Annotated in this window: 52 protein-coding genes and 2 tRNA genes (1 of these 54 running past the window's edge); 37 read left to right on the top strand and 17 right to left on the bottom strand. The window is 72.3% G+C overall.

Annotated features, from left to right (window positions below):
* The 4 genes from leuC to ABD067_RS02290 all read left to right on the top strand — a co-directional run.
* Nucleotides 1–270: the end of a 3-isopropylmalate dehydratase large subunit gene (gene leuC, locus ABD067_RS02305; RefSeq protein ID WP_343893529.1), read on the top strand. It extends 1164 nt beyond the left edge of the window; 270 of the gene's 1434 nt are visible here — the last part of the coding sequence; the start codon falls outside the window, past its left edge; it ends in the stop codon at nucleotides 268–270.
* On the top strand, nucleotides 270–881 hold the full coding sequence (leuD, locus tag ABD067_RS02300; RefSeq protein ID WP_343893528.1) for a 3-isopropylmalate dehydratase small subunit: 612 nt from the start codon (nucleotides 270–272) through the stop codon (nucleotides 879–881). The genes leuC and leuD overlap by 1 nt, the downstream gene beginning before the upstream one ends.
* 41 nt (nucleotides 882–922) lie before the next feature.
* Complete coding sequence (leuB, locus tag ABD067_RS02295) at nucleotides 923–2035, top strand: 3-isopropylmalate dehydrogenase (RefSeq protein WP_343893527.1); 1113 nt, start codon at nucleotides 923–925, stop codon at nucleotides 2033–2035.
* A gap of 74 nt (nucleotides 2036–2109) precedes the next feature.
* Nucleotides 2110–2186, top strand: a tRNA-Arg gene (locus ABD067_RS02290).
* Between the two features lie 95 nt (nucleotides 2187–2281).
* Here the strand turns inward: ABD067_RS02290 and ABD067_RS02285 are convergent.
* Nucleotides 2282–2527 (bottom strand): DUF3297 family protein, encoded by a 246-nt coding sequence (locus ABD067_RS02285; protein ID WP_343893526.1) that lies wholly within the window; start codon nucleotides 2525–2527, stop codon nucleotides 2282–2284.
* A gap of 333 nt (nucleotides 2528–2860) precedes the next feature.
* Between ABD067_RS02285 and ABD067_RS02280 the strand changes: the two genes are divergently transcribed.
* Nucleotides 2861–4291, top strand: a complete 1431-nt coding sequence (locus ABD067_RS02280; RefSeq protein ID WP_343893525.1) for an enolase-like domain-containing protein — start codon at nucleotides 2861–2863, stop codon at nucleotides 4289–4291.
* A 118-nt stretch (nucleotides 4292–4409) separates the two neighbouring features.
* Here ABD067_RS02280 and ABD067_RS02275 read toward each other — a convergent pair.
* Nucleotides 4410–4496, bottom strand: a tRNA-Leu gene (locus ABD067_RS02275).
* A 184-nt stretch (nucleotides 4497–4680) separates the two neighbouring features.
* Here ABD067_RS02275 and ABD067_RS02270 point away from each other — a divergent pair.
* The 4 genes from ABD067_RS02270 to ABD067_RS02255 all read left to right on the top strand — a co-directional run bounded on the left by ABD067_RS02270 (nucleotide 4681) and on the right by ABD067_RS02255 (nucleotide 12595).
* On the top strand, nucleotides 4681–5637 hold the full coding sequence (locus tag ABD067_RS02270; RefSeq protein ID WP_343893524.1) for a complex I NDUFA9 subunit family protein: 957 nt from the start codon (nucleotides 4681–4683) through the stop codon (nucleotides 5635–5637).
* Nucleotides 5638–5871: 234 nt separating this feature from the next.
* On the top strand, nucleotides 5872–7314 hold the full coding sequence (locus ABD067_RS02265) for an NAD(P)-dependent oxidoreductase (protein WP_343893523.1): 1443 nt from the start codon (nucleotides 5872–5874) through the stop codon (nucleotides 7312–7314).
* A 5-nt stretch (nucleotides 7315–7319) separates the two neighbouring features.
* The gene (gltB, locus tag ABD067_RS02260; protein ID WP_343893522.1) at nucleotides 7320–11852 is read left to right on the top strand and encodes a glutamate synthase large subunit; all 4533 of its coding nucleotides are present in this window, start codon (nucleotides 7320–7322) and stop codon (nucleotides 11850–11852) included.
* 74 nt (nucleotides 11853–11926) lie between these two features.
* The gene (locus ABD067_RS02255) at nucleotides 11927–12595 is read left to right on the top strand and encodes a glutathione S-transferase family protein (protein WP_343893521.1); all 669 of its coding nucleotides are present in this window, start codon (nucleotides 11927–11929) and stop codon (nucleotides 12593–12595) included.
* A 16-nt stretch (nucleotides 12596–12611) separates the two neighbouring features.
* On the opposite strand, the gene ABD067_RS02250 is transcribed toward ABD067_RS02255, so the two are convergent.
* Nucleotides 12612–13400, bottom strand: coding sequence for a tetratricopeptide repeat protein (locus ABD067_RS02250; protein ID WP_343893520.1), 789 nt, complete (start codon nucleotides 13398–13400; stop codon nucleotides 12612–12614).
* Between the two features lie 47 nt (nucleotides 13401–13447).
* Between ABD067_RS02250 and ABD067_RS02245 the strand changes: the two genes are divergently transcribed.
* The gene (locus ABD067_RS02245) at nucleotides 13448–14341 is read left to right on the top strand and encodes a Rossmann-fold NAD(P)-binding domain-containing protein (RefSeq protein WP_343893519.1); all 894 of its coding nucleotides are present in this window, start codon (nucleotides 13448–13450) and stop codon (nucleotides 14339–14341) included.
* On the opposite strand, the gene ABD067_RS02240 is transcribed toward ABD067_RS02245, so the two are convergent.
* Entirely contained in the window at nucleotides 14297–15067 is a 771-nt protein-coding gene (locus ABD067_RS02240; protein WP_343893518.1) for an alpha/beta hydrolase, read from the bottom strand. The two genes, ABD067_RS02245 and ABD067_RS02240, sit on opposite strands and share 45 nt — an antisense overlap.
* A complete protein-coding gene (locus ABD067_RS02235) occupies nucleotides 15064–16197 on the bottom strand; it encodes a fumarylacetoacetate hydrolase family protein (protein WP_343893517.1) in 1134 nt (377 codons plus the stop codon). Before ABD067_RS02235 ends, ABD067_RS02240 begins: the two co-directional genes overlap by 4 nt.
* A 152-nt stretch (nucleotides 16198–16349) precedes the next feature.
* Here ABD067_RS02235 and ABD067_RS02230 point away from each other — a divergent pair, with 152 nt between their 5' ends.
* From ABD067_RS02230 to ABD067_RS02190, 9 genes are all read left to right on the top strand, one after another.
* The gene (locus tag ABD067_RS02230; RefSeq protein WP_343893516.1) at nucleotides 16350–17684 is read left to right on the top strand and encodes an ABC transporter substrate-binding protein; all 1335 of its coding nucleotides are present in this window, start codon (nucleotides 16350–16352) and stop codon (nucleotides 17682–17684) included.
* Nucleotides 17684–18613: a carbohydrate ABC transporter permease gene (locus ABD067_RS02225; protein WP_343893514.1), complete on the top strand. Its 930-nt coding sequence runs from the start codon at nucleotides 17684–17686 to the stop codon at nucleotides 18611–18613. Before ABD067_RS02230 ends, ABD067_RS02225 begins: the two co-directional genes overlap by 1 nt.
* Nucleotides 18610–19428: a carbohydrate ABC transporter permease gene (locus ABD067_RS02220; RefSeq protein WP_343893513.1), complete on the top strand. Its 819-nt coding sequence runs from the start codon at nucleotides 18610–18612 to the stop codon at nucleotides 19426–19428. The genes ABD067_RS02225 and ABD067_RS02220 overlap by 4 nt, the downstream gene beginning before the upstream one ends.
* Before the next feature lie 68 nt (nucleotides 19429–19496).
* Nucleotides 19497–20345 (top strand): SDR family oxidoreductase, encoded by an 849-nt coding sequence (locus tag ABD067_RS02215; RefSeq protein ID WP_343893512.1) that lies wholly within the window; start codon nucleotides 19497–19499, stop codon nucleotides 20343–20345.
* A gap of 31 nt (nucleotides 20346–20376) precedes the next feature.
* On the top strand, nucleotides 20377–21441 hold the full coding sequence (locus ABD067_RS02210) for an Ldh family oxidoreductase (RefSeq protein ID WP_343893511.1): 1065 nt from the start codon (nucleotides 20377–20379) through the stop codon (nucleotides 21439–21441).
* Nucleotides 21438–22550 (top strand): glycosyltransferase family 4 protein, encoded by a 1113-nt coding sequence (locus ABD067_RS02205; protein ID WP_343893510.1) that lies wholly within the window; start codon nucleotides 21438–21440, stop codon nucleotides 22548–22550. The genes ABD067_RS02210 and ABD067_RS02205 overlap by 4 nt, the downstream gene beginning before the upstream one ends.
* A gap of 71 nt (nucleotides 22551–22621) precedes the next feature.
* Entirely contained in the window at nucleotides 22622–23557 is a 936-nt protein-coding gene (locus ABD067_RS02200) for a glycosyltransferase family 9 protein (RefSeq protein ID WP_343893653.1), read from the top strand.
* 69 nt (nucleotides 23558–23626) lie between these two features.
* Nucleotides 23627–25552, top strand: coding sequence for a threonine--tRNA ligase (gene thrS / locus ABD067_RS02195; protein WP_343893509.1), 1926 nt, complete (start codon nucleotides 23627–23629; stop codon nucleotides 25550–25552).
* A gap of 155 nt (nucleotides 25553–25707) precedes the next feature.
* Nucleotides 25708–27432, top strand: a complete 1725-nt coding sequence (locus ABD067_RS02190) for an NAD(P)/FAD-dependent oxidoreductase (RefSeq protein WP_343893508.1) — start codon at nucleotides 25708–25710, stop codon at nucleotides 27430–27432.
* A gap of 11 nt (nucleotides 27433–27443) precedes the next feature.
* Here ABD067_RS02190 and ABD067_RS02185 read toward each other — a convergent pair whose 3' ends face one another.
* The 3 genes from ABD067_RS02185 to ABD067_RS02175 all read right to left on the bottom strand — a co-directional run bounded on the left by ABD067_RS02185 (nucleotide 27444) and on the right by ABD067_RS02175 (nucleotide 29570).
* On the bottom strand, nucleotides 27444–28838 hold the full coding sequence (locus ABD067_RS02185) for a carbohydrate porin (protein WP_343893507.1): 1395 nt from the start codon (nucleotides 28836–28838) through the stop codon (nucleotides 27444–27446).
* Between the two features lie 236 nt (nucleotides 28839–29074).
* Nucleotides 29075–29269, bottom strand: coding sequence for a DUF2256 domain-containing protein (locus ABD067_RS02180; protein ID WP_343893506.1), 195 nt, complete (start codon nucleotides 29267–29269; stop codon nucleotides 29075–29077).
* A gap of 16 nt (nucleotides 29270–29285) precedes the next feature.
* The gene (locus tag ABD067_RS02175; protein ID WP_343893505.1) at nucleotides 29286–29570 is read right to left on the bottom strand and encodes a DUF6476 family protein; all 285 of its coding nucleotides are present in this window, start codon (nucleotides 29568–29570) and stop codon (nucleotides 29286–29288) included.
* Between the two features lie 31 nt (nucleotides 29571–29601).
* On the opposite strand from ABD067_RS02175, the gene ABD067_RS02170 reads away from it, so the two are divergent.
* From ABD067_RS02170 to ABD067_RS02130, 9 genes are all read left to right on the top strand, one after another.
* On the top strand, nucleotides 29602–30591 hold the full coding sequence (locus tag ABD067_RS02170; RefSeq protein WP_343893504.1) for an RluA family pseudouridine synthase: 990 nt from the start codon (nucleotides 29602–29604) through the stop codon (nucleotides 30589–30591).
* Between the two features lie 232 nt (nucleotides 30592–30823).
* Nucleotides 30824–31711, top strand: coding sequence for an RNA polymerase sigma factor RpoH (rpoH, locus tag ABD067_RS02165; RefSeq protein WP_343893503.1), 888 nt, complete (start codon nucleotides 30824–30826; stop codon nucleotides 31709–31711).
* A gap of 604 nt (nucleotides 31712–32315) precedes the next feature.
* The gene (locus ABD067_RS02160) at nucleotides 32316–34166 is read left to right on the top strand and encodes a sensor histidine kinase (protein ID WP_343893502.1); all 1851 of its coding nucleotides are present in this window, start codon (nucleotides 32316–32318) and stop codon (nucleotides 34164–34166) included.
* A 66-nt stretch (nucleotides 34167–34232) separates the two neighbouring features.
* Complete coding sequence (locus ABD067_RS02155; protein WP_343893501.1) at nucleotides 34233–34766, top strand: VOC family protein; 534 nt, start codon at nucleotides 34233–34235, stop codon at nucleotides 34764–34766.
* 51 nt (nucleotides 34767–34817) lie between these two features.
* The gene (locus ABD067_RS02150) at nucleotides 34818–35606 is read left to right on the top strand and encodes a substrate-binding domain-containing protein (RefSeq protein ID WP_343893500.1); all 789 of its coding nucleotides are present in this window, start codon (nucleotides 34818–34820) and stop codon (nucleotides 35604–35606) included.
* 18 nt (nucleotides 35607–35624) lie between these two features.
* Nucleotides 35625–36089 (top strand): EndoU domain-containing protein, encoded by a 465-nt coding sequence (locus ABD067_RS02145; RefSeq protein ID WP_343893499.1) that lies wholly within the window; start codon nucleotides 35625–35627, stop codon nucleotides 36087–36089.
* On the top strand, nucleotides 36086–36406 hold the full coding sequence (locus ABD067_RS02140; protein ID WP_343893498.1) for a hypothetical protein: 321 nt from the start codon (nucleotides 36086–36088) through the stop codon (nucleotides 36404–36406). Before ABD067_RS02145 ends, ABD067_RS02140 begins: the two co-directional genes overlap by 4 nt.
* Nucleotides 36407–36834: 428 nt before the next feature.
* A complete protein-coding gene (locus tag ABD067_RS02135; RefSeq protein WP_343893497.1) occupies nucleotides 36835–38754 on the top strand; it encodes a heavy metal translocating P-type ATPase in 1920 nt (639 codons plus the stop codon).
* Between the two features lie 299 nt (nucleotides 38755–39053).
* Nucleotides 39054–40709, top strand: a complete 1656-nt coding sequence (locus ABD067_RS02130; RefSeq protein ID WP_343893652.1) for a peptide chain release factor 3 — start codon at nucleotides 39054–39056, stop codon at nucleotides 40707–40709.
* Between the two features lie 90 nt (nucleotides 40710–40799).
* On the opposite strand, the gene ABD067_RS02125 is transcribed toward ABD067_RS02130, so the two are convergent.
* Nucleotides 40800–42113, bottom strand: a complete 1314-nt coding sequence (locus ABD067_RS02125; protein WP_343893496.1) for an OLD family protein — start codon at nucleotides 42111–42113, stop codon at nucleotides 40800–40802.
* A gap of 198 nt (nucleotides 42114–42311) precedes the next feature.
* Between ABD067_RS02125 and ABD067_RS02120 the strand changes: the two genes are divergently transcribed.
* Together ABD067_RS02120 and ABD067_RS02115 are read left to right on the top strand one after the other, a co-directional pair.
* The gene (locus tag ABD067_RS02120; RefSeq protein WP_343893495.1) at nucleotides 42312–42560 is read left to right on the top strand and encodes a type II toxin-antitoxin system Phd/YefM family antitoxin; all 249 of its coding nucleotides are present in this window, start codon (nucleotides 42312–42314) and stop codon (nucleotides 42558–42560) included.
* A complete protein-coding gene (locus tag ABD067_RS02115) occupies nucleotides 42557–42970 on the top strand; it encodes a type II toxin-antitoxin system VapC family toxin (RefSeq protein WP_343893494.1) in 414 nt (137 codons plus the stop codon). Before ABD067_RS02120 ends, ABD067_RS02115 begins: the two co-directional genes overlap by 4 nt.
* A 24-nt stretch (nucleotides 42971–42994) precedes the next feature.
* On the opposite strand, the gene ABD067_RS02110 is transcribed toward ABD067_RS02115, so the two are convergent.
* The 3 genes from ABD067_RS02110 to ABD067_RS02100 form a co-directional block, all read right to left on the bottom strand.
* Nucleotides 42995–43309: a type II toxin-antitoxin system RelE/ParE family toxin gene (locus ABD067_RS02110; protein WP_343893493.1), complete on the bottom strand. Its 315-nt coding sequence runs from the start codon at nucleotides 43307–43309 to the stop codon at nucleotides 42995–42997.
* A complete protein-coding gene (locus ABD067_RS02105; protein WP_343893492.1) occupies nucleotides 43306–43563 on the bottom strand; it encodes a CopG family ribbon-helix-helix protein in 258 nt (85 codons plus the stop codon). The genes ABD067_RS02110 and ABD067_RS02105 overlap by 4 nt, the downstream gene beginning before the upstream one ends.
* 99 nt (nucleotides 43564–43662) lie before the next feature.
* A complete protein-coding gene (locus ABD067_RS02100; protein WP_343893491.1) occupies nucleotides 43663–44019 on the bottom strand; it encodes a hypothetical protein in 357 nt (118 codons plus the stop codon).
* A gap of 82 nt (nucleotides 44020–44101) precedes the next feature.
* On the opposite strand from ABD067_RS02100, the gene recO reads away from it, so the two are divergent.
* Entirely contained in the window at nucleotides 44102–44875 is a 774-nt protein-coding gene (recO, locus tag ABD067_RS02095; protein ID WP_343893490.1) for a DNA repair protein RecO, read from the top strand.
* Nucleotides 44868–47117 carry a DNA topoisomerase IV subunit A gene (parC, locus tag ABD067_RS02090; protein ID WP_343893489.1) on the top strand — a complete coding sequence of 750 codons (2250 nt, stop codon included), beginning with the start codon at nucleotides 44868–44870 and terminating at the stop codon, nucleotides 47115–47117. Before recO ends, parC begins: the two co-directional genes overlap by 8 nt.
* 125 nt (nucleotides 47118–47242) lie before the next feature.
* Here parC and ABD067_RS02085 read toward each other — a convergent pair whose 3' ends face one another.
* A complete protein-coding gene (locus ABD067_RS02085) occupies nucleotides 47243–47833 on the bottom strand; it encodes a histidine phosphatase family protein (RefSeq protein WP_343893488.1) in 591 nt (196 codons plus the stop codon).
* A gap of 839 nt (nucleotides 47834–48672) precedes the next feature.
* On the opposite strand from ABD067_RS02085, the gene ABD067_RS02080 reads away from it, so the two are divergent.
* The gene (locus ABD067_RS02080; protein ID WP_343893487.1) at nucleotides 48673–49656 is read left to right on the top strand and encodes a Bug family tripartite tricarboxylate transporter substrate binding protein; all 984 of its coding nucleotides are present in this window, start codon (nucleotides 48673–48675) and stop codon (nucleotides 49654–49656) included.
* 243 nt (nucleotides 49657–49899) lie between these two features.
* On the opposite strand, the gene ABD067_RS02075 is transcribed toward ABD067_RS02080, so the two are convergent.
* Together ABD067_RS02075 and ABD067_RS02070 are read right to left on the bottom strand one after the other, a co-directional pair.
* Entirely contained in the window at nucleotides 49900–50436 is a 537-nt protein-coding gene (locus tag ABD067_RS02075; RefSeq protein WP_343893485.1) for a chromate transporter, read from the bottom strand.
* Complete coding sequence (locus ABD067_RS02070) at nucleotides 50433–51011, bottom strand: chromate transporter (RefSeq protein ID WP_343893483.1); 579 nt, start codon at nucleotides 51009–51011, stop codon at nucleotides 50433–50435. The genes ABD067_RS02075 and ABD067_RS02070 overlap by 4 nt, the downstream gene beginning before the upstream one ends.
* A 564-nt stretch (nucleotides 51012–51575) precedes the next feature.
* Here ABD067_RS02070 and ABD067_RS02065 point away from each other — a divergent pair.
* The 4 genes from ABD067_RS02065 to ABD067_RS02050 all read left to right on the top strand — a co-directional run bounded on the left by ABD067_RS02065 (nucleotide 51576) and on the right by ABD067_RS02050 (nucleotide 54376).
* Complete coding sequence (locus tag ABD067_RS02065) at nucleotides 51576–52100, top strand: YcgN family cysteine cluster protein (protein WP_343893651.1); 525 nt, start codon at nucleotides 51576–51578, stop codon at nucleotides 52098–52100.
* Entirely contained in the window at nucleotides 52085–53044 is a 960-nt protein-coding gene (locus ABD067_RS02060; RefSeq protein WP_343893482.1) for a dihydrodipicolinate synthase family protein, read from the top strand. The genes ABD067_RS02065 and ABD067_RS02060 overlap by 16 nt, the downstream gene beginning before the upstream one ends.
* A complete protein-coding gene (locus ABD067_RS02055; protein ID WP_343893481.1) occupies nucleotides 53041–53367 on the top strand; it encodes a cupin domain-containing protein in 327 nt (108 codons plus the stop codon). Before ABD067_RS02060 ends, ABD067_RS02055 begins: the two co-directional genes overlap by 4 nt.
* Nucleotides 53368–53674: 307 nt before the next feature.
* A complete protein-coding gene (locus ABD067_RS02050) occupies nucleotides 53675–54376 on the top strand; it encodes a M48 family metallopeptidase (protein WP_343893480.1) in 702 nt (233 codons plus the stop codon).
* A gap of 279 nt (nucleotides 54377–54655) precedes the next feature.
* Here the strand turns inward: ABD067_RS02050 and ABD067_RS02045 are convergent, their stop codons facing one another.
* Nucleotides 54656–55117, bottom strand: a complete 462-nt coding sequence (locus tag ABD067_RS02045; protein WP_343893479.1) for a BLUF domain-containing protein — start codon at nucleotides 55115–55117, stop codon at nucleotides 54656–54658.
* The coding region (locus ABD067_RS02040) for a putative bifunctional diguanylate cyclase/phosphodiesterase (RefSeq protein WP_343893478.1) at nucleotides 55114–56168 on the bottom strand (1055 nt) is incomplete at its 5' end. The genes ABD067_RS02045 and ABD067_RS02040, both read right to left, overlap by 4 nt.

The following is a 56168-nucleotide window of genomic DNA, read 5'->3' as shown; positions in this document are numbered from 1 at the left end:
AAGCAGGCGGAGCAGGAGGGCCTGGACCGCGTCCTGCGCGAGGCCGGCTTCGAGTGGCGCGAGGCCGGGTGCTCCATGTGCCTCGGCATGAACCCGGACAAGCTCAAGCCGGGCCAGCGCTGCGCCAGCACCTCCAACCGCAACTTCGAGGGGCGCCAAGGCCCCGGCGGCCGCACGCACCTGCTCTCGCCCGCCATGGCCGCGGCGGCGGCGCTCGCCGGCAAGCTGGCCGACGTGCGCGACTGGCAGCCGAAAGGGGAGGCCGCGTGATGCAGCCCTTCACCACGCTCACCGGCGTCGCCGCGCCGCTGCCCATGGCCAACGTGGACACGGACAAGATCATCCCGGCGCGCTTCCTGAAGTCCATCAGCCGCAGCGGCTTCGGCAAGAACCTGTTCTACACCATGCGCTTCCGCGAGGACGGCTCGGAGAACCCGGACTTCGTGCTGAACCGGCCGCCCTACCGCAACGCCGAAATCCTGGTCGCCCACGAGAATTTCGGCTGCGGCTCGTCGCGCGAGCACGCGCCCTGGGCGCTGCTCGACTTCGGCATCCGCTGCGTCATCGCGCCCGACTTCGCCGACATCTTCAACAACAACTGCTACAAGAACGGCATCCTGCCGGTGCGCCTGCCGCGCGAGGTCTGCGATAAGCTGATGGAGGACGCGCGCCTCGGCGCCAACGCGCGCATCACGGTGGACCTGGAGCGGCAGGTGGTGGTGCGGCCGAACGGCGAGGAGATCCACTTCGAGGTGGACCCGCTCCGCAAGCACCTGTTGCTGAACGGCCTGGACGACATCGGCCAGACGCTCCAGCACGCCGCCGCCATCGACGCCTTCGAAGCGAAACGCAAGACCGCGCAACCCTGGCTCGCGGGCTGACCGCGGCGCCAGAGGGGCGCGCCAGTGGGAGGAGACCGGACATGACGGCCAACAAGAAGCTCCTCATCCTCCCAGGCGACGGCATCGGGCCCGAGGTGATGCGCGAGGTGCGCCGCCTCATCGACTGGATGGCCCACCGCCGCCGCGTTTCCTTCGACGTGCAGGACGGCTTGGTCGGCGGCGCCGCGCTGGACGCCACCGGCTCGCCCTGTCCGGACGGGACGGTGGAGAAGGCCCGCGCCGCAGACGCGGTGCTGTTCGGCAGCGTCGGCGGCCCGAAGTGGGATGCGCTGCCTTTCGAGCAGCGCCCCGAACTCGGCATCCTCCGGCTCCGCAAGGACCTCGGCCTCTTCGCCAACCTGCGCCCGGCGGTGGTGCTCGACCCCTTGGTGAACGCCTCCTCGCTCAAGCCCGACCTGGTGCGCGGCCTCGACGTCATGATCGTGCGTGAGTCCACCGGCGGCATCTACTTCGGCGAGCCGCGCGGCATCGAGACCGGGCCGGACGGCAAGCGGCGCGGCGTCGACACCGAGGTCTACACCGAGGACGAGATCGCCCGCGTCGCCCGCGTCGCCTTCGACCTGGCGCGCAGCCGCCGCAACCACGTCACCAGCGTCGAGAAGGCCAACGTCATGCAGTCCGGCCGCCTGTGGCGGGCGGTGGTGTCGGAGGTAGGCAAGGCCGAGTACCCGGATGTCGAACTCCAGCACATGTACGCCGACAACTGCGCCATGCAGCTCTGCGCCCGGCCCAAGCAGTTCGACGTGATCCTGGGCAGCAACCTGTTCGGCGACCTGCTTTCCGACCTCGCCGCGGCGCTCACCGGCTCGATCGGCATGCTGCCCTCGGCGACGCTCGGCGCCGTGGGGCCGGACGGCCGCCGCAACGCCCTCTACGAGCCGGTCCACGGCTCCGCGCCCGACATCGCCGGCAAGGGCGTCGCCAACCCGCTGGCCCAGGTGCTCTCCTTCGCCATGCTGCTGCGCTGGTCCTTCGGCATGGAGGAGGACGCCAAGCTCATCGAGGACGCGATCGGGCGGGTTCTGGCGGGCGGCATGCGCACCGCCGACATCATGCAGCCCGGCATGGCGCGCGTGGGCACCGGCGTGATGGGGGAGGCGCTGCTGCGCGAACTGGACAAGGCGGCGGCCTGACGAGGGCGCCGGTTGGGGTTGCGCAGGCGGGGTTGCGCCGCCGGGGCCGCTCGGCTATTCCCGCTCCCCCAAGGGCGCCCGTAGCTCAGCTGGATAGAGCACCAGACTACGAATCTGGGGGTCAGGAGTTCGAATCTCTTCGGGCGCGCCACTCTTCGCCCGGGCCCGTTGCCGGCCTGGGATCGCGGGCGGGTCAGGCGCCCAGCCCGAGCCGCTTTTCCAGGGGGGGGCGTCCCTCGGCCGCCGTTACGGCGGTGCGCCGCGGAAGTAGGGTTCGACCGTCCCCTGCACCTTGACCGTGAGCGGCGCGCCGGTCCTGTCCACGCCCTTGCCGACGGACAGCCGGACCCACCCCTCGCTGACGCAGTACTCCATCACGTTGGTCTTCTCGACGCCCTTAAAGCGCACGCCCACCCCCCGTTCGAGCAGGGCGGCGTCGTAGTAAGGGCTCTTCGGGTCCGCGGCCAAGCGGTCGGGCGGCGCGTCTTCCATCGGGTCGTCTCGTCGTGCAGGTCGAGGCGCCGGCCGCGCCCCGTCCGGGTGTCGTACATCCGGAGCCGCTTGTCCAATCCGGCAGGGCGCCGCCCAGTGCCGCTCGTCTTTTGCCGGATCGCACGGACTGTCCACCGGCAGGGGCGGGCAGGGGACGGGCGCGGCGGTCTAGCCTGGACGGCGCGGAGGCTCCATGCACGGATTCGGTCCCGGAGGTCCGTCCATGGGGATGCGTGTCGCGCTGCGTAGCGAAATCCTGCGCGAGCCGCTTTCCAGGCGCCGGCGCGAAGCCGCGCCGCCCCTCGGCCACGACCGCCCGGAAGGAGCCGCCGGATGAGCGCGCCGCGGTTCGCCCTGCTCGGGACGGAGCGGCGGGAGTGGCCGTTCCGGCTGCGGCTCCCCTTCCGCTTCGGCGCTGCCACCGTGACCCACGGCCGCCAAGCCGTGGTGAAGGCGCGCATCCGGCTCGAGGACGGCCGGGAGGCGCTCGGCGTCGCGGCGGAAACGCTGGCGGCGAAGTGGTTCGACAAGGACCCGCGCCTCACCGACGCGCAGAACGAGGACCAACTGCGGCGCGCGCTGGAACTCGCCGAGGAGGCGGCGCTGGCGGCGGGCGTGAACACGGCCTTCGGCCACTTCGCGGACGCTTGGGCCGCGTGCGAAGCGGCGTGCGGGGCGGAGGGGCTCAACCCGCTCGTCGCGGCGTACGGGCGGGCGCTCCTGGACCGCGCGATGCTCGACGCGCTGCTGAAGGCGCACGGGGCGTCGTTCTTCGCGGGGATGCGCGCGAACATCGGCGGGATGGCGCCGCACGCCGTCTGCGCGGACCTCGGCTGCTTCGATTTCACGGCGATGCTCAGGGGAGCGGACACCGCGCGGACGATCCAGGCGCGGCACACCGTCGGCCTCGTCGACCCGATCACGGCGGCCGACCAACCCGAGCGCGTGGGCGACGGGCTGCCCGAGACGCTGGAGGAGGTCCAGGTCGCCTACGGCCACCGCTACTGGAAACTCAAGGTCGGCGGCGACATCGGCGCGGACGTGGACCGCTTGTGCCGCATCGCGGCGGTGCTGGACCGCGCGCCGGGCTACCGCGCGACGCTCGACGGGAACGAGCAGTATGAGGACGCGGAGGGCGCGGCGGCGCTGTGGCGCGCGATGGAAGCGGAGCCGCGCCTCGACCGGCTGCGGGACTCCGTCCTCTTCGTGGAGCAGCCGGTGAAGCGCGCGAGGGCGCTGGCGGTGCCCATGTCGGCGCTCGCGGCGTCGCGCCCCGTGGTCGTGGACGAGAGCGACGGGCCGATGGACGCCTTCGTCACGGCGCGGGCGATGGGCTATGCGGGCGTGTCCACGAAGGCGTGCAAGGGCGTGTGGCGGTCGCTCGTCAACCACGCGCGCTGCCGCGCCTGGAACGCCGAGGCCGGGCCGGGGCGTTTCTTCATGTCGGCGGAGGACCTTACGACGCTGGCCGGCCTCTGCGTGCAGGGGGATTTGGCGCTCGTCGCGCTCATGGGCATCGGGCACGTCGAGCGCAACGGGCACCACTTCGTCGCTGGCTTCGAGGGGCGGCCGCCGGCGGAAGCGGCGGCTTTCGCGTCCGCGCACCCCGACCTCTACGCCGACGCGGGGCACGGCCCGAGGCTGCGCATCGGCGGCGGGATGCTTGCGATCGGCTCGCTCGACACCCCCGGGCTCGGGGCGAGGGTGGAGCCGGACCAATCCGCGATGGCGCCGATGCCGAAGGCGGCTTGGCCGCCGGCGTGAGGCGCCACGACAGCCAGCGCTGAAGGTTCTCCGGAAAGGGGCCGCCGTCCGTGAGACCGGGGTGGTGCGCGGCGGCGGCGATCGAGTCGCGAAAGGCCGCCGGATTTTCGGGCGTCGGTGGTGCCCAGGAAAGGACTCGAACCTTCACGGCCTTGCGGCCACTGGCACCTGAAGCCAGCGCGTCTACCAATTCCGCCACCTGGGCATCGGCCGCGGCGCCGATGGCGCCGCGAAGGGCGCCGCCGGAGCGAGCGCATTTAGAAGCGGCGCGGGGAGGCGTCAAGCGGATGCCGGCGCCCCGGCGGCCGATTGGCGCCGCCGCGGATGCGGCCATATGGTCGCGCCCTTCTCGGCTTCGTCCGCCAAGCTTCCCTCGGAGTCCGCCGCCCATGCGCGCCACCACCCAACGCAGGATCGCCACCGTGTTCGGGGGCTCGGGCTTCATCGGCCGCTACGTGGTGAAGCGCTTGGCGCGGGAGGGCCACACGGTGCGCGTGGCGGTGACCGATCCCGGCGGGGCGCGCTTTTTGCAGACGCAGGGCAAGGTCGGGCAGATCGTGCCGCTGGCAGCCGGCGTCACCGAGGAGGAAGCCGTGGCGCGCGCGGTCGCCGGGGCTGACCTGGTGGTGAACCTGGTGGGCATCCTGTTCGAGCGCCGGGCCGGCGACTTCCAGCGGCTGCATGCCGAGGGCGCCGGACGCGTCGCCCGCCTTTCGGCCGCCGCTGGAGCGGCGCGGCTGGTGCACGTCTCGGCCATCGGCGCCGACCCGGCCAGCCCCAGCGCCTACGGCCGCACCAAGGCGGAGGGCGAGGCGGCGGTCCGCGCGGCCTTTCCGTCGGCGACCATCCTGCGCCCGTCCATCGTGTTCGGGCCGGAAGACGAGTTCTTCAACCGTTTCGCCGGCCTGTCACGCATACTGCCCTTCATGCCGGTGATCGCGGGCGACACGCGCTTCCAGCCGGTCTACGTCGGCGACGTGGCGGACGCGGTGCTGGCCGCGGCGGAACGGGACGACGCGCCCGGGCGGACCTACGAGCTGGCCGGCCCCCGCAGCCACACCTTCCGCGAACTGCTCCGCTACATCCTGGAGGTGACGGGGCGCCGCCGGCCCTTGGTGGACATCCCGATGGGCCTCGCCCGCATCCAGGCCCGCCTCGGCGAGTTCCTCCCCAACCCGCCGCTGACCCGCGACCAGCTCCTCATGCTCCAGCGCGACAACGTGCCGGCTCCTGGCGCATCGGGGCTCGCGGAACTGGGCATCCAGCCAAAGGCACTCGAAGCGGTGGTGCCGAGCTATCTCACACGCTTCCGCACGGGTGGGGGGCGACGTCCTTCCGCCGCGTGAAAGGACCGATCCGGACCTTATTATGCGCTTAAAAGTTGCTTTGCGTAATAGGTTCTTGCCCTCACTGATATTAAAGGGCAGTTTCACTGTCCTGACGGCCACCAAACTCTTTGTGCCCCTGTGCATCTGGGGTAATGCTGCGCCACAACACAGGGCGGGGCGGTTGCCTGCCGGAGCGGGCCGCCGCGCCGGACGGGCGCGCCCCGCCTCGGCGCGCAACCCAGGATCTCGCCCATGGCCGACCGCATGCTGCAATTCGTCCGCCTGTCGCAGGCGCAGCCGGAAAAGCGCGGCGTCGGCGAGCGCCGGAAGGACTTCGGCGAGATCTACCGCGAGTTCGAGCCCGCCGCCGCCGCCCAGCAGGCGAGCCGTTGCAGCCAGTGCGGCGTACCCTTCTGCCAGGTGCATTGCCCGCTCTCGAACAACATCCCGGACTGGCTGAAGCTGACGGCCGAAGGCCGGCTGGAAGAGGCCTACGAGGTCGCTTCCGCCACCAACACCTTCCCGGAGATCTGCGGCCGCATCTGCCCGCAGGACCGCCTTTGCGAAGGCAACTGCGTCATCGAGAAGGGCTTCGAGAGCGTCACCATCGGCGCCGTCGAGAAGTACATCGCCGACACCGCCTGGGAGCGCGGCTGGGTGACCGCGCCCCGCGCCAAGGCCGAACTGCGGCAGAGTGTCGGCATCATCGGCGCCGGCCCGGCCGGGCTCGCCGCCGCCGAGCGCCTGCGCAGCCGCGGCTACCAAGTCCACGTTTACGACCGGCACGACCGCGCCGGCGGGCTGATGATCTACGGCATCCCCAACTTCAAGCTGGAGAAGGAGGTGGTGGTCCGCCGTTGGCGCTCCTTCGAGCAAGGCGGCATCCGCTTCCACCTGAACTGCGCCATCGGCCGCGACGTGACCTTGCCGGAGTTGCGCGAGCGGCACGACGCCGTGTTCATCGCCACCGGCGTCTACAAGGCGCGCGACATCGGCGGGGAAGGGGCCGGCCTCGAGGGCATCGTCCCCGCGCTCGACTACCTGATAGCCTCCAACCGCGACAACCTCGGCGACACCGTGCCGGAGTTCGCGTCCGGCGCCCTGAACGCCGCCGGCAAGCGGGTGGTGGTGCTGGGCGGCGGCGACACGGCCATGGACTGCGTCCGCACCGCCGTCCGCCAGGGCGCCGCCTCCGTCACCTGCATGTACCGACGCGACAAAGCCAACATGCCCGGCTCCATGCGCGAGGTGGCGAACGCCGAGGAGGAGGGCGTGGAGTTCATGTGGCTCGCCGCGCCGGAGGGCTTCGAGGGCGCGGACGGCCACGTTTCCGGCGTGCGCGCGGTACGGATGCACCTCGGCCTGCCGGACGCCACCGGCCGCCAGCAGGTGGTGCCGATCAAGGGCAGCGGGTTCACGCAAGGCTGCGACCTCGCCATCAAGGCGCTCGGCTTCGACCCCGAGGACCTGCCGGCGATGTTCGGCGAGAAGGCGCTGACCGTGACGCGCTGGGGCACGGTGAAGGTGGACCACCGCACCATGATGACCGACCTGCCCGGCGTCTTCGCCGGCGGCGACATCGTGCGCGGCGCGTCCCTGGTGGTGTGGGCCATCCGCGACGGCCGCGACGCGGCGGAGCGGATCGACGCCTACCTGAAGGAACAGGCGGCGCCGGCCGCCGTGGCGGCGGAGTAGTGGGCATGAGCGAGAACGGCGCCGAGTTCGTCCGGTCCTACGCGGGCAACGCCACCCTTCTGGCGGGGCAAGGGCATGTCGATCTCACGGAGCACGACGCCTGCGGCGTCGGCCTCGTCGCCGCGCTCGACGGCAAGCCGCGCCGCGAGGTGGTGCAGGCCGGCATCGACGCGCTGAAGGCCGTGTGGCACCGCGGCGCCGTGGACGCCGACGGCAAGACCGGCGACGGCGCGGGCATCCACGTCGAGATCCCGCAGGACTTCTTCGCCGAGGCCCTGGAGCGCGGCGGCGACCGGCGCCGGCCTGGGCGCATCGCGGTGGGGATGGTGTTCCTGCCCAAGACCGACCTGGGCGCGCAGGAACGCTGCCGGCAAATCGTCGAAACCGAGATCCTCGCCGCCGGCTACGCCATCTATTGCTGGCGGCAGGTGCCGATCGACGTCGGCTGCATCGGCGAGAAGGCCAACGCCACGCGGCCGGAAATCGAGCAGATCCTGCTTTGGAACCCGCGCGGCACCGATGACGCCACCTACGAGCGCGACCTCTACATCATCCGCCGCCGCATCGAGCGGCAGGCGATCGCGGCGCAGATCCCGGAACTCTACATCTGCTCGCTCTCCTGCCGCTCCGTGATCTACAAGGGCATGTTCCTCGCGGAGCACCTGACGGAGTTCTACCCGGACCTGCTCGACGCGCGCTTCGTCAGCCGCTTCGCCATCTACCACCAGCGCTACTCCACCAACACCTTCCCGACCTGGAAGCTGGCCCAGCCCTTCCGGATGCTGGCCCACAACGGCGAGATCAACACCGTCTCCGGCAACGCCAACTGGATGAAGAGCCACGAGACGCGGCTCTCCCACCCGTTGCTCGACCCGTACCTCGACGACATCAAGCCGGTGGTGCAGGCCGGCGGTTCCGACACCGCGACGCTGGACAACGTCTTCGAGCTGCTGGTGCGGGGCGGGCGCGACGCGCCCATGGCCAAGGCCATGCTCATCCCGGAGTCCCTGGGCAACAACGCCACCATGCCGGCGGCGCACCGCGACCTGTTCCTTTACTGCAACGCGGTGATGGAGCCCTGGGACGGCCCGGCGGCCATCGCCGCCACCGACGGGCGCTGGGTGGTCGCGGGGCTCGATCGCAACGGCCTCCGGCCCATGCGCTACACGGTCACCCACGACGGCCTGCTCGTCACCGGCTCCGAGACCGGCATGGTCAAGCTCGCCGAGGAGCGCATCGCCGCCAAGGGCCGCGTCGGCCCCGGCCAGTGCGTCGGCGTGGACCTCGACACCGGCCGCTTCTACACGGACGCCGAGCTGAAGGACGAGCTCGCCGCCCGCAAGCCCTTCGGCCAGTGGACCGAGCGCACCACCCGCATCGACGACATCGTCAGGGCGGACGCGGTCGAGAAGCCCGTCTTCGGCTCCGAGGAGCTGCGCCGCCGCCAGGTGGCGGTCGGCTACACGCTGGAGGAGCTGGAGGCGATCCTGCACCCGATGGTGGAGGAGGCGAGCGAGGCCGTCGGCTCCATGGGCGACGACACGCCGGTGGCCGTGCTCTCGCGGCAGTACCGCGGCCTGCACCACTACTTCCGCCAGACCTTCAGCCAGGTCACCAACCCGCCGATCGACAGCCTGCGCGAGACGCGGGTGATGACGCTCAAGACGCGCCTGGGCAACCTCGGGAACATCCTCGACGAGGACCCCACCCAGTGCGACATGCTGATGCTGGACAGCCCCGTGCTGTCCAACGCCGAGTTCGACGCCATGCGCGCCTACATGGGCGCCACCTGCTGCGAGGTGGACTGCACCTTCGCCGCCGCCGAGGGCGAGGCGGGGCTGCGCGCGGCCTTCGAGCGCATCCGGCGCGAGGCCGAGGAGGGCGTCCGCAGCGGCTGCGCCCACGTCGTCCTGACCGACCAGGCGCAGGGGCCGGCGCGCGCGCCGATCCCGATGATCCTGGCGGTGGGCGCCGTACACACGCACCTCGTCCGCCACTCGCTCCGCACCTTCACCAGCCTCAACGTCCGCGCCGCCGAGTGCCTGGACGTGCACTACGCCGCGGTGATGATCGGCGCCGGCGCCACCACGGTGAACGCATACCTCGCGCAGGAGAGCGTCGCCGACCGCCAGCGCCGCGGCCTGTTCGGCGACATGCCGCTCAGGGACTGCGTGTCGCGTTACAAGAAGGCGGTGGACAAGGGGCTGCTCAAGGTGATGTCCAAGATGGGCATCTCCGTGCTCTCCTCCTACCGCGGCGGCATGAACTTCGAGGCCATTGGCCTCTCGCGCGCCCTGGTGAACGAGTTCTTCCCCGGCGTGCCGAGCCGCATCTCCGGCATCGGCCTCTCCGGCATAGCGCAGCGCGTGCTGGCGCTGCACCGCAAGGCCTGGGACGAGGACGCGGTCCACCTGCCGGTGGGCGGCCTCTACAAGCTGCGCCGCCGCGGCGAGAGCCACGCCTTCGACGGCGGGCTGATCCACACCCTCCAGCGCGCGGTGGACACCGACAGCTACACCACCTTCAAGCGCTACTCCGAAGCGGTGCGCCGGCTGCCGCCCGTGGCGCTGCGCGACCTGCTCGACTTCCGCGCCGAGGGCCGGACGCCGGTGCCGATCGAGGAGGTGGAGAGCATCACCGAGATCCGTAAGCGCCTCCTCGCGCCCGGCATCTCGCTCGGCGCCCTCAGCCCCGAAGCGCACGAAACGCTCTCCATCGCCATGAACCGCATCGGCGCCCGCTCCGACAGCGGCGAGGGCGGCGAGGACCCGGGGCGCGCCAAGCCGCGCCCGAACGGCGACAACGCCAACTCGGCGATCAAGCAGATCGCCTCCGGCCGCTTCGGCGTCACCGCCGAATACCTGAACAACTGCCGCGAGATCGAGATCAAGATCGCCCAGGGCGCGAAGCCGGGCGAGGGCGGCCAGCTCCCCGGCTTCAAGGTGACGGGGCTGATCGCCAAGCTGCGCCACGCGACGCCCGGCGTCACGCTCATATCGCCGCCGCCGCACCACGACATCTACTCGATCGAGGACCTGGCGCAGCTCATCTACGACCTGAAGCAGATCAACCCCGACGCCACGGTCTGCGTGAAGCTGGTGGCGCGGTCGGGCATCGGCACCATCGCGGCCGGCGTCGCCAAGGCCAAGGCGGACGCGATTTTGGTTTCCGGCCACTCCGGCGGCACCGGCGCCTCGCCGCAGTCCTCCATCAAGTACGCGGGCCTGCCCTGGGAGATGGGACTCAGCGAGACCCACCAAGTGCTGCTGCTCAACCGGCTGCGGCACCGGGTGAAGCTGCGCACGGACGGCGGCATCAAGACCGGCCGCGACGTGGTGGTGGCCGCCATGCTCGGCGCCGAGGAGTTCGGCATCGGCACCGCCTCGCTCGTCGCCATGGGCTGCATCATGGTGCGGCAGTGCCACTCCAACACCTGCCCGGTCGGCGTCTGCACCCAGGACGAGACGCTGCGGAAGAAGTTCAGCGGCAGCCCGGAGAAGGTCATCAACCTGTTCTCCTTCGTGGCGGAGGAGGTGCGGGAGATCCTGGCCTCGCTCGGCTTCCGGCGGCTGACGGAGGCGATCGGCCGGACCGACTTGCTCAAGCAGGTCAGCCGCGGCTCGGAGGACCTGGACGACCTCGACCTCAACCCGCTGCTGGTGAAGGCGGACGCCGGCCAGAACGCGCCCTACTGCACGCTGGAGGGCCGGAACGAGGTCCCGGAGACGCTCGACGCCGACATGATCCGCGACGCCGCGGCCCTGTTCGAGCACGGCGAGAAGATGCAACTCCACTACAACATCCGGAACACCCACCGCGCCATCGGCACCAAGATCAGCAGCCGGATCGTGCGGAAGTTCGGGATGGAGGGGCTGCAACCCGGGCACCTCAGCGTCCGCCTGCGCGGCTCGGCCGGGCAGTCGCTCGGCGCCTTCGCCGTGCGCGGCCTCAAGCTGGTGGTGTTCGGTGATGCCAACGACTACGTCGGAAAGGGCCTGTCGGGCGGAACCATCGTGGTGCGGCCTGCCCCGTCGTCGACGCTGGTGTGGAACGAGAACGCCATCATCGGCAACACCGTGCTCTACGGCGCGACCGCGGGCGAACTCTACGCCGGCGGCCAAGCGGGGGAGCGCTTCGCCGTCCGCAATAGCGGCGCGACCGCGGTGGTGGAGGGCTGCGGCGCCAACGGCTGCGAGTACATGACCGGCGGCGCGGTGGCGATCCTGGGGCCTGTTGGAGACAATTTCGGCGCCGGCTTCACCGGCGGCATCGCCTTCCTCTACGACCCGGAAGGGACCTTCGAGCGCCGGGTCAACCCGGACACCCTGCTCTGGTCGCGCGTCGGCCGCGGCCATTGGGACGCCGAGCTTCGCGCCCTGGTCGGCCGGCACCTGGAGGAGACGGGCTCGCGCCTCGCCGCCCGCATCCTCAACGACTGGGAAGGCCAGCGCGGCCACTTCTGGCACGTCGTGCCCAAGGAGTACGCGCGCTACCTGCCGGCGCCGATGGAGGGCTTCCAAACGGCCGCCGCCGAGTGAATTCGCCTGCTGCGGGAGAATCTTCTCCCGCAGCACCTATCAATTATCGCCTTCTGGTGGCATAAGCCCGGCCCGTGCGCGTCCTCTTCCACCTCCCCCTCTCGCCCTATTCCCGCAAGGTCCGGCTCGCCATGGCCGAGAAGGGGATACCGTTCGAGTTGCGGATGGAGCGCATCTGGGAGCGCCGCGACGCCTTCCTGGAGATGAACCCCGCCTGCACCGTACCGGTGTTGCGGGAAGAGAACGGCCTCGCCGTCGCCGACAGCTACGCCATTTGCGAGTACCTGGAGGAGGCCTATCCCGACACCGGCCTCTTCGGCCGCACGCTGGCCGAGCGCGCCGAGGTGCGCCGCTTGGTCGCCTGGTTCGACGGCAAGTTCGCCGCCGAGGTGACCAGCCACCTCCTGTACGAGAAGCAGCTCAAGCGCCTGCTCGGCCGCGGCAACCCCGATGCCTCCGCCATCCGTGTCGGCTACGCCAACATGCGCCCGCATCTCGAATACCTCGGCTGGCTGGCCGAGACGCGCCCTTGGCTGGCCGGGCCGCGCATCAGCTTGGCCGACTTCGCCGCCGCCGGGCACCTTTCGGCCCTGGACTACATCGGCGACGTGGACTGGTCTCAGAACGAGTCCGCGAAGCAGTGGTACGCCCGCATGAAGTCGCGCCCGAGCTTCCGCGCACTGCTGGCCGAGCGGGTCAGCGGTCTGGAGCCGCCGGCCCACTACGACGACCCGGATTTCTGAACCGCCACCTGCGGCGTCAGCGCTGCCGCCGCTGCGGCGGCAAGGGATTGAGTTCGAGGTTCCGCCGCGCCAGGTCCGCCGTTTCGGAGTCGGTGGCCATCCGCATGGCGCGCTCCCAGTCCGCGCGGGCGCCCCGGACGTCGCCCTTGGCCCGGCGCAGGGCCGCGCGCTCCAGCAAAGCCTCCGCGTTGTCGGGCGCGAGGGAAAGCGCGTGGGCCACGTCGCGCTCCGCCTCCGCCGCCCGGCCGAGCTGGCGCTTCGCCGCGCCCCGCAGCACCCAGGCATCGATGCGGGACGGATCGAGCGCCACCGCCCGGTCCAGGTCCTCCAACGCCTCGGCGTAGCGTTCCATCGCGCCCAGGGCGAGGGCGCGGTCCAGCACCAGGGCCGGGTCGTCCGGCGCCAGGGTCAACGCCATGGTCGCCGCCGCGTAGGCCCGGTCGGCGTCGCCCGCCAGCATCCAAGCGTTCCCCGCCTCGGCGAAGACGGCGGCGCGCGCGGCCGCGTCCGCCTCGCTGCGGCGCGCCAGATCCTCCAGCCGCTCAGCGCCGCGCTCCGTTTCGCCCAGCGCCAGCAAAGCCAGGGCGGCGCAGTGCCGCGCCCCGTCGCCGCCGCCCGCGGCTTCCCACCCATCGGCGAAGAACCGCGCGTCCTCCGGGTCCGTCCGCAGCAGGCCGAAGCAGCGCTCGTGGTCCGGCCCGCCGCCGAACCGCGCCGATTGCCCGGACGCCCCGCCCGGCCCGCACCAGAGCAGGCCGAGCAAAGCGGCGGCGGCAACGGTCACGGCGGGGCGGGGCGGCGTCATGCGAGGGCCTCTAGCCACCATCCAGCGCCCGCGCCAGATGATCCCCCATGGCAACGCAGAACGAAGCGACCTCCTTGCGCTTGGTCGTGGCCGGCCTGGGGTACTCCGGCGCCGCGGTGGCGCGCGAGGCCGCCGCGGCCGGATGGCGCGTCACCGGCACCGTCCGCGACCCGGCCCGCTCATCGGCGGCGCCCGGCGTGGAGGTGGTGCCCTTCGCCGAAGCCCGGCCCGCCATCGCCGCCGCCACGCACCTCCTGGCGACCGCGGCACCGGGCGAGGGGACGGGCGACCCGGTGCTCGCCGCGCACGGGGACGCGGTCCGCGCCGCGCCGGACCTGCGCTGGATCGGCTACGTCTCCACCACCGGAGTCTACGGCGACCACGACGGCGGCTGGGTGGACGAGCGGACCCCGCCCACGCCCATGCAGGACCGCACCCGCCGCCGCGTCGCCGCCGAAGGGCAGTGGGCCGCCTTCGCCGACCGCCTGCCCGTGGACCTGTTCCGCTCCGGCGGCATCTACGGCCCCGGCCGCAGCGTGTTCGACGAACTGCGCGAAGGCACGGCGCGGCGCACGGTCAAGCCCGGCCACGCCTTCAGCCGCATCCACCGCGACGACATCGCCCTCGCCGTGCTCGCCGCCATGCGGCAGGACCGCGCCCCCGGCCTCCGCGTGTTGCACCTGGTGGACGACGAGCCGGCCGAGAGCGCCGTCGTGGTGGAGGAAGCGGCACGCCTCCTCGGCGTGGAGCCGCCCCCGGCCGTGCTCTTCGGGGAGGCATGGCCCAGGATGTCGCCGATGGCGCGTTCCTTCTGGGGCGAGAACCGCCGCGTTTCCAACGTCGCCACAAAGGCCGCGCTCGGCATTGCTTGGCGCCACCGGACCTGGCGGGAGGGCCTAGCCGCCATCCTCCGCGAAGAGCGCGGCGAGCGTCCGGCGTAGCAGCGCCAAGTCCTGCGGCCGCGACAGCCGGTGGTCGCCGTCCTTCACCAGCGCCACTTGCACGTCCTCGCTCGCCACTGCCTCGGCCACGCGCAACGAAAGCTCCCAAGGCACGTCCGGGTCGCGCTGCCCGTGCAGCAGCCGCACCGGCGCGGAAAGCGGCACCGGCCCGCCGCCTCGCAGCAGCATGTGCCGCTCGCCCTCGTCGATCAGCGCGCGGGTGATGGGGTACGGGTCTCCATAGGCGCTCGGCCGGTGCCAAACGCCCTCTCGCGCGATCGCCTCGCGCGCCTCGGCCGGCAGCTCCTCGCGCATCCGCGCCGTGAAATCCGGCGCCGCCGCGATGCCGACCAGCGCCGCGACCCGCTCTGGTCGGCGCAACGCCAGCAGCAGCGCGATCCACCCGCCCATGGAGGAGCCGACCAGCACCTGCGGCCCCTCCGTCAGCCGGTCGAACGCGCAGGTCGCGTCTTCCGCCCAGCGCCCGATGGTGCCGTCCACGAAGCGCCCGCCGCTGGCGCCATGCCCGGAGTAGTCGAAGCGCAGGAAGGCCCGGCCCTCCGCGGCGCAAAAGGCGGACAACTCCTCCGCCTTGGTCCCGGTCATGTCGCTGTTGAAGCCGCCGAGGAACACCACACCCGGGCCCCGCCCGGCTCGGCGCCGCCACGCCAACTCCACCCCGTCGCCGCGGTCGAACCGCCCCGCCTCCTCGCCGCCGCCCGTCATGCGCGCGGCAGCCCGCGGCGGGCCAAGCTCTCGAACAGCGCGCCGGTGCCGAAGCTCCAGGACGGGCACCGGTCCGTCGGCATCACCTTGTTCACCAGCGCGCCCAGCCGCGGCGAGGCGATCCGCACCACGTCGCCCGGCTTGTGCGTGAAGCCCTGGCCCGGCGCGCCCCGGTCCTTGGACGGCGAGAAGGGCGTGCCGAGGAACAGCACCGCCCCGTCCGGGTACTGGTGGTGCGGCCCGATGAGCTGCGCCACGAGTTCCTCCGGGTCGCGGCTGATGGCGCCGACCTCGCCGCTCTCCTCCAGCCTGAAGCCGTCCTCGCCTTCGATGGTCAGGGTGATGACCGCGCGCCGCACGTCGTCCAGCGTGAACCCGGCGTCGAACAGCCGCAGCATCGGGCCGAGCGCGCAGGCCGCGTTGTTGTCCTTGGCGCGGCCGAGCAGCAGCGCCGAGCGCCCCTCCACGTCGCGCAGGTTCACGTCGTTGCCGAGCATGGCGCCCTTCACGCGCCCGTCCGCGCCCACCGCCAGCACCGCCTCGGGCTCCGGGTTGTTCCAGGCGCTCGCGGGGTGGATGCCGACCTCCGCGCCCGCGCCCACCGCGGCCATCGGCTGGCACTTGGTGAAGATCTCGGCGTCCGGGCCGATGCCGACCTCCAGGTACTGGCTCCACCAGCCCTTCTCCACCAGCGCAGCCTTCAGCCGCATCGCCTTGGCGCCGCCCGGCTGCACCGCGGCCAAGTCCTCGCCGATGATGCCGCGCACCTCCGCCCGCACCGAATCGGCGCGGGAAGCGTCGCCGCGGCAGCGCTCCTCGATGACGCGCTCCAGCATGGAGCGCACGTAGGTCACGCCGCAGGCCTTCACCGCTTGCAGGTCCACCGGCGCCAGCAGCCGCCCCAGCGCCTCCCCTGGCAGGTCGAGCGCCATCGGCTCGCCGCGCGCCCGCACGGCCCGGATCGGGTCCGCCTCGTTCAACCAGCGGCTCACCGTCCCGAAGGCGGGCGTCATGTCGAAGGCTTTGCCGTCGAGCAGCGCCACGGCGCAGGGGCCTTCGGGCGTGTCCAGCCGGGCCGCGAAGGCGCTGCGCTCCCAGTCTTCGGGCAGGATGCCGGCATCCAGGCGCATTGGCGGTTCCCTCCGCTTCGGGTGCCCCGCCTTTCTAGGCGCGGCGCTTGGCGGCGCGAAGCCCTTGCGGCGCCCGCCGCTTTCGGCGGAGGATCGCCCCACCGGGCAAAGCGGGCCGAACCCGCCGCCACTGCGATCGGGAGGATCGGCCCATGCGGAGCATCACGCGCCGGACGGCGCTCGGGGGCGGCGCCGCGCTGCTTTCCGCGCCGGCCATCGTCGAAAAGGCCGGCGCGCAGAGCGCCTTCGACTGGCGCCGCTTCCGCGGCGAGCGCATCGAGGTGACGGTGCAGCTCTCCCCCCGCGGCCAGCTCCTCCAGCAGGCGGGCAAGGAATTCGAGGACCTCACCGGCATCAAGCTCGGCCTGGAGGTGGTGCCGGAGCAGCAGCACCGGCAGAAAACCATCGTGGAGTTCGCTTCCGGCCGCCCCTCCTTCGACGTGACGGAGGTGAGCCTGCACGTGAACAAGCGCCAGGTCGGCAAGGCCCGCTGGTGCGCGGACGTGAAAGCCCTGGTCGCCGACCCGGCCCTGACGGCGCCCGACTTCGACTTCGCCGATTTCGGCGAGGGCATGGTGAAGTACGCGACGCAGGCCGATGGCCGCATGGACACCCTTCCGGCCTTCGCCGACTACTTCATCCTCTACTACAACAAGGAACTGCTCGCCGCCCGCAACGTCGAGGTGCCCAAGACCTGGGACGAGATGTTCGAAGCCGCGAAGCGCCTCACCGACGCCTCCAAGCAGGTCCACGGCCACGTCGGCCGCGGCCTCAAGAACGCCAACGTCGTGCTGTGGTCCAGCTACCTGCTCGGCACGCCCCAGCGCGACATGATCGACGCCAACCGCCAGCTCATCACCGACACGCCGGACGCGGTGTGGGCCGGCGAGACCTACAGGAAGTTCCTCCGCGACGTCTCGCCGCCCGGCTCCATAGGCTTCAACTGGAACGAGTGCCAGACCACCTTCATGCAGGGCCGCGCCGCCATGTGGGTGGACGGCATCGGCTTCGCCGCGCCCCTGGAGGACCGCACCCGCTCCCGCGTCGCCGGCAAGGTCGGCTACGCCCTGGTGCCGCGCGGCCCCGGGCCGGAACACCACTGCGCCCTGTTCGGCGCCGGCTACGGCATCCCGGAAGCCTCGCGCAAGAAGGGGCCTGCGTGGCTCTTCATCCAGTGGGCGCTGAGCAAGCCCATGCAACTCCGGATGCTGGCCGACGGGCGCGGCGTGCCGGCCCGGGCCTCGCCCTTCCGCAACGAGGAGGCGATCGGCCGCAGCCATTTCCCGCGCGAATTCTTCCAGACCTTGGAAGCCAGCTCCAAGATCGCCCGCGCCGGCCTCCCGGAGATCGTGCCGGTGACGCAGTTCCGCGACGTGGTCGGCACCGCGCTCACCAACACCATCTCCGGCGCCGACGTGGCGGCGGAGCTGAAGCGCGCCACCGCCGAGTTCCGGCCGGTGCTGGAGCAGAGCGAGCGCGAGACCTGATGCCCTCTGGCGGCGCCGCGACCCTCGCGGGCGCGCCGGCCGCGGAGGCCGCGCGCCCTCGCCGCCGGCGGAACTACGCCCGCCGCTACGCTTGGTTCATCGTGCCGGCGGCCGTCGTTGTGGTGGCGGTGATCGTCTTCCCTTGGGCCTTCACCCTCTACGTCTCCGCCTTCGACTGGCGCCTCGGCGGCGAGCGGCGCTGGGTCGGCCTGGCGAATTACGCCGCGTTGTTCGGCGACGCGCGCTTCGGCTGGGCGATGCTGCGGACGCTGCTCTACACCGCGCTCGCCGTGGTGTTCCCCCTCGTGCTCGGCCTCGCCGCCGCGCTCGCCTTCCACCGCCGCTTTCCGCTGCGCGGCCTCGCGCGGGCCGTGTTCATCCTGCCGATGATGGCGACGCCGGTCGCGGTGGCCCTGGTCTGGACCATGATGTTCCACCCGCAGCTCGGCGTGCTGAACTGGCTGCTGACCACCGCCGGCCTGCCGCCCTCCATGTGGGTCTACAGCGCCAACACCGTCATCCCGACCCTGGTGATGGTGGAGGTGTGGCACTGGACGCCGCTGGTGATGCTGCTCCTGCTCGGCGGCCTCGCCGCTCTGCCGGTGGATCCCTACGAGGCCGCGAAGATCGACGGCGCCACGCCCTGGCAGGCCTTCCGACACGTCACCCTGCCGCTGCTGATGCCTTTCATCGTGGTGGCGCTCATCATCCGCACCATCGACGCGCTGAAGGCCTTCGACACCATCTACGTCATCACCCAGGGCGGGCCGGGCTCGGCGAGCGAGACCATCAACATCTTCCTCTACCTCCAAGCCTTCGCCTTCTACAACATGGGCTACGCCAGCGCGGTCGTGGTGGTGTTCTTCGCCATCATCATGGCGTTGGCGGCGCTGCTGCTCTGGACGCGCCAGCGGGTGAAGCTCGCGTGAGGCGCCTCCTCGAACGCCTCGGCTTCGGCTTCGCCGTGCTCGTGCTGGTCTCGCCGGCCGTGCTGGTCTTCCTGTGGATGCTCTCGCTGTCGCTCAAGACCGAGCTGGACAACACCGCCTGGCCGCCGGTCTTCATCCCCGACCCGCCGACGCTGGACAACTACCGCGAGGTGTTCGCCCGCAACGACTTCCTGCTCTATGCCTGGAACAGCGTGGTGGTCTCCGTCTCCTCCACGCTGCTGGCGCTCGCGGTCGGCGTCCCGGCCGGCTACGGCATCGCCAAGATGCAGGCGGTGCGCGCCGCGGCGCTGATCCTGGTGGCGCGCATCACCCCTGGCCTCTCCTACCTCATCCCGCTCTTCCTCTTGTTCCAGTGGCTGGAGCTGACGGGCACGCTGTTCCCCATCGTCATCACGCACCTGGTCATAACCGTGCCCATCGTGGTCTGGGTGATGATCTCCTTTTTCGAAGGCTTGCCGGGCGAGCTGGAGGAGGCGGCGCTGGTGGACGGCGCCACCATCTGGCAGGCCTTCCGCCACGTCGCGCTCCCATTGGCGCGGCCCGGCATCACCGTGGCGACCATCCTCGCCTTCATCTTCTCCTGGAACAACTTCGTCTTCGCCATGGTGCTCGCCGGGCGCGAAACGCGCACCCTGCCGGTCGCGGTGAACAACATGCTGACCTTCGAGCAGATCGCCTGGGGCCCGCTCTCCGCCGCCGCGCTGCTGGTGACGCTGCCGGTGCTGCTGCTCACCCTGCTGGCGCAGAAGCAGATCGTGGCCGGCCTGACCGCGGGCGGCGTGAAAGGCGCCTGACCTCGCGCATCCCGCGGCCCGCCGCCGCGTAGAAGCCCGGCGGAACACGCCGGGAGTCGCCGCGCAGCATGTCCACAATCCTGCTCACCGGGGCCAGCGGCACGCTCGGCCGCGAGATAGCCAAACGGCTCGCCGGAAGCGGCGCCCCGGCGCGCTTGGCACTCCGCGATCCGTACCGCCTCGTCGAGGGCGCCGGAGCGCTGGAGCGCGTCCGCTTCGACTTCCACGACCCCTCCGGCTTTCCCGAAGCGCTCCGCGGCGTGGACCGCGTGTTCCTCCTGCGCCCGCCGCGCCTCGCCGACATCAGGCGCGACTTCGACCCGTTCCTCCTCGCCATGCTGCAAGCCGACGTGGAGCGCGTGGTCTTCCTGTCCGTGCGCGGCGCGGAGCGGAACCCGCTGCTGCCCCACCGCCGCATCGAGAAGCTGCTGGAGCGCTCCGGCCTCGCCTGGACCCACCTCCGCCCAAACGACTGGATGCAGAACTTCGCCACCGTCCACCGGGACGACATCCGCCGAGGCGAACTCTGGGCGCCCGCCGGCCGCGGCCGCACCAGCTTCGTGGACGCGCGCGACGTCGCCGAAGCGGCGGCGGAGGTGCTGACCGGGCAAGGGCACGAACGCCGCGCCTACCCGCTCACCGGCGCCGAGGAACTCGACCTCTACGAAGCCGCCGCCGTGCTGTCGGAGACGATCGGCCGCCCCGTGGCCTACCGCAACCCCGGCGTCCTCGCCTTCCTCCGCCACGTCCGCGCCACCGGCCGCCCCTTGTCCCTCGGCTTGGTCATGACCGGCGTTTACACCATCGCCCGGCTCGGGCTGGCCTCCGGCACCACGCCGGACCTGCGACGGCTGATCGGCCGCCCGCCGACCACGCTCCGCGCCTTCGCCGAGGACCACGCCGCCGTCTGGCGTTGACGCCGCCGCAGGCCCGCCCGATAGCCCGCGCATGACGACGCCGCCCCCGGACCGTTACGCCGCCGCTGCCCTCCGCCGCTTCGCCGCCGTGCTGTTCGAGTCCAGCGGCATGGAGGCGGAGAAGGCCGCCACGGTCGCCGAGATCCTGGTGGAAGGCGACCTGCTCGGCCACGACACCCACGGCCTAGCGCAACTCGGCCCCTACCTCGACGCGCTGGCGAGCGGCGACATGCGGGGGCAGGGGGAGCCGAAGGTGGTCGCCGGCACGCCGGTCGCCGAGACCTGGGACGGCCGCAAGCTGCCCGGCCCCTGGCTGGTGCGCCGCGCCGCCGACCTCGCCTCCGCCCGCGCCGCCGAACTCGGCATTTCCGCCGTCGCCATCCGCCGCTCGCACCACATCGCCTGCCTCGCCGCCTACCTGCCGCGCGTGGTAGAGCGGGGACAAGCATTGCTGATCTTCACCTCCGACCCCGCCACCGCCTCCGTCGCGCCCTGGGGCGGCACCCGGCGCCTCTTCACGCCGAACCCTATCGCCGCCGGATGGCCTTCGCCGGGCGGGCCGGTGATGCTCGACGTGTCCATGTCCATCACCACCAACGCCATGACCGCGCGCCGCCGCGCCGAGGGCACGCGCTTCCCGCGCCCCGCGCTGCTGGACGCCGAAGGCGATCCGACGGACGACCCCCACGCCTTCTTTACCGACCCCGCCGGCACCCTGCTCCCGCTCGGCGGCGAAGCGGCCGGGCACAAGGGCAGCGCCCTCGGCCTCCTGGTGGAGGCGCTCACCAGCGCCCTCGCCGGCCACGGCCGCGCCGACGCGCCCACCGGCTGGGGCGCTTCCGTGCTGGTGCTGGTGCTCGACCCCGCGCGCTTCGGCGGCCGCGACGCCTTTCTGCGCGAGACCGGCTGGATGGAGCAGGCAGTCCACGCCAACCCGCCCGTCCCCGGCGGCGACGCCCCGCGTCTCCCCGGCGAGCGCGGTTGGCGGCGCCGCGCGGAGGCGCTGGCCAAAGGCGTCGCCCTGCACCCCTCCATCATGCCCCCGCTGCGGGAGCGCGCCGCCCGCGCCGGCATCGCCCCGCCCGAACCGCTTTGACCGCCCCCACCGTCCTCCAGGTGCTGCCGGCCCTGGTGTCCGGCGGCGTGGAGCGCGGCACACTGGAGATCGCCGAAGCGCTGGTCGGCGCCGGCTGGCGCGCGCTGGTCGCCTCCGCCGGCGGGCCGCTGGTCGAGCCGCTGGAACGGCTCGGCGCCCGGCATTTCACGCTGCCGCTCGGCCGCAAATCGCCCCTCGGCGTCTGGCGCAACGCCGCTGCGCTGGCCGAACTGGCGCGCGCGGAGGGCGTCTCCATCCTCCACGCCCGCTCCCGCGCCCCCGCCTGGGCGGCGCTGCTGGCGGCGCGGCGCACCGGCGCGCACTTCGTCACCACCTACCACGGCACCTACAACGAGGGCTTTCCGGGCAAGCGGCTCTACAACTCCGTCATGGCCAGGGGCGAACGCGTCATCGCCATCAGCGGCTTCATCGCCGAGCACATCCGCGCCCGCCACGGCACCGACCCGGCGCGGCTGCGCGTCATCCCCCGCGGCGTGGACGAGCGCCGCTTCAACCCCGCCAAGGTGGAGCCTTCGCGCGTCGCCGCGCTGCGAGAAGCGTGGGGCGTGCCCGAAGGCCGCCCGGTGGTCATGCTCCCCGGCCGGCTCACGCGCTGGAAGGGCCAAACCGTGCTCCTCGACGCCATGGCCCGGCTGCCCGGCGATGCGCTAGCGCTGTTGGTGGGCGAGGGGGGGCTGCGCCAGACGCTCGAAACCCGCATCGCCGAACTGGGCCTCGGCGGCCGGTTGCGCCTCTGCGGCCACGCCGAGGACATGCCCGCGGCGCTGCTGCTCGCCGACGCGGTGGTCCACGCCTCCACCGACCCGGAAGCCTTCGGCCGCACCGTGGTCGAGGCGCAAGCCATGGCCCGCCCGGTGATCGCCTCCGACCTCGGCGCCCCGCGCGAAACCGTGGAGGAGGGCGTCACCGGCTGGCGCGTGCCACCCGGCGACCCGGACGCCCTGGCAGCCGCCATAGCCCGCGCCCTCACGCTCCCCGCCGCCGAGCGCACCGCGATGGGCGAAAGGGCGCGCGCGGCGGTGCTGGCGCGCTACACCACCCGCGCCATGCAGGAAGCGACCCTGGCGGTGTACCGGGAACTGCCGTGAACGCGCTCAACCAGAACGCCGGACCGGCCCCGGCGTCCGCGCAGCGGGGCGCCACCGGTCGCCCGCGCGTCCTGGTGATCAAGCTCGCCGCCCTTGGCGACTTCGTGCAGGCCTTCGGCCCCTTCGCCGCCATCCGCGTCCACCACCCGGACGCCGCCATCACCCTGCTGACCACGCCGCCCTACGCCGACCTCGCCCGCCGCAGCCCCTGGTTCGACGCCGTGTGGAGCGATGGCCGCCCCTCCTGGCGCGACCCGGCCGCGTGGTGGCACTTGGCCCGACGCCTGCGCGCCGCCGGCTTCGCCCGCGTCTACGACCTCCAGACCTCCCGCCGCTCCTCCCGCTACCGGCTGCTGGTCGGCCCGCGCGCCGAGTGGTCCGGCATCGCCCCCGGCGCCAGCCACCCCCACGCCAACCCCGGCCGCGACGCCATGCACACGGTGGAGCGCCAGCGCGAGCAGTTGGAGATGGCCGGCATCCGCCATTTCCCGCCGCCGGAACTGGACTGGCTCGACGCCGACCTCTCCGCCTTCGCCCTGCCGCCGCGCTTCGCCCTGCTGGTGCCCGGCGCTTCGCCCGGACGTCCGGCCAAGCGCTGGCCCGCCGAGCGCTACGGCGAACTCGCCGCCGGCCTCGGCCTGCCCGCCGTGGTGATCGGCGGCCCGGCCGAAACGCCGCTCGCCGCCGCCATCAAGGAGCGCGCGCCCGACACGCTCGACCTCACCGGCCGCACCGACTTCGCCGCCATCGGCGCCCTCGGCCGCCGCGCCGCCTTCGCGGTGGGCAACGACACCGGCCCGATGCACCTCCTCGCCGCCACCGGCTGCCCCACGCTCGCCCTGTTCGGCGCCGAAAGCGACCCGGCGCTCTGCGCCCCGCGCGGGCCGGCCGTGGCGGTGCTGCGCCATCCGCGGCTGGCGGAGCTTGGGGCGGCGGAGGTGCGCGCCGCGTTGGCAGGGCTGCTCGCCGAAGAAGGCTTTGGAGTGCCGGACCCGCCTCGGCCTTGACGCCCCCGTCCGCGGTTGCCCATGGTCCGCGCCTTTCCCACCTAGAGCGCGACACGCGAAGGACCACCCATGCCCGCCATCACCCTGCCCGACGGATCCGTGCGCCGCTTCGACGGCCCGGTGACGGGCACCGAGGTGGCGGCCGCCATCGGCCCCGGTCTCGCCAAGGCCGCCGTGGCGATGAGCGTGGACGGCAAGCTCGCCGACCTCGCCGCCGTGCTGGACCGCGACGCCTCCGTCCGCTTCGTCACCCGCAAGGACCCGGAAGCGCTGGAGCTGATCCGCCACGACGCCGCGCACGTGCTGGCGGAGGCGGTGCAGGACCTCTTCCCCGGCACCCAGGTCACGATCGGCCCGCCGATCGAGAACGGCTTCTACTACGACTTCCACCGGGAACAGCCCTTCACCCCCGAGGACTTCCCGCGGATCGAGGCGCGGATGCGCGAGATCATCGCGCGGAACGCCGCTTTCACCCGCGAGCCGGTGGAGCGGAGCGCCGCCGTTGAACTGTTCGAAAACAAGGGCGAGCGCTTCAAGGTCGAGCTGATCGAGGCCCTGCCGCCGTCGGAGCAGATCACCCTCTACCGCCAGGGCGAGTGGGTGGACCTTTGCCGCGGCCCGCACATGCGCTCCACGGGCGACGTCGGCGACGCCTTCAAGCTGATGAAGGTGGCCGGCGCCTATTGGCGCGGCGACCACCGCAACCCCGTCCTGTCGCGCATCTACGGCACCGCTTGGCGCGACCGGAAGGAGCTGGACGCCCACCTCCACCAGTTGGAGGAGGCGGAGCGCCGCGACCACCGCCGCATCGGCAAGGAGATGAACCTCTTCCACATCCAGGAGGAAGCGGTCGGCTCCGTCTTCTGGCACCCCAAGGGCTGGCGCTTGTACCGCACGCTCGAAAGCTACCTGCGCCGCCGCCTGGACGCCTCCGGCTACCAGGAGGTCCGCACGCCCCAGCTCGTGGACCGCAAGCTTTGGGTCGAGAGCGGCCACTGGGAGAAGTTCCGCGAGCACATGTTCGTCGCCACCGTCGAGGACGAATCCGAGAAGGACCGTGTGCTCGCGCTGAAGCCGATGAACTGCCCCTGCCACGTGCAGATCTTCAACCAGGGCATCCGCTCCTACCGCGAACTGCCGCTCCGCATGGCGGAGTTCGGCTCCTGCCACCGCTACGAGCCTTCCGGCGCGCTGCACGGCATCATGCGCGTCCGCGCCTTCACCCAGGACGACGCCCACATCTTCTGCACGGAAGGCCAGATCGCCGACGAGACCGCGCGTTTTACGGCGCTGCTCTCCTCCGTGTACCGCGACCTCGGCTTCCCCGAGTTCCGCGTAAAGTTCGCCGACCGCCCGCCGACGCGCGCCGGCGAGGACGCCGTGTGGGACCAAGCCGAAGGCGCGCTGCGCGAGGCCTGCGCCATCGCCGGCGTGGAGTACGAGCTGAACCCGGGGGAGGGCGCCTTCTACGGCCCCAAGCTGGAGTTCGTGCTGCGCGACGCCATCGGCCGCGACTGGCAATGTGGCACGCTCCAGGTTGACTTCGTCCTGCCGGAGCGCCTCGACGCGCTCTACACCGCCGAGGACGGCAGCCGCCGCCGTCCGGTGATGCTCCACCGCGCCATCTTCGGCTCCTTCGAGCGCTTCCTGGGCATACTGATCGAGCAGCACGCCGGCCGTTTCCCGCTCTGGCTCTCGCCGGTGCAGGCCGTGGTGGCGACCATCGTGGACGAAGCCGCGCCCTTCGCCCGCGAAGCGGCGGAGGCGATGGCGGCCGTGGGCCTGCGGGTGGACCTCGACACCCGCAACGAGAAGATCAACCGCAAGGTCGTAGACCACATAGACCAGCGCGTCCCCGTGCTGGCGGTGATCGGTAGGCGCGAAGCGGAGGAGCGCAGCGTGGTGCTCCGCCGCCTGCCCGGGCGCGAGCAGGAAACGCTGCCGCTCGCCGAGGCGGTGGCGCGGCTGGCGGAGGAAGCGAAGCCGCCGGGCTGAACCCGCGCGGCGCCCGCAAGCCGGGCCGTTGACACCCGGCGGAGACGGAAATCCAATGCCCGGGTCACGCGGACGAGGCCGGCCCGGCCCGACCCGCTTGCAGGGGCGACGCCATGGACGGCTTTGATCATCAAGGTCCGGTGCGACAAGGAGCCGTGGCGTCTTGGCTCGAAGCCTTCGGGGCCGCGCTCGCGCGGCAGGACACCCCTGCGGCGGCCGGTTTGTTCTTGGACGACGCCCACTGGCGCGACGTGCTCGCCTTCACGTGGCGGCTCCAGACCGTCTCCGGCGCGGCAGCCATCGCGGAGGCGCTGCGCCGCACGCTCGCGGAAGCGAAGCCCACCGGCTTCCGCCCGCACCCCGCCCGCACGCCGCCGCGCAAGGTCGTCCGCGCCGGCACCGAAGCCACCGAAGCGTTTTTCGCCTTCGACACCGCGTCCGGCCCCGCTGAAGGCGTCCTGCGCCTGGTGCCCGATCCCTTCGCGCCAGCAGGCGCGCGCGCCTGGACGCTGCTGACGGCCCTGGCCGGGCTGCGGGGGCAAGGGGAGGGGAGCGGGACACCCCGACCCGCCGAGCCGGACTACTCGCGCGACTTCGGCGGCGACAACTGGCTGGACAAGCGCGGGAAGGCCCACGCCTACGCCGACCGCGACCCCGCCGTCATCGTGGTCGGCGCCGGCCAGGCGGGGCTCTCGGTCGCAGCCCGTCTTGGCGCGCTCGGCGTGGACACCCTCGTCATCGACCGCCAAGCGCGCGTCGGCGACAACTGGCGCAAGCGCTACCACTCTCTCACGCTGCACAACGAGGTGCACGTCAACCACCTGCCGTACATGCCCTTCCCGCCGACTTGGCCGGTCTTCATCCCGAAGGACAAGCTGGCGAACTGGTTCGAGGCCTACGCCGAGAGCCTGGAGCTGAACGTCTGGACCGGCACGGAACTCGCCGGCGGCGCCTACGACGAGGCCGAGCGGCGCTGGCGCGTCACGCTCCGCCGCGTGGACGGCACCGAGCGGACCATGCGCCCCCGCCACCTCGTTTTCGCAACCGGCGTGAGCAGCATCCCGCGAACGCCGAAACTGCCCGGCCTTGACTCCTTCGCCGGCACGGTGATGCACTCGGGCGCCTACACGAACGGCGCGGCCTGGAAGGGCCGCCGCGCCTTGGTGCTCGGCACCGGCAACAGCGGCCACGACGTCGCCCAGGACCTCCACGCCAGCGGCGCGGAAGTGTCGCTGGTCCAGCGCAGCCCCACCTACATCGTCGGCATCAAGGAAGCGCAGCGGGTCTACGCCATCTACTCCGAAGGGCCGCCGATGGAGGATTGCGACCTGCTGGCGACCTCGTTCCCCTACCCGGTCCTGAAGCGGTCCTACCAACTCTCCACCGCCGCCTCGCGCGAAGCCGACAAGCCGCTGCTCGACGCCCTGGAAGCGCGCGGCTTCCGCCTGACCTTCGGCGAGGACGACACCGGCTTCCAGATGATGTACCTCCGCCGCGGCGGCGGGTACTACTTCAACGTCGGCTGCTCCGACCTGGTCGCTGGAGGCGAGGTCGGCCTGCTGCAATACCGTGACATCGAGCGCTTCGTCCCGGAAGGCGCGTTGCTCCGGGACGGCCGTGCCGTCCCGGGCGAGCTTCTGGTGCTCGCCACCGGCTACGAGAACCAGCAGGAGGTCGTCCGCGCCTCCCTCGGCGACGAGGTGGCCGACCGAATCGGCCCGGTCTGGGGCTTCGACGACGGCGGCGAACTCCGCAACATGTGGCGGCCCACGGCGCAGGAAGGGCTCTGGTTCACCGCCGGCAGCCTCGCCCAGTGCCGCATCTACTCGAAGTACTTGGCCCTCCAGATCAAGGCGCGCGAGGCCGGCGTGTTGGCCTGACGGCGCCTGCCTCAAAAGGCCGTCCGCAGCCGCACCGCGAAGATGTTCACCGGCCCGCGGTCGTTGTTGTAGGCCGGGTTCACCACGAGCTGGTAGTTCAGCGCCACGTTCAGCCCGGGCGCCACCCGCGCGTCGTAGTAGGCCTCCGTCACCCACTCCGGCCCGTAGGAGAGCCGCCCGTCTCCGGTGATGAAGCCGATGCCGCCCGCCTCCAGGTAGCGCCGCCGCCCTTCCGAGATCCAGCCGACGTTCGCCGCCAGCCCCACCGTGTCCCCGGGCCGGTCCCAGCGCAGCCCGCGGAGCGAAAGCCCCGCCGAAACCGCCCGGTCCATCTCCGTGAACATCCAGTTCTGCGTCCGCCCGTCGTTCCAGGAGAGCCGCGCGAAGGCGCCGAGGTCGTCCGTCAACTCCTGCTCGACGTTCAGCGCCAGCATCCGCTTCAAGCGGTAGCCGCCCGGGTTCTTGTCGAATGTCTCGAACCCGTTCTCGAACAGCTCGCCCCAGGTGGACTGCCGCGTGCGCGACAGGCCGTAGATCACCCGCGCCGCGCCCGGCCGCCCGCCGATGTCGTAGAAGCGGTCCACCTGCCCGAGGAGCTGCCAAGCCCGCGTCAGCCCCGGGTCCATGAACAGCCCGTTCACCCGCCGCGACACCTGGAACGCGCCGCCGCGCACGCCCCAGGCGCCGTTCTCCCACTCCACCGCCACGCCGTAGGTCCACCCCCGCGCGTCCGCCGCGAAGTCGAAGGCGCCGGCGCCGACGTGCGCCCAATTGAGGAACTGCGTCCGCGCGTCGTGGGCGTAGCGGTTGTCGTCGAAGATGTCCCAGACGGAGAACTTGCCGGCGGTGATCGTCAGCCGCTCGCGCGGCAGCCTCTCGTTGAAGCGCAGCGCGTCGTAGTCGATCGGGCCGGTGTCGCCCGACAGGCCGATCGTCTGCCGCACGAAGGCGCGCGGCACGAAGAAGGCCGGCTCGGTGGAGCCGAGGCGGAACGCTTCATTGTTCGGGAACGCCGCCACGCCCGTCGAATTCGACAGGCCGAAGCCGCGCGTGACGGAAGCGTCGATCACCGCCTCTGCGCCGGGCCAGAGCTTCCGCCCCACCACGAGGTCGGAGGAGAAGGTGTTCCGCGCGTTGGGCGCCGGGCTGAGGCTGCCTTCGCCCCGGTAGGGCGAGCGGAATCGAGGATGCCCCTGCCAGATGAAGGTGGCCTGTCCCCGCAAGAGCCAACCCTGCTCCTCCAATCGGTCCTGCAACGCGGCCAGATCGGGGAACAGCGCGTCCGATGGCGGCCCGATGTTCTGGACGCCGGGGCTGCCGAAGCCCTGCGCGGAGGCGGGGCCGGCCGCCGCGGCGAGGCCGAGGAGCGCCAGGAAAAGGGTGGCTGCACGGGATGGGCGGCGCATTCGGACGTCCGGTGGTTGGGGGGGCGCCCATACCGGGAAAGGTGGGCCGCGTCATGCTTGGGACGGTGGTGATTGCGGCCTGCGGTGGCCCTCAGGCGCGCCGAGCGAGGCCGCCCCCGCGCGTGGACAACGGAACGCCGACGCCGAGCCGCCCCGCGCTGGCGACCGGACCGGGCGTGCGATATGGCGGCCTGGCGCGCACCCAACCCTGCCGCCGCGGTCACCAGCGCGCCGGCTCACCCGCTCCCCGGGCCGGCGCCCCTGGCGCCGCCCCGGCGCGCCGCTCCCGCCTTCGGATGCCGCCCCTCCCGGCAAGCGTCGGAGCAGTAGCGCACGTTCTCCCAATCCCGCGCCCACTTCTTCCGCCACGCGAAGGGCCGCCCGCACGCCGCGCAGGTCTTTTCCGGCAGGTTCGGTTTGCGGTGCGCCACGGCGCCGACCGGCCCCTCAGCGCCCCAACCGGATCTCGCCGGCCACCCGCCCGCGGCGCGTGTCCACCAGCACCACGCGGTCCCCGTCCGGCCGCTGCACCCAAACGCCGAGCGCGCCGCCCTCCACCGCGGCGACGCCGGCGATGCGCGACCCCTCCGGCTGGTCCAGCGCCAGCTCGAGTCGCGCCGCCCCGCCGCCGGCGACGCCGCCGGCGCGCTGGACGATCACCGCCACCAGGGTCACGGTGCCGGCCACGATCAGCACCCCCATCCCGATCACCAGAGCCTTGAGCGCCCGCACCGAAACCCCTCCAACGCCGCCCAATTCCGCCGTGGGCGAGACCGTATCGGCCACCGCCGGGCCGGAAGCGGCGGGGCAGCGGGCCGACCGTTTCCTGGCGGACGCGATAGGTTCGCTCTCGCGCTCCCGCGTCAAGGCGCTGATCGCCGAGGGAAGGGCCACCCGCGACGGCGCGCCGCTCCTGGGCGCCTCCGAGCCCGTCCGCCCCGGCAGCCGGTACACGCTCGCCATCCCCGCCGCCGTGCCGGCCCTGCCGCTGCCCGAGAACATCCCGTTGGCGGTGCTGCACGAGGACGCCGACCTCATCGTGCTGGACAAGCCCGCCGGCCTGGTCGTCCACCCCGCGCCGGGCAACCAGGAGGGCACCCTGGTCAACGCCCTCCTGGCCCACGCCGGCGAGGACCTGCCCGGCATCGGCGGCGAGAAGCGCCCCGGCATCGTCCACCGGCTGGACAAGGACACGTCGGGGGTGATGGTGGTCGCCAAGACCGAGCGCGCCCACCGCGCCCTGTCCGCCGCCTTCGCGGAACGCGACCTCGACCGCGAATACCTGGCCCTCGCCTGGGGCCTCCCGGAACCGCCTGCCGGCGAAATCGAGGGGGCCATCGGCCGTCACCCGGCGGACCGCAAGCGCATGGCCGTGCTGACCGGCGCGGACGCCGAACGCCGCGGCAAAGCGGCCCTGACCCGATACCGCACCGAGCGCGCCTGGGGCGGCACGGCCTGCGCCCTGCTGCGCTGCCGGCTCCAGACCGGCCGCACCCACCAGATCCGGGTCCACCTCGCCCATGCCGGGCATCCGCTGGTGGGCGATCCCGTGTACCTCCGCCGCGTTCCGGGCGCCGCGCGGCTGCTCCCGCCGGCGCAAAGGGCCGCGCTGCTGGCCTTCCCCCGCCAAGCCCTCCACGCGGCGACTCTGGGCTTCCGCCACCCCGTCACGGGGCAGGCCCTCCACTTCGCCGCGCCGCCGCCGCCGGACCTCGCCAAGCTGCTCGCTTTGCTCGACGGCAACGCCGAGTAACCGACTGTAGCAGTCGGTTTTCCTTGAACTTGAACGGCGTTTTTGGTATAAAACTCTTCGCAGCACCGGGTGGGTGCCGCGCTATGCCTGTTGCAAGCCTCCTCGCTCTGTCGTGACCGGAGCATCGCTGCGCAGGTTGGGCCCGCCCGGCGTTCTGGCGACATACCGCACCGCCGAAGGGGACTCCGCCGTCACGGGGTGGTCCCATTCGGCCAGGAGGCAGATGTTTCCGATGGCTTCTTCGCTCTCCAGCCTTCCGATCGCCCCCGAGGGCAATCTTTCTCGTTATCTGCAAGAAATTCGCAAGTTCCCGATGCTCACCCCCGAGGAGGAGCTGCGGCTCGCCAAGAGCTGGAAGGAACACGGCGACGAGCGCGCCGCCCATAAGCTCGTCACCTCGCACCTCCGCTTGGTGGCCAAGATCGCCATGGGCTACCGCGGCTACGGCCTGCCGGTGGGCGAGCTGATCTCCGAAGGCAACGTCGGCATGATGCAGGCGGTGAAGCGGTTCGACCCGGACCGCGGCTTCCGCCTCGCCACCTACGCCATGTGGTGGATCAGGGCCGCCATCCAGGAATACATCCTGCACTCCTGGTCCCTGGTGAAGATGGGTACGACGGCCGCCCAGAAGAAGCTGTTCTTCAACCTCCGCCGGCTCAAGGGCCAGATGGCGGCCTTGGAGGAGGGCGATTTGCAGCCGGAGCAGGTGGAGAAGATCGCCAAGGCGCTTCAGGTGCCCGAGAACGATGTCATCTCCATGAACCGTCGCTTGGCCTCGCCCGACCACAGCCTCAACGCCCCCGTCCGCGCCGACAGCGAGGGCGAGTGGCAGGACTGGCTGGTGGACGACGGCGAAACCCAGGAAAGCGAGTTGGCCGACCGTGAGGACTTGTCCAACCGGCGGATGCTGCTCGGCGAGGCCCTGAAGGGCCTGAACGAGCGCGAGCGCCACATCCTGATCGAGCGCCGGCTGAAGGACGAGCCGACCACGCTGGAGGAGCTCTCGCAACAGTACAACATCAGCCGCGAGCGCGTCCGCCAGATTGAGGTCCGCGCCTTCGAAAAGCTCCAGAAGGGCATGAAGACCCAGATCGTGGAGCGCAGGCTCGCCACGGCCTGACCTCCGCCCCCGGCCCGCCCGCGTCCGAAGGCGCTCAGAGCCCGGTAGGATGGTAAGGAAGTAGGGCTGAGGTGCTGCCCGACGGTGCCCTTCGCTGAAATCGGGATCGCGTGTGACGCGGTCCCGGTTGATTGATGTTGTCGTTGTGCGCTAGCACTCACCACCTGGGCCGCCTCGAAGCCGCCCGGTTAAGGTGGCGCGGCGGATGTCCAGTCATTGGGTCGGCGAGACCGCCGGTGCGGAAGGCGACCAGCACGGCCCCGCGCCGACTCGGGCGCGGCCACGTCCCGCGATGAAAGCTTTCCCGCGATCCTCCATCAGCGCCCGCGGATGCTTTTCGGCGCTGCTGGCCGCTGCGCCTACATCCTGGGCGTCTAGAGCCCTCGGGTCTGCCTTTGCAACGAGCGGGGGGTCGCTGCTCGCGGCTTTGGGACGCGTGCGGCTTTTGTTGCACTGGCCGGGTGTCACGCCGGCCGCCCCCGGCCATGGCCGAACAGGGGCGGGCGGAGCGGACCCGGGCGGTCCCCGGACTGCCGCCGGACACCAGGGAGCCGGCGCCCGGCCGCACGATTGCACCGCGTCCGAACGCGCGGCCATCGCGGCCTTGGCCGAAAGCGAGGCGCGCCTCCGCGCCTTGGCCGACAACCTGCCCGACGGTTTGATCTTCCAGGTCGCGCCGGCGCCGGGCGGGCCGGCGTCCTGGCGCTTCGCCCACATCAGCAACGGGGTGGAAAGGCTGCACGGGGTTTCCGCCGCCGCCGTCCTCGCCGACCCGTCGCTGCTGTTCCAGCGGATCGGGGCCGGGCACCGCGCGCGCTTCGCCCGGGAACTGGCGCGGGCCGCCGCCGCGCGCGACACCTTCCGCATCGAGCTTCCCTTCCGCGCGCCGTCGGGCCGCGGGCTCCGCTGGTCGCGGCTCAGCGCGGCGCCGCGTACCCTGCTGGACGGCACCACCGCTTGGGACGGCATCGAGGTGGACATCACCGCCGCCAAGGCGACGGAAGCGGCGCTGCGGCAGGCGGAGGAACGCTTCCGCGGCCTGTTCGACGCGGCGCCCTTCTCCATCGTCATCGTGGACCCGGTGAGCTTCGGCGTGCTCGCCTTCAACGACCGCGCCTGCGAGGAACTCGGTTACACGCGCGAGGAATTCGCCCGCCTGACGATGGTGGACGTAGACGCCCTGGCCGACATGGCCGCCATCCGCCGCCGCGCCCGCGCCCATACGCTGCGGCCGGGCGTCCAGGAGTTCGAGGCCCGGCACCGTGGAAAGGACGGCACGGTCCGGGACGTGCTGGTGCGGGCCTGCGGCATCGTCCTCGACGGACGGGAAGTCGCCTACACCGCGCACCACGACATCACCGACCGCAAGGCGGCGGAAGCCGCGTTGCGCGCCGGCGAAGCGGAGTTCCGCGCCATCTTCGAGACCTCCGCCGCCGGCATGGCGGAGGTGGACCTGCGCACCGGGCGCTACCTGCGGGTCAATCGCCGCTTCTGCGAGATGGTCGGCCGCGGGGAAGCGGAGCTGACGGGCGGCCTGGGGCCGGAAGACATCCGCCACCCCGACGAGCGCGACGCGCCCTTCGGCGCCGCCGAGGCCGACGCGTCCCCGGACGGCCGCTTCGAGGACGAGCGCCGTTACGTCCGGCCGGACGGCGCCGCGGTGTGGGTGCGCGGCAGCGTCGCCGTCGCGGCGCGCGACGACGAAGGGCGGCCCGCCCGCGCCGCCGCCGTGATCACGGACGTCACAGACCAGAAGCGGGCCGACGAGCTGCAAACCTTGCTCATGCGGGAGGTGGACCACCGCGCGCGCAACGCCTTGGCCGTGGTGCAAGCGATGCTGCGCCTGACCCCCGCCGAAGGCCCGGAAGCGTGCCGCTTCGCGGCCACCCTCGAAGGCCGCGTCGCCGCCATGGCGCGGGCGCACACCCTGCTCTCGCGCGACCGCTGGGCGGGGGCGGAACTGCGCGACCTGGCGGAAGCGGAACTGGCGCCCTACGCCGGCGGCGGCGAAGGGAGCTTGGTCCTGGACGGCCCGCCGGCGCTGCTGTCGCCCGAAGCCGCCCAGCCCTTCGGCATGGTGCTGCACGAACTCGCCACCAACGCGGCCAAGTACGGCGCGCTGTCCCGGCCGGGCGGGCGCGTGGAGGTCCGCTGGCGCCCCGGCGCCGGCCCGGCGGCGGACGGCTTGGCGGTGGAATGGCGCGAAAGCGGCGGGCCAACGCTCGCCGGGCCGCCGTCGCGGACCGGCTTCGGCACGCGGCTGGTGGCGCGGACGGTGCGCCAGCTCGGCGGCGAAGCCGTGATGGAGTGGGCGGCGGACGGCCTGCGCTGCTCCTTCGCCATCCCGGCGCGCCGCTTCCAAGCGCCGGCGGCGCGGGACGAGGCGCGCGAGGCGGCGGGAGGCGCCGCGACCCGAACGACGGGCGTTCCGGCCCTGGCGCCGCCCGTCGCCTGACGCGTCGGCTTGGAGCGCCGCCGGCCGCTGCCCATCTACCGCCCGGACACGCGCGAGGAGCCCGCCATGCCCGACGACGCCCCGGCCCATGATGGCGCCGCCACCGGCGCCGCGCCCATCCACCCCGGCGCGCGGATCGGCCACGTCCACCTGAAGGTCGCCGACCTCGACCGCGCCCTCCGCTTCTGGCGCGACGTGATCGGCCTGGAGGAACAGCAGCGCATGGGCGACCGCGCGGTGTTCCTCTCAGCCGGCGGCTACCACCACCACATCGCCCTCAACACCTGGGAAAGCGCCGGCGGCTCCCCGCCGCCGCCCGGCGCCACCGGCCTCTACCACGTGGCGCTGCTCTACCCGGACCGGCCCTCGCTCGCCCGGGCGCTGCGGCGCGTGCTCGACGCCGGCATCGAGCTGGAAGGCGCCTCCGACCACGGGGTGAGCGAGGCGCTCTACCTGCGCGACCCGGACGGCAACGGCGTCGAGCTGTACCGCGACCGCGACCGCGCGGAATGGCCGCGCGACGAGCGGGGCGGCCTCGCCATGGTGACGCGCCGGCTGGACCTGCGGGCGCTGCTGGCGGAAGCCCCCGCCGCCGGGTAGTCCCGGACCCGCCCCCGGTTTAGCGTCGCCGGGCAGAAGGGAGGGCTTGCGATGGTGGAGGCGAGGCCGCGCCGGCGGCGTTTGATCCTCGGCGCGCTGGCGGCTTGGCTGGCTCTGGCCGGCGCCGCGGCGGCGGCCGAGATACGGGTGATGGCCTCCGGCGGCTTCACCGCCGCCTACCGGGCGCTGGTCCCCGCTTTCGAGAAGGACACCGGCCACACCGTGGTCAGCGCCTACGGCGCCTCCATGGGCGACGCGCCGGACGCCATTCCGCAGCGCTTGGCGCGGGGCGAGCCGGCCGACGTGCTGATCCTCGCCGCCTCCGGGTTGGAAAGCCTGGTCCGGCAGGGCAGGGCGGTGGAGAACAGCCGCGTCGACCTGGCGGAGTCGCGCATCGGCTTCGCTGCGCGCGCCGGCGCGCCCAAGCCCGACATGGGCTCGGTCGAGGCGGTGCGCCGCGCGTTGCTGGACGCCAAATCCATCGCCTACTCGGCCAGCGCCAGCGGCGTGCACTTCTCCGACGAAATGGTGCGGCGCCTCGGCGTCGCCGACGAGGTGCTGCCCAAGTCCCGGCGCATCCTGAGCGAGCGCGTCGGCAGCGTGGTGGCGCGCGGCGACGCGGAACTCGGCCTGCAGCAGATCAGCGAATTGCTGCCCATCGCGGGCATCGAGATGCTCGGCCCGCTGCCGCCGGAGCTGCAACGGGTGACGGTGTTCTCCGCCGGCATAGCCGCCGGGTCGCGGCAGCCGGACGCGGCGCGGGAGCTGATCCGCTTCCTGGCCTCGCCCGCCGCCGCGCCGGCCGTGGCCGCCACCGGCCTCGACCCGGTGCGGCGGTAGGGGGAGGGGAAGGCTCCCGTGGGCTGGTTCCTGGGCCGGGGCCGCGCGGTCGCGTTGGTGCTGGCCTGCGTGGCGGCGGTGCTCGGCGCCGTCGTCGCCATGGTGCGCGACCCGCCGCCGCTCACCGGGATGGGCACGCAAGAGCAGCAGCGGTCCGCCGAGGCGCGGCAGGCGGCGGCGGTCGTCACCCCGGCCCGGCGCGTCCACATCCTGGAGGGCGACGCGAGGGGCGGCGGGCACCGCCCGGGCCGCGGCATCCCCGGAAAGAGCGAGTTCCCCGCGGGCTGGTCCGACGACCGCATCATCGCGTCGATCGAGGACGTCGCCAACGACCCCGCCTCCCGCCGCCGGGTGGAAGCCGACGGCCGCACGGTGGTGACGGGCCGCCGCGACGGCGTGGACCTCCGCGTGGTGGTGGAACGCGACGGGCGCACGATCGTCACAGGCTACCCGACCAACGCGCCGCGGAACCCGGAGCGGTGACGGCGCCCGGCGGGCACGGAGGCGACGACGCCCTCCGGGAGCACTGGGCGCGCATGCGGGCGGCGCTCACGGACATGGAGCGCCGCGTGGCGTCTGAACTGGGCGACGAGGCGGCCACGGCGCAGGCGCGGGAGTACATCGAGCACAACGAGCCGGCGCTCGCCCTGGAGCTGCTGGTGTGCATCGCCATGCGGGCCGGCCTCCACCCCGCCGCCCTTGACGCCCGGGTGGAAGACGCGGCCGCCCTGATGGGCCTCGCCGACTCGGAGCCGCTGGCGGAATGGCGGCGCTACCGCGGCGGGCGGACGGAGGGGTGATTCCGGCGCCGCGCGCCTGCGGCGCCCGGACAAGCACCGCGCCCGCTCGGATCGGGTGAGAACCGGGCGCGACCGCGGCGCCTCGGCAGCCACCGCCGCGTTGGCTTCGAGCACGGCGGCCTCGGCGTTCGACCCGCCCGACACGCGGCGCCAAGAGGGCGTTCGCGGCGGCCGCGGCCAGTCATGGACCTTGCCTTCGCGGAGGTTCGGTGCGTTGCGGATCGGTGGCCGCGGCCGCGGATCCGCCCCTTACCTTCCCATGTTGGGAAGCAGCACGTTCCAGGCGTCGCATCCCGTCCCGCGCGGCCTCGGCCGCGGCGGGCCAGCACGGACAGGTGCCATGAGCCACGGCCACCAGTACGATCAGCGCGGGCAGCATGCCGGGCGCCGGGGGAGGGGGGGCGGCTGCTCCGGCGGCTCCTCCGGCCATGCCCACGGCCACGCCGACGCGGGCGCCGCCGCCGCCGCCGCCGACCCCGTGTGCGGGCTGGCCGTTCCTCGTGCGCGGCTGGCGGTCGGTGGCGAACCGCAGCCCCAACATGCTCGCCCTGATCGCGCTCGGCACGAGCGTCGCTTGGCTGTTCAGCGTGGCGGCCACCGCCGCGCCGGGCCTGTTCCCGCCCGCCTTCCGCGGCCACGACGGCTCGGTCGCGGCCTACTTCGAGGCGGCGGCGGTGATCGTGGTGCTGGTGCTGCTCGGCCAGGTGCTGGAGCTGCGCGCGCGCGAGCGCACCGGCGGCGCCATCCGCGCCCTGCTCGACCCCGCCCCCGCCATGGCGCGGCGGATCGGGGCCGACGGGTCGGGGGAGGAGGTGCCGCTCGCCGCCGTGGCCGTGGGCGACCGCCTCCGGGTCCGGCCCGGCGACAAGGTGCCGCTCGACGGCGAGGTGCTGGAAGGCGCGAGCAACGTGGACGAGAGCATGGCCACCGGCGAGCCGGCGCCCCTGGCGGAGAAGCCGGGCGCGCGGGTGGTCGGCGGGACCATCAACGGCCAGGGCGCCTTCGTGGTGCGCGCCGACCGCGTCGGGCAGGACACCGCGCTGGCGCAGATCGTGCGCATGGTGGCGGGGGCGCAGCGCAGCCGCGCGCCCGCCCAACGGCTGGCCGACCGGGTTTCCGCGCGGTTCGTGCCCGCGGTGGCGGCGGCCGCCGCGCTGGCCGTCGTGGCATGGCTGGCCTGGGGGCCCGACCCGCGGGCGGCCTACGCCATCGTGGCCGCGGTGTCGGTGCTGATCATCGCCTGCCCCTCGCCTGCCCCTCGCCTGCCCCTCGCCTGCCCCTGCGCCCTCGGCTTGGCGACGCCGGTGTCCATCATGGCCGGCGTCGGGCGCGGCGCCCAGGCGGGGGGGCTGATCAAGAACGCCGAAGCGCTGGAGCGCCTGGAGCGCATCGACGCCCTGGTGGTGGACAAGACCGGGACGCTCACGGAGGGCCGGCCGGAGGCGGTGGCCGTGGCGCCGGCCCCGGGCTTCGCGGAGGCGGAGGCGCTGCGCCTGGCGGCCGGCCTGGAGCGGCCCGGCCAGCACCCGCTGGCGGAGGCGGTGGTGCGGGCGGCCGGGAAGCGCGGCCTGGACGTGCCGGCCGTGGAAGGCTTCGACGCGCCGGCCGGCCGCGGCGTGACCGGCGCCGTGGAGGGCCGGCGGGTCGCGGTCGGCAACGCCCGGCTGACGGCCGGACTCGGCGTGGACGCCGCGCCGCTCGCGGCCGGGGCGGAGCGGCTGCGCGGCGAAGGGGCCACGGCCTTCTCCGTCGCGGTGGACGGGAGGCCGGCCGGCATCGTGGCCGTCGCCGACCCGGTGAAGGGGACCACGCCCGCGGCGCTCGCCGGCCTGGCGGAGGAGGGCGTGCGCGTGGCCGTGCTGACCGGCGACAACCGCACCACGGCGGAGGCGGTGGCCAAGCGGCTCGGCATCGCCGAGGTGGCGGCCGAGGTGCTGCCCGAGGACAAGCGGCGCGCGGCGGGGCGGTTGAAGGCCGGGGGCCGCCGCGTGGCGGTGGCGGGCGACGGCGTGAACGACGCGCCGGCGCTGGCCGCGGCCGACGCCGGAATCGCCATGGGCACCGGCACGGACGTGGCGACCGGGGGCGCGGGCGTGACGCTGCTCGGCGGCGACCTGACGGGCATCGTGCGCGCCCGGCGGCTGCCGCGGGCGGCGATGCGCAACATCCGCCAGGACCTGTTCTCCGCCTTCGCCTACAACGCCGCCGGCGTGCCGGTGGCGGCCGGCGTGCTCCACCCGTTCTTCGGCATCCTGCTCTCGCCGGCGGTAGCCGCGGCGGCGATGGCGCTCTCCTCGGTCAGCGTGGTCGGCAACGCCCTGCGGCTGCGGACCGCACGGCTGGGGTGAGCGGGCGCCGCCCCGGCCGTTCCCCGGGGCCCGCCGGCCGGAGCCGCGGGGCCACGGCGGGGCTCCGGCCACCGCCTCGCTCCGGTTCGCCGGTCCGCGCCGGCCCTGGTCCAGGCCTCCCTTCGGGGGAGGCGCGGGCCGCCGGACCCGCCGAGGCCGACGTTGGGCGGCCCCCCCCGCGGCCGGCCAGAGGCGGCACGAGCCCCCGACGCCCGGGTGCGCTGGCGTCGGGAGACCGCAATGCTTAGATACGGACCGAATCCCCCCGCACCTCGGAACACGCCAAAGCCATGAACGCCATGCCGCCGGACGGCCTCGATGCCGCCCCGGCCGACGCCCCCGCGGACGCCGCCATCGCCCGCGAAGCCGCGCGCCGGCGCACCTTCGCCATCATCGCCCACCCCGACGCCGGCAAGACCACGCTCACCGAGCGCCTCCTGCTCCGCGGCGGCGCCATCCAGCTCGCCGGCGCCGTGCGCGCCAAGGGCAACGCCCGCCGCACCCGCTCCGACTGGATGAAGATCGAGCAGGACCGCGGCATCTCGGTCGCCACCTCCGTGATGACCTTCGAGCGCGGCGGCCTGGTCTTCAACCTGCTCGACACGCCGGGCCACGAGGACTTCTCGGAGGACACCTACCGCACGCTCACCGCCGTGGACGCCGCGGTGATGGTGCTGGACGCCGCCAAGGGCATCGAGGCGCAGACCCGCAAGCTGTTCGAGGTCTGCCGCCTCAGGAACATCCCGATCATCACCTTCATCAACAAGATGGACCGCGAAGCCCGCGACCCCTTCGAGCTGATCGACGAGATCGAGAAGACCCTGGCGCTCGACGCCGCCCCCGTGGCCTGGCCGGTCGGCCGCGCCTCCGAGTTCGCCGGCACCTGGGACATGCTGAACCGCCGCTTCCTGCCGGTGGACGCCGACGACGCGCACTCCGTCGCGCTCGACGGCCTGGACGACCCGCGCCTCGACGCCCTGGTCGGCCCCGAACGCGCCGCCGCCCTCCGCGAGGAAGCGCCGCTGGCCGAAGCCGCCTGCCCGGAGTTCGACGCCGAGGCCTTCCGCGAAGGCCACCTGACGCCGGTGTTCTTCGGCAGCGCGCTCCGCGACTTCGGCATCGGCCACCTGCTGGACGGCCTCGCCCGCCACGCGCCCCCGCCGCACGCCCGCGCCGCCGACCCGCGCAAGGTGGCCCCCGGCGAGGACCGGCTGACCGGCTTCGTGTTCAAGGTCCAGGCCAACATGGACCCCAACCACCGCGACCGCGTGGCCTTCGTGCGCCTGTGCTCCGGCAAGCTGGTGAAAGGGATGCGGCTGAAGCAGGTGCGGACGGGCAAGCAGGTGCCGGTCAACGCGCCGCTCTTCTTCTTCGCCAAGGAGCGCCAAGTGGCCGAGGAGGCCTGGCCGGGCGACGTGGTGGGCGTGGCCAACCACGGCACGCTCCGCATCGGCGACACGCTGACGGAAGGCGAGGAGCTGAACTTCCGCGGCGTGCCCTCCTTCGCCCCCGAGATCCTCCGCACCGTCCGCCTCGAAGACCCGATGGGGGCGAAGAAGCTCCGCACCGCGCTCGGGCAACTCGCCGAGGAGGGGGTGGTGCAGCTCTTCCGCCCGCTCGACGGCTCGCCGCCGGTGGTGGGCGTGGTCGGGCAGCTCCAGCTCGACGTGCTGCAAAGCCGGCTGCGCGTGGAGTACGGCGTCCCCGCCGGCTTCGACACCTCCATGTGGACGGTGGCGCGCTGGGTGGCGCCGGCGGTGGCGGACGCGGAGGGCCGCGCGGCGCTGGAGCGCTTCGCCGCCGCCAACCGCCGCGACGCCGGCGAGGACCACGACGGCGCGCTGGTGGCGTTCTTCACCTCCGATTGGCGGCGGAACCGGGCGGAGGAGGAGTGGCCGATGCTGCGCTTCCACGCGGTGCGGGAGCAGCATGGGTTGGAGGAAGTTAGGCGGTAGACTCCACGCCGCCTATACGCGAGCCGCAGAAAAGATATTTACAGTTGTCACAGGTTAGTCGTACTACTTCTGAACACTTAAGTTCGAATTTCAGACAATCGAAGACAGTTTCGATATGAACTTAGTAGTGATCTCGTCGTTCAGTGGCGTATCATTGTTCAATTCTCTACAAATTTCTGACGAAAGATCTACTTTCTTTTTTTGAATTCCGTTCAAACTAATGTTATCACCAGTAATGCTTAACTCTCTAACTTTGTCTTCATCGCAACCGAACATCTTTGCCAAAAGCGACGCTGGGTAAAAGTATTCTATTCCGTTCCTGCTCCACTGGATAATGTTACCTTCCATTAAACCCATCGCAACCAGCTCTTGTTTCAGAGTGGGATTTGGAACTACAGCATCGATAATAACGAAAATTCTGGATCGAAAGGGGCTTTTCTGGATATCATGTAGGCTCTCCTTTAAAGCATTGACTCTGCCTTTAACGTTTCCATTGCATTGAAGCACCACAACGTTCTTATTTTTAAACTTGGCTTTGACAATGCTGTCTATGAATGGAAGGTCAGTCTTCCCTTCTACGAAGACAAAAGCGCTTGGTAGGAATAAGGCTTCAAGAGAATTTCCAAGAAGATTGAATTGCAAATTGTGGAGTTCCGAAAAATCTTGAATCTGTTTAACTTTAACTACATTTCCATCTTTCAAGACAGAGAAGTTGTTATTTATACTTCTTGTGTCCAAGAAAAGTTGAGAATGGGTCGAAACAACAATGGCGCTTAGATGAGGAAAGTACTTTTTTCTTTCATCCCGATCAGACAAAAATTTAGAGACAGATAGTTGTACCTTCGGCCCAAGACCTAGTTCTGGTTCATCGATCAGAAGGGAATTGAAATTTTGATCCATGCATAAACCAATAAGTGTCATTAGTAGTCGTGTGCCGCTGCTACCGACGGAAATGTTCTGTCCATCCATATCTATATAAAACGGCGACAGTCTATTGTCGTCCTCGAAATGCTTCATTGTAAATTTGTTGCCCAGTAACATACCGCAGATTTCAAACAGCTTATCTCTGCGAGTGTCGCTTAAATTTGCAACGATTCGATCTAATCCAATTGTGTTTTGATCAATGTTATAGTCTGGGTTGTTCGCATTTGCATTGAAGTTGTGTTCATAACTATTGTACTCTTGATCATTTCGCATGGTTGAGGCGAGCTGATTTACATGGTAAAATCGTGCAGGACCGACAAAGTAGGCTGCCTTGCCGATATGTTGTTTCAGCAATTTTAGTAGATAGGATTTACCGGAATTGTTTGAGCCGCAGACTGCAACATAACTCTTTCCGCTAATTTGACCAACGATGCTTGGAAAATCCGGGTCGAATGTGGTTTTCGGCGTCACAGGCGCCATGAACAGACCTCAGGGATGGCGGTTCGAAACATATGCAGATGGATCTGCTGTCGGCGGCAACTTTGAGTATGGCTGTATGGCTTTGATGGAATGGCAAACTCCCGTCGTTGTCCTTGACGCCCACGCCTTCCGAAATCGGCGCCTACACCATAGCCCCAATCTGTAGATTGGCTGTCCGGCGTTGGCTAGATTGAGGTCATGGAGGTCGGTGTCCACGAAGCAAAAAGCCGCTTGATCGCTTTGCTGAAGCGGGTCGAACAGGGCGAAGAGATTGTCATCACGCGCCACGGCCGTGTGGTGGCTCGCCTAGTGCCGATCAGCAACACGGCACCCCAGAAAGCCCGACGCGCCGCGATGGCCCGCATCCGCGCGCGGGCGGCGGCACGGCGGGCCGGCTCCTTCGATTGGTCGGAGTGGAAGGCACTGCGCGACGAAGGCCGCCCGTGACCCTGGTGCTCGACAGCTCCGCCACGCTGGCCTGGGCCACCAGCGACGAAGTCACCCCGGCCGTGCAGGAGGTGTTCGACCGGGTCGCCGCCACCCACGCCGTCGTGCCCGCCTCCTGGCGGCTCGAAGTCGCCAACGGCCTGCACATGGGGGTGCGGCGCGGCCGCCTCGACGCGGCGGAGCGCGACGCCACGCTGGCCGACCTCGCCATCCTCGGCATCCGCACCGACGCGGACACCGACACCCACGCCTGGTCGGGCACGGTGCGCCTCGCCGAGCGCTTCGGCTTCACCGTTTACGACGCCTGCACCCTCGAACTGGCCAGGCGCCGCGCCCTGCCGCTCGCCTCGCTCGACGGCGACCTGCGCGCGGCGGCCGACGCCTGCGGCGTGCCGCTCCTGGGGCAATAGGGCCGCAGTCCGCCGGGCATCGGCTCATCCCTCCGGCCACTCCCCGGCCTGCCAGTCGCGCGCGCCGTGGATTACATGCAGGATCGTCACCACCTCGGCGCCGCCGGCCCGAACGGTGATCTCGTAGGCCAGAATGTAGGGAAGCCCCGGCAACACCTTCTCGTAGGTGCCGCTCACCCGCCCGGCCCGCCCGGTGGCGAAGTCGGACAGGCCCGCGGCGGCATCCTCTATGCGCGCCGCCACCCGCGCCGCTGCGTCGGGATTCTCGCCCGCGATGTAGCGAAAGACGATACGAAGATCGGCTCGCGCCGAGTCGGCCCAAACGACGGGCCGCTTCACCGGCCCGCTCGGGCGGCCTCGATGATCTCGCGCACCTCGCGCATCACCTCGTCATGCGGCGTGACCCGGCCGGCCCGTGCGTCGGCGCGGCCGCGCTCGATCGCCTCCACGATGGCGAGTTCGCGCTCCACGTAGGCCGCGATGGCCTCGGCCGCGAGGAAGTTGCGGGTGCGCTTGGTGCGCCCGGCCAGGGTGGCGAGCCGGTCCTTTGTCTCATTGGAGAGGCGGACGGTGAGGGTGGAACTGTCGGTCATCAGCGGCCTGTGTTCGTTCGAACACAAAGTAACACATCCGGCGCCGTCGCAAACCCACGTCGCTCAAGGTTAGGAATACAAACCAACAAGTTGCAATTGTTAACCAGGCGTCCGTGCTCCTCGACCGACCTTGCCACCGCGGCTCGGCTTCGTCTCAGCCGTTGGGCGCTTCCGACGCTTCCGCTCCCAACCGCCCTCGGCATCGTAATCGACCGTAGCGAATCGTTCTTCGCCGTAGTGCTGCAAGATGCGGCGGATGGCGGCCGAAGCGTCCATCATCTTGCCCTGAACGAAGTCGTGGGACCGGACTCCGGTGAACACGATGCACACGCTCAACACGTCGTCGCCGTAGGAGTCGGCCACCTCCTTGCTCGACACGCGGCTGATGGCGCCCTCGCCGAAGACTTCGGACGCGGCCTCGCGGATGAGCTGGTTGAGGAAAGGAAGCGGAGGCATCCCCGGCACTTACAACGCCCCCGGCACGGTCGCAAAGCCTCCCCACAAAGCCGCCAACACCCCGCGCCCCCATATACCCGCCATGGAATGGCAAGCCCCCGCCGTCGTGCTCGACGCCCGCCCCTTGGGCGAAGGCGGCGCCGTGGTGTCGCTGCTCACCGAGGCCCACGGCCGCCACGCCGGCCTCGCCCGCGGCGGCGCTTCCCGCGCCCAGGCCCCGGTCTGGCAGGCCGGCAACCTCGTGGAGGCCCGCTGGGTCGCCCGCCTCGCCGACCAGCTCGGCTCCCTCTCCGGCGAACTGGTCCACCCCGCCGCCGCCCTGGCCATGGAGGACCCGCTGTCCCTCGCCCTCCTGTCCTCCGCCTGCGCCGTGGCCGAGGGCGCGCTGCCGGACCGCGAGCCGCACGCCCGCACCTTCCACGGCCTCGTCTCCCTCATCGCCCGTCTCGGCCGCGAAGGCGCCGCGCCCCTGCTGCCGGACTACGTGCGCTGGGAAGCGGAGCTGCTGGCCGAACTCGGCTACGGCCTCGACCTCGCCCGCTGCGCCGTCACCGGCACCCACGAGGACCTGACCCACGTCTCGCCGAAGACCGGCCGCGCCGCCTCCCGTGCCGCCGCCGAGCCCTACGCCGACCGCCTGCTGCCCCTGCCGCCCTTTCTCCTCGGCTCGCAAACGCCCTCCGAGCCCGCCGAATGGCTTGCGGGATTGCGCCTGACGGGCCATTTTCTAGGAAAGGATGCCTTCGGGCACCACCACAAACCCTTGCCAACCGCCCGCGACCTGTTGTTTCAACGGATCGCGAGCCTAGCGGCGCCCGAAGCGGGCCTCCCTGCCGAGAAAGAACCCGATGCCTGACGACGTGAGACACCCGCCCAAAGGCGCCCCCTCCGGCGGCGGAGAGGAGCGCGACACCAAGCTCTCCGACGCCCTGTCGGAGCGCTACCTCGCCTACGCCCTCTCCACCATCATGGCCCGCTCCCTGCCGGACGTGCGGGACGGGCTGAAGCCGGTCCACCGCCGCCTGCTCTGGGCCATGCACCAGTTGAAGCTGGACCCGGCGGCCGGGCTGAAGAAGTGCGCCCGCATCGTCGGCGACGTGATGGGCAAATACCACCCGCACGGCGACTCCTCGATCTACGAGGCGCTGGTGCGCTTGGCCCAGGACTTCGCCGCCCGCTACCCACTGGTGGAAGGGCAGGGCAACTTCGGCAACATCGACGGCGACAACGCCGCGGCCATGCGCTACACCGAAGCCCGGCTCACCGAAGTGGCCCAGGCCCTGCTCGCCGGCATCGAGGACGATGCCGTCGACTTCCGCCCCACCTACGACGGCCTGGAGCAGGAGCCGGTCGTCCTCCCCGCCGCCTTCCCGAACCTCTTGGCCAACGGCGCCAACGGCATCGCGGTGGGCATGGCCACCTCCATCCCGCCCCACAACGCCGGCGAACTCTGCAGCGCGGCGTTGGAACTGGTCCGCAACCCGCAAGCCACGACGCGCGACCTGCTCCGCCACGTCCCCGGCCCGGACTTCCCCACCGGCGGCATCCTGGTCGAGCCGCCCGACAGCATCGCCGAGGCCTACGAGACCGGCCGCGGCGGCTTCCGCCTGCGCGCCAAGTGGGAGCGCGAGGCGCTGAAGAACGGCGCTTGGCAGATCGTCGTCACCGAAATCCCCTACCAGGTCGCCAAGTCCCGCCTGATCGAGCAGGTCGCCCAGCTCATGGAGGAGCGCAAGCTCCCCCTCCTCGGCGACATCCGCGACGAGAGCACGGACGTGATCCGCCTCGTGCTGGAGCCGAAGGCCCGCACCGTGGACCCCGCCGTGCTGATGGAAACGCTGTTCCGCGCCACCCAGCTCGAAACGCGCTTCTCCCTCAACATGAACGTGCTGGACGCCGACCGCACCCCGCGCGTCATGGGGCTGCGCGAAGTGCTGCGCGCCTGGCTCGACCACCGCCACGTCGTCCTGGTCCGCCGCACCGAGCACCGCCTGGCCGCCATCGCCCGGCGCCTGGAGATCCTCGACGGCTACCTCATCGTCTACCTCAACCTCGACGAGGTGATCCGGATCGTCCGCTACGAGGACGAGCCCAAGCCCGCCCTGGTGGCCGCCTTCGGCCTGACCGACATCCAGGCCGACGCCGTCCTCAACATGCGCCTCCGCAGCTTGCGCAAGCTGGAGGAGATGGAGATCCGCCGCGAGCACAAGAAGCTCACGACGGAGCAGAACAAGCTCCAGGGCCTGATGAAGTCCGAGGCCAAGCGCTGGAAGGCCATCGAGGAGGAGCTGGAAGCCACCCGCGCCAAGTTCGGCGACGGCGCCCTCGGCGCCCGCCGCACCGAAACTGGCCGCGTCCTCCCCGCCGTGCTGGTGGACGAAGCCGCCTTCACCGAAAAGGAGCCGATCACCGTCATCCTCTCCGCCAAGGGCTGGATACGCGCCCAAAAGGGCCACCTGCCGCCTGAAACGGAGCATCGCTTCAAGGAAGGCGACAGCCTCCACACCTGGGTCCACGCCATGAGCACGGACCGCATCGCCCTCTTCGCCACCAACGGCAAGGCCTACACGCTGAAGGCCGACGCCATCCCCCGCGGCCGCGGCGATGGCCAGCCCGTGCGCCTCATGGTCGAACTGGCCAACGAGGACGAGATCGTCTCCCTCTTCGTCCACACGGACGACGCGAAGTACCTGGTCGCCACCACCGACGGCAAAGGCTTCGTGGCCAAGGCCGCCGACCTCCTGTCCGAACGCCGCACCGGCAAGCAGGTGCTGGTGGTGGACGCCGGCAAGCAGGCCGCGCTCTGCGTCCCGGCGGAGGGCGACACGGTCGCCGTGGTCGGCGAGAACCGCAAGCTGCTGCTGTTCCCGCTCGACCAAGTGCCCGAGATGGCCCGCGGCCGCGGCGTCCAGCTCCAGTCCTACAAGGACGGCGGCCTCTCCGACGCCAAGGTCTTCACCCGCAAGGACGGCCTGTCCTGGCGCCTCGGCGAGCGGGTGAGGGTGGAAACCGACCTCGCCCCCTGGCGCGGCAACCGCGCCGGCGCCGGCCGCGTGCCCCCCAACGGCTTCCCCCGCGACAACCGCTTCGGCGAGTGAACCCGTGCGCCCCGGCCGGCCGCCGCACGGCCGGTCGGGGCGGCCTGGGGAACGGGCATCGCGCGGCCCGGTCCACGAGCCGTCGCGGCCCTTCCGAGGTCAGCGCCCCGGGCACCGGGGCGGGCTCACGGCCTCACCCGCCCGACCGCGACGAGGTCGCCGCCCCGCCCGAGCACCACGACGCCCTCCCCGGAGGACGGGAAGACGCCGGTGAGCGCCGTGACGTTCACCTGGTGCGTCACGGCGACCAGCGCGCCCGGCCCGCGCCAATCCAGCAGGACGCGCCGCGCCGATGCCGTGCGCGCCGGCCCCTCTCCGCGGTTTTCGAAGAACGAGTCGAACGCCGGCTCCGCCCTGGAAAGGCCGGGAAAGGCGAGCGCGGCGGTTTCCACGGCCCGGCACCATCGCGAGGTCAGCACGGCGCCCACGGCCACCCCCTCGGCGCGGAAGGCTTCGCCGATGCGCCTCGCCTGGGCGCGGCCGGCGTCGTCGAGGTTGCGCTGCGTGGAGCAGTCGCCGAGCCGCATCCCCGGCGGGTCGCCCGAACCGGGCGCCCTGGCGTGGCGGAACAGCGCGACGGCGCCGCCGCCCCGCAACGCCTCCCAGGCCGCGGCTTCGGCGGCCGCCGGCGGCGAACGGGCGAGCAGGACGGCGGCCGGCGTCCTGCGCAGGATCGCCAGCACGCGGCGGCGGGACGGGACTGCCATGACCCGCATTTGGGGCGCGTCGAGCGGTCGTGAACCCGGGCCGCCGGCGGCGGCCCGGCGCGCGTCCGCGGCACCGGGGCGGATCGTGCCCGGCCGTTCTCGGTCAGGCGCGTGAAGGCGCCCGTCGAAACGACTAGCCGGGACGCGCCGAGCGGGAGTCCGGCGTGGCCCCCGGCCGCTCGTCGCCTCGGGCAGCGGCGAACCGAACACCCACTGGCGGCGGCGCCCGCCAGGCCCGGCCGGGCGCGCGGCCACGGCACCGCCAACGCGCTGGGTACCCGAACCCGCGCCTGGACGCGTTGATCGACCGGGCGCACGAAGCCTCCGGGCGTGAAGCGAAGCGCCCGGCGCTGGCCGAGGGCGCCGCGCCCCTGCCGCCGCACCACCGGGCCGACACCTGGGCCACACGCCGCGGCCTCGCCTGCACGGCGCGCATGGACGAGTCGACGCTCGTCGCCGGGCTGCGGCCCGCGCCGTGCACACCGGCCGCCCGGCCGCCGTCCGGCAGCCCGCCCGGGCCCGGCAACGGCGGCCCATCCCTTCCAGCGCTGACCCGAGGCCGCGCACAGCGCCCCGGAACCGTCCCCGCGCCCAGCGACAAAGCGGGTGCAGCCGCGCCGCCGCCCCGGCGAACGCCGCCGCCGCCGCGGGTCGGGCGCGGCGGCCGCGGGGGTGCCGTCACGCCGCCATCCGAGTCGCCCGTGCCGACGCGGCTGGAGAAAAGGTGTTCGCCGGCCTCCCGCCCGCCCTGGCTGGCCCCCGGCGCCGGCCGCGTTATGATCCGGCCAAAGCACGGCGCGCCGCCCCTCCGGGGCGCGGCGCGGCCCCAATCCGGGAGTACGTCCGCGATGCCGACCCGCCGCCAAGCCCTCGCCCTCGCCGCCGCCGGCCTCGCGGCGCCGTCCATCGCCCGCGCGCAGACCGCCGCGCCGGCTTGGCGGCCCGAGCGGCCCATCCGCTTGATCGTCCCCTTCGCCCCCGGCGGCTCGAACGACATCGTCGGGCGCATCGTCGCGGAAGCGGCGGGCCAGGCGCTAGGCCAGCCGATCGTCGTCGAGAACCGCGCCGGCGCCGGCAGCGTGATCGGCGCCGAACTCGTCGCGCGCGCGGCGCCGGACGGCTACACGGTGCTGATCAACAGCTCCCACTCCACGGTGCCGGCGATCGTCGCGCGCGTGCCCTACCGCACGGTCGAAGACTTCGCCGGCGTCGCGGTGGCCGGCTTCTCGCCGCACGTGCTCGTCGTCGATCCGAAGCTGCCGGCCCGGACGGGGCCCGAACTGGTGGCGCTGCTGAAGGTCAACCCCGGCCGCTACAACCTGGCCACCGCCGGCATCGGCAGCGGCGTCCACGTCGCCGCGGAGCTGTTCCGCTCCACCACCGGGGCGCAGATCGAGGCGGTGCACTACCGCGGCGGCGGCCCGAGCGTTTCCGCGCTGGTCGCCGGCGAAGCGCAGGTCGGCACGCCGACCATGGCCTCCTCCATCGGCCAAGTTCGCGGCGGCGGGCTGCGCGCGCTCGCGGTGCTGGCGGAGCGGCGCAGCCCGGCGCTGCCCGACGTGCCGAGCGCGCCCGAAGCCGGCCTGCCCAAGCTGATCCACGAGGAGTTCTTCCCCATCCTCGCCCCTGCCGGCACGCCGGCGCCGGTGGTGGCCTCATTGGGCGCCGCCTTCCGCGGTGCGATCGGGCAGAGCGCCGCCAAGCTCGTCGAGATGGCCGGCGTTTCGCCGCGGGAGGGCTTCGAGACCCCCGAGCAGGTCATGGCCTTGGTGCGCGAGGGCGTCGAGCGCTACACGGCGATCCTGCGCGCGGCGGGCGTGCAGCCCGAGTAGCGGCGCCCGGCGCGGGCACCGCCGCGCCTTTGGCTGCTCGGCGGGCAAGGGCGCCGCCGGCGGTCAAGGGCGGGCGCTTGCTCCCGCCGGGTTGGCGTGGACCGGCCGGCGCGCACGCACCTGGCCCGCGGTGATCAAGACCGGCATCGACGCGGGGCTCGCCCGCCTGACGGGTGCCCGGCCGCACGGTCCCGAACGGCCGCGTCCACATGGACCGACCCCGTGGTTGGCTGGGCTTCGACCCTATCCCACCCCCAACAACCCGAACACCGCCCCCGCGCCCAGCAGCCAAAGCGGGTGCAGCCGCGTCGTCACCGACAGCACCGCCACCGCCGCCGTCACCCCCGCCAGCGCCGGCGTCGCCGCCGCCGTGGACGCGATCAGCGCCGCCCCCGCCGCCACCAGCCCAACCGTCACCGGCACCAGCCCCGCCTGCACCGCCCGCCGCCACGGCGCCAGCCGGAACCGCTCCCACAGGCCGAGCGCCACGCCGGTGACGACCGAGGACGGCCCGAACATCGCGGCCGTCGCCACCACCGCGCCCCAGAACCCGGACACCCGCCAGCCCACCAGCGTCACCACCATCATGTTCGGCCCCGGCGCCGCCTGGGCCAGGCCGAACAGCGCGTTGAACTGCGCCGCCGCCATCCACCCGTGCACCTCCACCACCCGCCGCTGCATCTCCGGCAACACGACGGGGCCGCCGCCGAACGCCAGCAGCGACAGCTCGGCGAAGAGGAGCGCCAGGGCGACGAGCGCCCCCGCCGCCGCCGCGCTCACGACCGGCTCCAGCGCCGCGCCAGCACGCAGAACGGCAACAGCACGAGCAGCGCCGGCAACAGCGGCACCCGCAGCACCGCCACCGCGAGGAAGCACAGCGCCGCCAACCCCGCCGGCACCGGCTGCCGCAGCAGCGGCCAAAGCAGCTTCGCCGCCAGCCCCACCAGCAGCCCAGCCGCGGCCGCCGCCAGCCCCGCGAAGGCGTGCCGCACCTCCGGGTGGTCGGCGAAGTGGTCGTACACCGTGCCGAGCAGCACCACGACCACCGAGGGCGCCGCCAGCAGCCCGAACAGCGCCGCCAACGCCCCCGCCACGCCGCGGAAGCGCAGCCCCACCGCGACCGAAAGGTTCACGACGTTCCCGCCCGGCAGGAACTGGCACAGGCCGAGCAGGTCGGCGAATTCGTCCGCGCCGAGCCACCGCCGCTCCTCCACCAGCATGTGCCGCGCGAGCGGCAGCACCCCGCCGAACCCCATCAGTCCGAGCGCCAGAAAGCCGCGGAAGAGCGCGCCAACGGTCGGAGGCGCCGCCGCGCCGGCGGGGTCCGGCGCGGGGCCGGGCGGGTTTGGGTCCATCCACCCGCGATAGTCCCGCCACCCGGCCCCGACAACGGCGCCCACCAGCGTTGCGCAACCTATTGGTTCTTGTTATGTTCCCGTGTTCAGCCGGAGCGCCATCCATGCGCCACGCCGCCCCGACCCGCTCCGCGCCGAACTCCCGCCCAGCCCCACGCGCCAGCCTCCTGCGCATCCGCGCCGAACGAGGCGCCCACCAGGCCGCGCGGACCCATCCGTCGACAAGCGCCGCCCCGCACGCCCCGGCCGGAGTGTCCACGCCGCGATCGCGCCCCAGCCCGCCGCCCGGCCGAGCCCCGCACGCGCCACCTCCGACTCCCCCGCCCGGCTTCCGCCCGGAACGCGCCCGGACCACCGGCGCACCCGGCAGGACCATTCGTCCGATTCGCGCGAAAGCCGGTTGCTCCAGAACCGGTTGTCCGACCCGCCCAGGAGCCGCCCGCCCCGAGAGGCCCATTCGTCCGAATCGCGCAAAAGCCGCCGGCCCGCCGAAGCGGCCCGTCGCGCCGGCGCCGGAGCCCCGCCTGTTCCGGTCCACCCCGCCATGCCCTACTGATGCCCCAGATGGGCGACCCGTTCTGGAAGACCAAACCCCTGGAGGACATGACCCGCGCCGAGTGGGAAAGCCTCTGCGACGGCTGCGGCCGCTGCTGCCTGCACAAGCTCCGCGACGAGGACACCGAGCGCGTCGCCTTCACCGAGGTCGCCTGCCGGCTGCTCGACGCGCACTCCTGCCGCTGCCGCGACTACCGCAACCGCCGCGCCCACGTGCCCGACTGCGTGAAGCTGACGCCCAAGCGCGTCGCCGCCATCGACTGGCTCCCGCCCACCTGCGCCTACCGCTTGGTGGGGGAGGGGAGGGACCTTTACTGGTGGCACCCGTTGGTCTCCGGCGACCCCGAAGCGGTCCACCGCGCCGGCGTTTCCGTCCGCGGCCGCGTCGTCCCCGAGCGCGAGGCCGGCGCCCTGGAAGACCACGTCGTCCGCTGGCCCGGCCGCGTCCCCCGCGCCGCCGCCGCCGCCGCCGCGCCCGAACGACTCGACCCGAAGCCGCCCGGAGGAGATGCCGCCCCATGCCCGACCCCGTGAAGACGCCGCCGTTGTTCGGCGGCGTGAACGCCGCGGCGCTGACCGCCATGAAGCAGGACCTCTCGCCCGACGTGGACCGCATGGCGGCGCACTGCCGCTGGCTGCTCGGCAACGGCTGCAACGGCCTCGGCGTCCTCGGCACCACCGGCGAGGCCAACAGCTTCGGCCTGCACGAGCGCAAGGAGATCCTGGAGGGCCTCGTCGCCCGCGGCATCCCCGCCGCCGCGCTGATGCCCGGCACCGGCTGCGCCAGCCTGTCCGACACGGTGGAGTTGACGCGCCACGCCCGCGACGCGGGCTGCCGCGGCGCGCTGCTGCTGCCGCCCTTCTATTACAAGGGCGTCCCCGACGACGGCCTGTTCGCCTACTTCTCCGAGGTGGCGCAGCGCACGGGCGGCGGCATCGCGTTATACCTCTACAACTTCCCGCAGCAGTCGGCGCTGCCCTTCTCCCTCGCCCTGATCGAGCGTCTGTTGAGGGCCTTCCCGGGCACGGTCCGCGGCGTGAAGGACAGCTCCGGCGACTACGCCAACATGCAGGCGATGGTGCGCGCCTTCGCCGCCGACGACTTCGAGGTCTACTCCGGCTCCGACGAGTTCCTCCAGCGCATCCTGTCCGAAGGCGGCGCCGGCTGCATCACCGCCGCCGGCAACGCCAACAGCCACTGGGGCGGCATCGTCTACGCCCGCCGCACCGGCCCGGAGGCGGACGCGGCGCAAGCGGTGCTGAACGCCACCCGCAAGGCCGCGACGAGCGTGCCGCTCATCGCCGGCCTCCGCGAGATCATCGCCCGCTCCACCGGCGACGCGAACTGGCGCACCATCCGCCCGCCGCACCTGCCGCTGGACCGCGAAGCGGCGGACAAGGTCTGGGCCGGTTTCGAAGCGGCCGGCGCCTTGCCCCTGCCGGGCCTGCGCCCGATCAGAGCCAGGGCGGCCGAATGAGCGGCGGGCCGTCGCCGCCGCTCCGCTGCCGGGAGCCCGCCACCGCCACCGTGCAGGTCGACGACGAGCACGTCCGGGTGATCCGCTGGGACTTCAACCCGGGCGCCGAGACCGGCTGGCACCGCCACGGCTTCGTCTACGTCGTGGTCCCGGTCACGGACGGGAATCTGCTGCTCGAACTGCCGGACGGCACCACCGCGACGGCGACGTTGGAGGCCGGCCGGTCGTACACGCGCAGCGCCGGGGTGGAGCACAACGTGGTCAACGCCGGCACGGCGCCGCTCTCCTTCGTCGAAACCGAGGTGAAGGCGTCCCCGGGTTGACGAGCGCCGGCAAGCCGCGCCTCGCCGCCGCTTCGGCGGGCACGGATCGCCGGGAACAATCGACTCGTCCAGCAAAACCCGGCCCACGCCGCGTATCGATTCAAACCAGCGATAAAACCCTTAATGGATCAAGCGTCTCCGCATTATACACCAGTGGCTTAAAAAACGCCTTGTTCTTGCAATCGGTCCCCCCGGACGCGACGCAAGACGCTTCGATTCAACAACATAGCCTGTCAAGCCGTTGAACGGTGGGGTGCGCGCGCGCCATCTTGGGACCATGATTCATGGCGCTTCCGAGACGATAGAGATGGCCGCCCAGAAGCGCAGCGACGCGATGGGCGGCTGCCCCGTGCGGTGGCGCCGCTCCACCCGCGCGCGCCGCGTCAGCCTGCGCATCGACGCGCGCGCGGGCGAGGTGGTGGTGACCCTGCCGCCGCGCGCGCACCGCCGCGCCGGCATGGCGCTGCTCACCACCCACGCCGCCTGGGTTATGGAGAAGCTGGCCGCCCTTTCGCCGCACATCGCGTTGGAGCCGGGCTCGGAGGTGCCGCTGGGCGGCGTGCCGCACGTGGTACGCCGGGCGCCGGGCGCCGCCGACGCGGCGACGCGGCTGGAGCCGGGCGCCATCGTCGTCGGCGGCGGCGCGGCGGCGAACGACGTGCCCCGCCGGGTGGCCGAGTTCCTGCGAGCGGAAGCGCGGCGCCGCATGGAGGTGCTCTCCGCCGGCCACGCGGCGCTGCTCGGCGTCAGGCCCAAGGCGCTGAAGCTCAAGGACACGCGCAGCCGCTGGGGGAGCTGCGCGCCGGACGGCACTCTCGCCTTCTCCTGGCGGCTGGTGATGGCGCCCGATTGGGTGCTCGACTACGTCGTGGCGCACGAGGTCGCGCACCTGCGCGAGCTGAACCATTCGCCGCGCTTCTGGGCGCACGTCGCGCGGCTGACGCCGCACCGCGACGCGGCGGTGGAGTGGCTGCGGCTGAACGGGCCGGCGCTGCTCAGGGTGGGGTGAGGGGCCGTCCGGCCGCGGCAAAGGATTCCCATCACCGCATCCGCGGAACACACCGCCTTGCGGCTCGAGGCACAGGCGGCCTTTGCCTCCCACGACGCGCGCCGGCGCCGGCCGCACCCCCGGGCGAGCGGGCATGGACGGGTTCGGAGGCGCCGCACCCTTCCGCGGCCGTTCGATGCGCGGTGGCGCCAAGCCGCGGCGAAGGCGCGACGCTGGCTTCTTCCGCGGCGTTGCCGCAGCACGGACGGAGACGCCCCGCGGCGCGCCGGGGCGGCGGGATCAAGCGGGGACCGCCGCCGCCGGCCCTTGCGCGCCGGCGCGGCGGTCCACCACCGCGCGCAACAGGCCGAGCACGCGCCCGGCCGCCGTGGCGGCCTCGCCAGGGCCGGCCCCGGCCAGCGCGGAGAAGCGCGCCCCGGCCTGCCGGGAACGGCCGGCGTAGGCCATGGACCAGGCGCCGAACTCCCGCGCCGCCACCGGCGCGGCCTCCAGCACCACCACGTCGGCGTGCCTGGGGTCGCACTGGATGGCCTCGAACACCTCCTCCACCGCCGGGGCCGGGCCCTCCAGCGCTTGGGCGAAGCAATCCTCGCTAAACAGCAGCGCGCCGGTGATCCCGCGCGCGGCATTCCCCCGGCGCGCCCGGGCCAGGATGCGTTCGAGTTCGGTCCCCGCGGCCGGCTCGGGCAGCAGGCTCCGGCTGACGTAGACGACACGGAACAGAGACGGCTCCACCGTCATGGCGCGACCTCCTCCACAGCTGGTGGCACCATCCCGGCGCCGAGCCTCTCGATCACTTCCGGCAGGGCCGCCGCCGGCACCGGCCGGCCGAGCAGGTAGCCCTGCGCTTCGGTGCAGCCGTCCTCGCGCAGCCGCCGGAGCTGTGCCGGCGTTTCCACGCCTTCCGCGGTGGTGCGCATCCCGAGGCTGGCGCCCAGCGCCGCCACCGCCCGCACCACGGCCGCGTCCTCGGCGAAGCTGCGGTCGATCTTCACCCTGTCGAACGGGAACGAGCGGAGCTGGGTGAGGGAGGAGTAGCCGGTGCCGAAGTCGTCGAGGGAGACCTGCGCGCCCAGCCGCTTCAGCGCCCGGAGCTGGTCCAGGGTCGCGTCGCCGTGGCGGAGCAGGGCGGACTCGGTCAGCTCCAGTTCCAGCCGGTGCCTGGGCAGGCCGGAGGCGGCGAGCGCCCCTTCCACCGCGCCGACCAGCCCGCCGGTCTCGAACTGCGGCGCGGCGACGTTCACGGCGACGCGGAGGCCGGAAGGCCAACGCGCCGCCTCCTGGCAAGCGGCGCGGAGCACCCAATCGCCGACCGCCGAGATCAGGCCGATCTCCTCCGCCACCGGGATGAAGGCGTCGGGCGGCACCAGGCCGCGCCCGGGGTGGCGCCAGCGCAGCAACGCCTCGAAGCCGGTCAACCGGTCCCGGGCCAGGTCGAGTTGCGGCTGGTAATGCAACTCGAATTGGCCGAGCGGCAAGGCGGCGCGCAGGTCGTGTTCGAGCCGCCGGCGCGCCTCGGCGCGCTCTTGCATCTCGGGCTCGAAGAAGCCGAAGCGGCCGCGCCCGCGGTCCTTCGAGGCGTAAAGGGCGAGGTCGGCGCGCGACAACAGCGCGTCGGGTTCGGTGCCGTCTTCCGGCGCGACGGCGGCGCCGATGCTGGCGCCGACCACCGCCACCCGCCCTCCCGCGATGTAGGGCCGCGACAGCAGGTCGAGCAGCCGCGCCGCCAAGGCCCGCACCGCCGCGCGGTCCGGCGCTCCCGGCAGCAACACCGCGAACTCGTCGCCGCCCA

Source organism: Craurococcus roseus (assembly GCF_039523795.1).
GTDB lineage: Bacteria > Pseudomonadota > Alphaproteobacteria > Acetobacterales > Acetobacteraceae > Craurococcus > Craurococcus roseus.
Note: the sequence above shows the minus strand (reverse complement) of the source record. Positions and strands in the feature narration are given on the sequence as shown.

Bases quoted from the DNA above. Each gene is read 5' to 3' on its own strand.
- leuD (WP_343893528.1), top strand. From the start codon at position 270: ATGCAGCCCTTCACCACGCTCACCGGCGTCGCCGCGCCGCTGCCCATG.
- leuB (WP_343893527.1), top strand. From the start codon at position 923: ATGACGGCCAACAAGAAGCTCCTCATCCTCCCAGGCGACGGCATCGGG.
- ABD067_RS02285 (WP_343893526.1), bottom strand. From the start codon at position 2,527: ATGGAAGACGCGCCGCCCGACCGCTTGGCCGCGGACCCGAAGAGCCCT.
- ABD067_RS02280 (WP_343893525.1), top strand. From the start codon at position 2,861: ATGAGCGCGCCGCGGTTCGCCCTGCTCGGGACGGAGCGGCGGGAGTGG.
- ABD067_RS02270 (WP_343893524.1), top strand. From the start codon at position 4,681: ATGCGCGCCACCACCCAACGCAGGATCGCCACCGTGTTCGGGGGCTCG.
- ABD067_RS02265 (WP_343893523.1), top strand. From the start codon at position 5,872: ATGGCCGACCGCATGCTGCAATTCGTCCGCCTGTCGCAGGCGCAGCCG.
- gltB (WP_343893522.1), top strand. From the start codon at position 7,320: ATGAGCGAGAACGGCGCCGAGTTCGTCCGGTCCTACGCGGGCAACGCC.
- ABD067_RS02250 (WP_343893520.1), bottom strand. From the start codon at position 13,400: ATGACGCCGCCCCGCCCCGCCGTGACCGTTGCCGCCGCCGCTTTGCTC.
- ABD067_RS02245 (WP_343893519.1), top strand. From the start codon at position 13,448: ATGGCAACGCAGAACGAAGCGACCTCCTTGCGCTTGGTCGTGGCCGGC.
- ABD067_RS02240 (WP_343893518.1), bottom strand. From the start codon at position 15,067: ATGACGGGCGGCGGCGAGGAGGCGGGGCGGTTCGACCGCGGCGACGGG.
- ABD067_RS02235 (WP_343893517.1), bottom strand. From the start codon at position 16,197: ATGCGCCTGGATGCCGGCATCCTGCCCGAAGACTGGGAGCGCAGCGCC.
- ABD067_RS02230 (WP_343893516.1), top strand. From the start codon at position 16,350: ATGCGGAGCATCACGCGCCGGACGGCGCTCGGGGGCGGCGCCGCGCTG.
- ABD067_RS02225 (WP_343893514.1), top strand. From the start codon at position 17,684: ATGCCCTCTGGCGGCGCCGCGACCCTCGCGGGCGCGCCGGCCGCGGAG.
- ABD067_RS02215 (WP_343893512.1), top strand. From the start codon at position 19,497: ATGTCCACAATCCTGCTCACCGGGGCCAGCGGCACGCTCGGCCGCGAG.
- ABD067_RS02210 (WP_343893511.1), top strand. From the start codon at position 20,377: ATGACGACGCCGCCCCCGGACCGTTACGCCGCCGCTGCCCTCCGCCGC.
- thrS (WP_343893509.1), top strand. From the start codon at position 23,627: ATGCCCGCCATCACCCTGCCCGACGGATCCGTGCGCCGCTTCGACGGC.
- ABD067_RS02185 (WP_343893507.1), bottom strand. From the start codon at position 28,838: ATGCGCCGCCCATCCCGTGCAGCCACCCTTTTCCTGGCGCTCCTCGGC.
- rpoH (WP_343893503.1), top strand. From the start codon at position 30,824: ATGGCTTCTTCGCTCTCCAGCCTTCCGATCGCCCCCGAGGGCAATCTT.
- ABD067_RS02155 (WP_343893501.1), top strand. From the start codon at position 34,233: ATGCCCGACGACGCCCCGGCCCATGATGGCGCCGCCACCGGCGCCGCG.
- ABD067_RS02150 (WP_343893500.1), top strand. From the start codon at position 34,818: ATGGTGGAGGCGAGGCCGCGCCGGCGGCGTTTGATCCTCGGCGCGCTG.
- ABD067_RS02135 (WP_343893497.1), top strand. From the start codon at position 36,835: ATGCCCACGGCCACGCCGACGCGGGCGCCGCCGCCGCCGCCGCCGACC.
- ABD067_RS02130 (WP_343893652.1), top strand. From the start codon at position 39,054: ATGCCGCCGGACGGCCTCGATGCCGCCCCGGCCGACGCCCCCGCGGAC.
- ABD067_RS02125 (WP_343893496.1), bottom strand. From the start codon at position 42,113: ATGGCGCCTGTGACGCCGAAAACCACATTCGACCCGGATTTTCCAAGC.
- ABD067_RS02120 (WP_343893495.1), top strand. From the start codon at position 42,312: ATGGAGGTCGGTGTCCACGAAGCAAAAAGCCGCTTGATCGCTTTGCTG.
- ABD067_RS02105 (WP_343893492.1), bottom strand. From the start codon at position 43,563: ATGACCGACAGTTCCACCCTCACCGTCCGCCTCTCCAATGAGACAAAG.
- ABD067_RS02100 (WP_343893491.1), bottom strand. From the start codon at position 44,019: ATGCCTCCGCTTCCTTTCCTCAACCAGCTCATCCGCGAGGCCGCGTCC.
- recO (WP_343893490.1), top strand. From the start codon at position 44,102: ATGGAATGGCAAGCCCCCGCCGTCGTGCTCGACGCCCGCCCCTTGGGC.
- parC (WP_343893489.1), top strand. From the start codon at position 44,868: ATGCCTGACGACGTGAGACACCCGCCCAAAGGCGCCCCCTCCGGCGGC.
- ABD067_RS02085 (WP_343893488.1), bottom strand. From the start codon at position 47,833: ATGCGGGTCATGGCAGTCCCGTCCCGCCGCCGCGTGCTGGCGATCCTG.
- ABD067_RS02080 (WP_343893487.1), top strand. From the start codon at position 48,673: ATGCCGACCCGCCGCCAAGCCCTCGCCCTCGCCGCCGCCGGCCTCGCG.
- ABD067_RS02070 (WP_343893483.1), bottom strand. From the start codon at position 51,011: ATGGACCCAAACCCGCCCGGCCCCGCGCCGGACCCCGCCGGCGCGGCG.
- ABD067_RS02065 (WP_343893651.1), top strand. From the start codon at position 51,576: ATGGGCGACCCGTTCTGGAAGACCAAACCCCTGGAGGACATGACCCGC.
- ABD067_RS02060 (WP_343893482.1), top strand. From the start codon at position 52,085: ATGCCCGACCCCGTGAAGACGCCGCCGTTGTTCGGCGGCGTGAACGCC.
- ABD067_RS02055 (WP_343893481.1), top strand. From the start codon at position 53,041: ATGAGCGGCGGGCCGTCGCCGCCGCTCCGCTGCCGGGAGCCCGCCACC.
- ABD067_RS02050 (WP_343893480.1), top strand. From the start codon at position 53,675: ATGGCCGCCCAGAAGCGCAGCGACGCGATGGGCGGCTGCCCCGTGCGG.
- ABD067_RS02045 (WP_343893479.1), bottom strand. From the start codon at position 55,117: ATGACGGTGGAGCCGTCTCTGTTCCGTGTCGTCTACGTCAGCCGGAGC.